Source organism: Paludisphaera borealis, assembly GCF_001956985.1.
Lineage (GTDB): Bacteria > Planctomycetota > Planctomycetia > Isosphaerales > Isosphaeraceae > Paludisphaera > Paludisphaera borealis.
This window is the reverse complement of record NZ_CP019082.1, coordinates 6,219,203-6,276,873: the sequence shown is the minus strand read 5'-3', so window position 1 is coordinate 6,276,873 and position 57,671 is coordinate 6,219,203. Positions and strand designations below refer to the sequence as shown.

General features: G+C 65.6%; 42 protein-coding genes (2 of these 42 running past the window's edge). 31 read left to right on the top strand and 11 right to left on the bottom strand.

Translation table 11 applies throughout. The annotated features are described in order from the left end of the window. Positions 1 to 1,455: the 5' portion of an RNA polymerase sigma factor gene (locus tag BSF38_RS24250; protein WP_076349665.1), read on the bottom strand. The gene continues 390 nt to the left of window position 1, outside the view; 1,455 of the gene's 1,845 nt are visible here — the first part of the coding sequence; its start codon is at positions 1,453 to 1,455; its stop codon lies beyond the left edge, outside the window. A 344-nt stretch (positions 1,456 to 1,799) separates the two neighbouring features. Then, positions 1,800 to 3,809 carry an RNA polymerase sigma factor gene (locus BSF38_RS32475; RefSeq protein ID WP_076349664.1) on the bottom strand — a complete coding sequence of 670 codons (2,010 nt, stop codon included), beginning with the start codon at positions 3,807 to 3,809 and terminating at the stop codon, positions 1,800 to 1,802. A gap of 377 nt (positions 3,810 to 4,186) precedes the next feature. Between BSF38_RS32475 and BSF38_RS24240 the strand changes: the two genes are divergently transcribed. The 4 genes from BSF38_RS24240 to BSF38_RS24225 all read left to right on the top strand — a co-directional run bounded on the left by BSF38_RS24240 (position 4,187) and on the right by BSF38_RS24225 (position 11,713). Continuing rightward, positions 4,187 to 5,824: a hypothetical protein gene (locus BSF38_RS24240; protein ID WP_237170592.1), complete on the top strand. Its 1,638-nt coding sequence runs from the start codon at positions 4,187 to 4,189 to the stop codon at positions 5,822 to 5,824. Between the two features lie 139 nt (positions 5,825 to 5,963). Further along, a complete protein-coding gene (locus BSF38_RS24235; protein ID WP_083713394.1) occupies positions 5,964 to 7,703 on the top strand; it encodes an amidohydrolase in 1,740 nt (579 codons plus the stop codon). Positions 7,704 to 8,273: 570 nt separating this feature from the next. Continuing rightward, a complete protein-coding gene (gene fdhF, locus BSF38_RS24230) occupies positions 8,274 to 11,231 on the top strand; it encodes a formate dehydrogenase subunit alpha (RefSeq protein WP_076349663.1) in 2,958 nt (985 codons plus the stop codon). 5 nt (positions 11,232 to 11,236) lie between these two features. Then, entirely contained in the window at positions 11,237 to 11,713 is a 477-nt protein-coding gene (locus BSF38_RS24225) for a helical membrane plugin domain-containing protein (protein WP_076349662.1), read from the top strand. 93 nt (positions 11,714 to 11,806) lie between these two features. Here the strand turns inward: BSF38_RS24225 and BSF38_RS24220 are convergent, their stop codons facing one another. Then, positions 11,807 to 12,706, bottom strand: coding sequence for a DNA integrity scanning protein DisA nucleotide-binding domain protein (locus BSF38_RS24220; RefSeq protein ID WP_076349661.1), 900 nt, complete (start codon positions 12,704 to 12,706; stop codon positions 11,807 to 11,809). A gap of 20 nt (positions 12,707 to 12,726) precedes the next feature. Then, positions 12,727 to 14,601, bottom strand: a complete 1,875-nt coding sequence (locus BSF38_RS24215) for a hypothetical protein (RefSeq protein ID WP_145952303.1) — start codon at positions 14,599 to 14,601, stop codon at positions 12,727 to 12,729. 161 nt (positions 14,602 to 14,762) lie between these two features. Here BSF38_RS24215 and BSF38_RS24210 point away from each other — a divergent pair, with 161 nt between their 5' ends. The 3 genes from BSF38_RS24210 (at position 14,763) to BSF38_RS24200 (ending at position 16,719) form a co-directional block, all read left to right on the top strand. After that, the gene (locus BSF38_RS24210) at positions 14,763 to 15,713 is read left to right on the top strand and encodes a PIG-L deacetylase family protein (protein WP_237170591.1); all 951 of its coding nucleotides are present in this window, start codon (positions 14,763 to 14,765) and stop codon (positions 15,711 to 15,713) included. Between the two features lie 135 nt (positions 15,714 to 15,848). Beyond that, the gene (locus BSF38_RS24205; RefSeq protein ID WP_076349659.1) at positions 15,849 to 16,070 is read left to right on the top strand and encodes a hypothetical protein; all 222 of its coding nucleotides are present in this window, start codon (positions 15,849 to 15,851) and stop codon (positions 16,068 to 16,070) included. A gap of 388 nt (positions 16,071 to 16,458) precedes the next feature. Continuing rightward, complete coding sequence (locus tag BSF38_RS24200; RefSeq protein ID WP_076349658.1) at positions 16,459 to 16,719, top strand: hypothetical protein; 261 nt, start codon at positions 16,459 to 16,461, stop codon at positions 16,717 to 16,719. A 289-nt stretch (positions 16,720 to 17,008) separates the two neighbouring features. On the opposite strand, the gene BSF38_RS24195 is transcribed toward BSF38_RS24200, so the two are convergent. After that, positions 17,009 to 17,662, bottom strand: a complete 654-nt coding sequence (locus tag BSF38_RS24195) for a hypothetical protein (RefSeq protein ID WP_237170590.1) — start codon at positions 17,660 to 17,662, stop codon at positions 17,009 to 17,011. 458 nt (positions 17,663 to 18,120) lie between these two features. Here BSF38_RS24195 and BSF38_RS24190 point away from each other — a divergent pair, with 458 nt between their 5' ends. Then, positions 18,121 to 18,987 (top strand): inositol oxygenase family protein, encoded by an 867-nt coding sequence (locus tag BSF38_RS24190; RefSeq protein ID WP_076349657.1) that lies wholly within the window; start codon positions 18,121 to 18,123, stop codon positions 18,985 to 18,987. Between the two features lie 107 nt (positions 18,988 to 19,094). Here the strand turns inward: BSF38_RS24190 and BSF38_RS24185 are convergent, their stop codons facing one another. Continuing rightward, positions 19,095 to 21,086, bottom strand: a complete 1,992-nt coding sequence (locus BSF38_RS24185) for a YjhG/YagF family D-xylonate dehydratase (protein WP_076349656.1) — start codon at positions 21,084 to 21,086, stop codon at positions 19,095 to 19,097. Between the two features lie 405 nt (positions 21,087 to 21,491). Here BSF38_RS24185 and BSF38_RS24180 point away from each other — a divergent pair, with 405 nt between their 5' ends. Beyond that, the gene (locus BSF38_RS24180) at positions 21,492 to 21,941 is read left to right on the top strand and encodes a four-helix bundle copper-binding protein (protein WP_076349655.1); all 450 of its coding nucleotides are present in this window, start codon (positions 21,492 to 21,494) and stop codon (positions 21,939 to 21,941) included. Positions 21,942 to 21,997: 56 nt separating this feature from the next. On the opposite strand, the gene BSF38_RS24175 is transcribed toward BSF38_RS24180, so the two are convergent. Together BSF38_RS24175 and BSF38_RS24170 are read right to left on the bottom strand one after the other, a co-directional pair. Beyond that, a complete protein-coding gene (locus BSF38_RS24175) occupies positions 21,998 to 23,326 on the bottom strand; it encodes a DUF1501 domain-containing protein (RefSeq protein WP_076349654.1) in 1,329 nt (442 codons plus the stop codon). Between the two features lie 37 nt (positions 23,327 to 23,363). Next, entirely contained in the window at positions 23,364 to 25,913 is a 2,550-nt protein-coding gene (locus BSF38_RS24170) for a DUF1549 and DUF1553 domain-containing protein (protein WP_083713385.1), read from the bottom strand. 172 nt (positions 25,914 to 26,085) lie between these two features. Here BSF38_RS24170 and BSF38_RS30950 point away from each other — a divergent pair, with 172 nt between their 5' ends. The 9 genes from BSF38_RS30950 (at position 26,086) to rpmF (ending at position 35,541) form a co-directional block, all read left to right on the top strand. Beyond that, complete coding sequence (locus BSF38_RS30950) at positions 26,086 to 26,226, top strand: 30S ribosomal protein THX (protein ID WP_076349652.1); 141 nt, start codon at positions 26,086 to 26,088, stop codon at positions 26,224 to 26,226. 232 nt (positions 26,227 to 26,458) lie between these two features. Further along, positions 26,459 to 26,686, top strand: a complete 228-nt coding sequence (locus BSF38_RS24160) for a hypothetical protein (RefSeq protein WP_076349651.1) — start codon at positions 26,459 to 26,461, stop codon at positions 26,684 to 26,686. A gap of 84 nt (positions 26,687 to 26,770) precedes the next feature. Beyond that, on the top strand, positions 26,771 to 27,631 hold the full coding sequence (locus BSF38_RS24155; RefSeq protein WP_076349650.1) for a hypothetical protein: 861 nt from the start codon (positions 26,771 to 26,773) through the stop codon (positions 27,629 to 27,631). A 166-nt stretch (positions 27,632 to 27,797) separates the two neighbouring features. Continuing rightward, positions 27,798 to 28,952: a baeRF3 domain-containing protein gene (locus BSF38_RS24150; RefSeq protein ID WP_076349649.1), complete on the top strand. Its 1,155-nt coding sequence runs from the start codon at positions 27,798 to 27,800 to the stop codon at positions 28,950 to 28,952. A 241-nt stretch (positions 28,953 to 29,193) separates the two neighbouring features. Beyond that, on the top strand, positions 29,194 to 30,363 hold the full coding sequence (locus tag BSF38_RS24145) for a 1-deoxy-D-xylulose-5-phosphate reductoisomerase (protein ID WP_076351400.1): 1,170 nt from the start codon (positions 29,194 to 29,196) through the stop codon (positions 30,361 to 30,363). Then, positions 30,351 to 32,381 carry a M50 family metallopeptidase gene (locus BSF38_RS24140; RefSeq protein ID WP_076349648.1) on the top strand — a complete coding sequence of 677 codons (2,031 nt, stop codon included), beginning with the start codon at positions 30,351 to 30,353 and terminating at the stop codon, positions 32,379 to 32,381. Before BSF38_RS24145 ends, BSF38_RS24140 begins: the two co-directional genes overlap by 13 nt. Positions 32,382 to 32,410: 29 nt before the next feature. After that, positions 32,411 to 33,112, top strand: a complete 702-nt coding sequence (locus BSF38_RS24135) for a hypothetical protein (protein WP_076349647.1) — start codon at positions 32,411 to 32,413, stop codon at positions 33,110 to 33,112. A 121-nt stretch (positions 33,113 to 33,233) separates the two neighbouring features. Continuing rightward, positions 33,234 to 35,219 carry an acetate--CoA ligase gene (gene acs / locus BSF38_RS24130; RefSeq protein WP_076351398.1) on the top strand — a complete coding sequence of 662 codons (1,986 nt, stop codon included), beginning with the start codon at positions 33,234 to 33,236 and terminating at the stop codon, positions 35,217 to 35,219. An 82-nt stretch (positions 35,220 to 35,301) separates the two neighbouring features. Continuing rightward, complete coding sequence (gene rpmF / locus BSF38_RS32735; protein ID WP_420819233.1) at positions 35,302 to 35,541, top strand: 50S ribosomal protein L32; 240 nt, start codon at positions 35,302 to 35,304, stop codon at positions 35,539 to 35,541. Positions 35,542 to 35,900: 359 nt separating this feature from the next. Here rpmF and rpmB read toward each other — a convergent pair whose 3' ends face one another. After that, positions 35,901 to 36,221, bottom strand: coding sequence for a 50S ribosomal protein L28 (gene rpmB / locus BSF38_RS24120; protein ID WP_076351394.1), 321 nt, complete (start codon positions 36,219 to 36,221; stop codon positions 35,901 to 35,903). A 430-nt stretch (positions 36,222 to 36,651) separates the two neighbouring features. Between rpmB and BSF38_RS24115 the strand changes: the two genes are divergently transcribed. Then, the gene (locus tag BSF38_RS24115; protein ID WP_076349646.1) at positions 36,652 to 39,024 is read left to right on the top strand and encodes a glycosyltransferase family protein; all 2,373 of its coding nucleotides are present in this window, start codon (positions 36,652 to 36,654) and stop codon (positions 39,022 to 39,024) included. Positions 39,025 to 39,076: 52 nt separating this feature from the next. Continuing rightward, the gene (locus tag BSF38_RS24110) at positions 39,077 to 39,385 is read left to right on the top strand and encodes a hypothetical protein (RefSeq protein ID WP_076349645.1); all 309 of its coding nucleotides are present in this window, start codon (positions 39,077 to 39,079) and stop codon (positions 39,383 to 39,385) included. A 99-nt stretch (positions 39,386 to 39,484) separates the two neighbouring features. Here the strand turns inward: BSF38_RS24110 and BSF38_RS24105 are convergent, their stop codons facing one another. Beyond that, positions 39,485 to 40,786, bottom strand: a complete 1,302-nt coding sequence (locus BSF38_RS24105) for a serine/threonine-protein kinase (protein ID WP_076349644.1) — start codon at positions 40,784 to 40,786, stop codon at positions 39,485 to 39,487. A 411-nt stretch (positions 40,787 to 41,197) separates the two neighbouring features. On the opposite strand from BSF38_RS24105, the gene BSF38_RS24100 reads away from it, so the two are divergent. From BSF38_RS24100 to BSF38_RS31510, 9 genes are all read left to right on the top strand, one after another. Beyond that, complete coding sequence (locus tag BSF38_RS24100) at positions 41,198 to 42,304, top strand: 3-isopropylmalate dehydrogenase (protein ID WP_076351392.1); 1,107 nt, start codon at positions 41,198 to 41,200, stop codon at positions 42,302 to 42,304. Positions 42,305 to 42,486: 182 nt separating this feature from the next. After that, on the top strand, positions 42,487 to 43,119 hold the full coding sequence (locus BSF38_RS24095) for an HNH endonuclease (RefSeq protein WP_076349643.1): 633 nt from the start codon (positions 42,487 to 42,489) through the stop codon (positions 43,117 to 43,119). Between the two features lie 168 nt (positions 43,120 to 43,287). After that, on the top strand, positions 43,288 to 44,241 hold the full coding sequence (locus BSF38_RS24090; protein WP_076349642.1) for a DUF1559 family PulG-like putative transporter: 954 nt from the start codon (positions 43,288 to 43,290) through the stop codon (positions 44,239 to 44,241). A 257-nt stretch (positions 44,242 to 44,498) separates the two neighbouring features. Further along, the gene (locus BSF38_RS24085; RefSeq protein WP_083713378.1) at positions 44,499 to 46,976 is read left to right on the top strand and encodes a DUF1549 domain-containing protein; all 2,478 of its coding nucleotides are present in this window, start codon (positions 44,499 to 44,501) and stop codon (positions 46,974 to 46,976) included. Between the two features lie 31 nt (positions 46,977 to 47,007). Beyond that, positions 47,008 to 48,393 (top strand): DUF1501 domain-containing protein, encoded by a 1,386-nt coding sequence (locus BSF38_RS24080; protein ID WP_076349641.1) that lies wholly within the window; start codon positions 47,008 to 47,010, stop codon positions 48,391 to 48,393. Positions 48,394 to 48,627: 234 nt separating this feature from the next. Next, on the top strand, positions 48,628 to 50,061 hold the full coding sequence (locus BSF38_RS24075) for a tetratricopeptide repeat protein (protein WP_076351388.1): 1,434 nt from the start codon (positions 48,628 to 48,630) through the stop codon (positions 50,059 to 50,061). Between the two features lie 978 nt (positions 50,062 to 51,039). Next, on the top strand, positions 51,040 to 51,690 hold the full coding sequence (locus BSF38_RS30945) for an RNA polymerase sigma factor (RefSeq protein ID WP_145952302.1): 651 nt from the start codon (positions 51,040 to 51,042) through the stop codon (positions 51,688 to 51,690). A 245-nt stretch (positions 51,691 to 51,935) separates the two neighbouring features. Beyond that, a complete protein-coding gene (locus BSF38_RS24065) occupies positions 51,936 to 54,359 on the top strand; it encodes a beta strand repeat-containing protein (protein WP_076349639.1) in 2,424 nt (807 codons plus the stop codon). Positions 54,360 to 55,136: 777 nt separating this feature from the next. Then, positions 55,137 to 56,039 carry a hypothetical protein gene (locus tag BSF38_RS31510; RefSeq protein WP_168189447.1) on the top strand — a complete coding sequence of 301 codons (903 nt, stop codon included), beginning with the start codon at positions 55,137 to 55,139 and terminating at the stop codon, positions 56,037 to 56,039. An 18-nt stretch (positions 56,040 to 56,057) separates the two neighbouring features. Here BSF38_RS31510 and BSF38_RS24055 read toward each other — a convergent pair whose 3' ends face one another. Beyond that, positions 56,058 to 57,035 carry a DUF72 domain-containing protein gene (locus BSF38_RS24055; RefSeq protein WP_076349637.1) on the bottom strand — a complete coding sequence of 326 codons (978 nt, stop codon included), beginning with the start codon at positions 57,033 to 57,035 and terminating at the stop codon, positions 56,058 to 56,060. Positions 57,036 to 57,235: 200 nt separating this feature from the next. Between BSF38_RS24055 and BSF38_RS24050 the strand changes: the two genes are divergently transcribed. After that, positions 57,236 to 57,634 carry a BlaI/MecI/CopY family transcriptional regulator gene (locus BSF38_RS24050; RefSeq protein ID WP_076349636.1) on the top strand — a complete coding sequence of 133 codons (399 nt, stop codon included), beginning with the start codon at positions 57,236 to 57,238 and terminating at the stop codon, positions 57,632 to 57,634. Next, positions 57,631 to 57,671: the beginning of a M56 family metallopeptidase gene (locus BSF38_RS24045; protein ID WP_076349635.1), read on the top strand. 3,322 nt of this gene lie beyond the right edge of the window; only the first 41 of its 3,363 coding nucleotides appear in the window; its start codon is at positions 57,631 to 57,633; its stop codon lies off the right edge, out of view. The genes BSF38_RS24050 and BSF38_RS24045 overlap by 4 nt, the downstream gene beginning before the upstream one ends.

Below are 57,671 nucleotides of genomic sequence, written 5' to 3'. Positions count from 1 at the left end.
TTGATCCTCTATTCCCTTGAGACGAGCGATCAGCACGCGGGATTCTTCCAGGGGGGCGAAATTCTCCAACTGAGAAAGCTGCCCCCTCTCAAAAAGCGCCTTCGTGAGAGTATGGCGATTGAGTGCGTTCATCAGGCGAGCCTCGATCTCTCGGAGTCCGCCGTCGGTTGGGTCCTTGAAAGTCGGTGACGGATTCCTTCTCTCATCGTCGGACCTGGGATTTAAAGGGAACGCCGGGGACGGCTCGGCTCCGCGAGCGCGGACGCGAGGCCTGGGCGAGGCGGGCGGCGGGGCCTCGGTGCCCGCCGGCTCGACCGGCGGCGCGGCCGCGGCCGGCGACTGAGGCGCGGCGGGAGTCATCATCCGCTCAAACCGCTCCATGAGCCGATCCATCTTGCGGTCCATCTCAGCGAGTCGCGCTTCCACGTCAACAACTTGGGGCCGCGTCTGCGGCTGAGCACCCGGTAACGTCTGTGCGGGCGCCGGTTTCGCCTCGGCCGGTTTCGATTCCTGGACGGGGTTGGGATCGCCTTCTAGTTTGGACGGCGGGGTCACCGCCCAGGCGCCCATGCCGGCCGTCGCGGCGAGGAGGCCGAGGGCGGTCGTCCCGAGTCCAATCCATTTCAACTGGGAGATCAGCATCGCAGTGAGAACTCCTTGAGCAAGGGCCGTCGCCGGCCATGTGGTGGAGATGGACGTGACCGAAGCCGCCCCGCCGGTGCCCCGCGCCGCGATGCCGACGAACCGGCCAGCGACCTCCGAGGTCGCTTGAACGAGTGAGGCAGGAACCGTGGTGGAGAGCGTTTCGACAAGGAGATCCGGCCGCGACAACGCGAGGCTCGCAGGTGCATCGAGTCCGAGTCGCGAGAGCCGGCGAGCGAGGATTGCGCGGGCTTTGGCCATGCGGCTGCGGACTGTGCCGACCGGCCAGCCCAGCTCGGCGGCGGCCTGCTCGTGCGTCCGACCTTCGAGATAACAGAGAATCATCGGAGCACGATACTTCTCCGGCAGCCGGCTCAGCTCGGCGTCGAGCGTCTCCACCGAGTCGTCGGGCGGATTCGTGGTCCGCGCGGGGGCCTGGAGAATCGCGTCGGTCTGGACTTCGCGCGCCCGACGCTTCAACAGGTTGGACCGGGACCGCACCGCGACGCGGTACGCCACGCCATACAGCCAGCTTGAAAGCGACGACTTGTCGCGCAGTCCGGGCCCTTTTCGGACGAGGATCAAGAACGTCGCCTGAAACGCGTCCTCGACGTCGCGCGGATCGCGGAGGTAGCGGCGGCAGAGCGACAACACCATCGGTCCGTGCCGCTCGACGAGCGTCTCGAAAGCCGCCTCGTCGCGCTCGCCGAGATAGCGGTCGAGCAAGTACGCATCGCCTCGCGCCGGCCTGACGCCGTCTCGCAGCAGGCGTTCCAGATCCCTTCCGATCGTCGTCTGTCGCGTCCGAATCATGTCTGGCGGCTCCTCGTGCTCGACCCCACTTCGAGGTTACTGCACCAAGGCGGCCGCCCAATCTGGATTTTGGAAAGATCTCGGCGAATCGTCATGCCCCAGCTTGGGGTTCCCGACCTCATGAGAATGGGAACTGGGTCGTGCCGCGAACGGCCTCTCAATACGAGCCCGAAGCGCAAGCGAGGGAGTGTTTTCAAGTCTCCGAGGCCATCCCCTCGCTGGCGCTTCGGGCTGCCATGAAAATAGCCTTGGGACGAACCAGTGCATGCCCTCGCGCGACTATTTTCATGGCAATCTATGAAGGTAACCCAGACGGGTTAGGCGAACTTGAGGTGCCTCAACGTTCAGATCTTAAGCTCCTTGAAATGCTCCTCGGCCCATTCGATCAGTCGGCGGACATTCTTTTGTCGAGACTTGTTCATCTCGAACTCGCGCGATCTCGTACGATGTTCGTTCTCCAGCCGATCCGTGGCTTGATTCAGTCGATGAATCTTTTCCTCGATTCTACCCTTTGATCTCGCGCCCTCGACCTCGTTCATACTCCTCAATAGTTTCTCGACCTCTAGCCTGCCTTCCGCGGTCGATTGTTCCAGATTCTTCATGTACTGCTCATCGAACTCGAACTCGTCCTCGAGCTCTCTGAGCTGCGCCACGAGGATTCGGGCGAGTTCGGTTGGAACGATGGAATCGGCCTCGGAAATGACGCGTTGCGCCCTCAGCTCGTCGTTGCGCTGCTGTCGCTTATGCAGGTTCTGAAGAAGCGCCTCGATTTCACGAACGCCGCCGCGCTCGCGTCTTGCAAGCACGAGATCGACCATCGTTCTCGACGTCCCGATCCCCCCGGTGTTCGTGTCGGCCAGAGCCATTGGCGAGAATGGTCGGACCTCGACGCTAGCAGGTAATGGGGCCGTCTCGGGGTACGGCGAGGGTTGAGCCGGCGATGGCGGCAGGACGGGCAGACTCGCGGTCGATGCGAGCGGGTCGACCGCGGCCGGGGGCGGAACGGTCCGGGGCGGCGACGCCACGGCGATCGGCGTTTCCGAGGTGGTGTTAAGAGGACTCGGGGCCGACTCGGCCGGCGGCTCGCCGGGGGGGAGTGGGGGCGAGGGAGGCTCCGGGACCTCGACCGGGGGAGCCTCGGCACGGGGCGGCGCGTCCGGGTGGGGCGCGTCCTCGGGAATGCCTGGCGGTGCATCAGGGCGTGAGGGAGCCTCGCCGGGAGGAGAAGCGGGTTCGGGGGGCGGCAGGGCCCGGGCCGGGGGATGTAATGCGCGGGGCGGCTCGGGGCTGTCCTGCTCAGCTTCGAACGGACCCGGGAGCCTGCCGGCGGTGGTCAAGGAACGCTCTTCCATGCGGTGAAGCAGCTCCATCAGCCGATCGATCTTCTGCTCCATCTCCGCGAGCCGGGCCTGCACGTCGTCGTTCGGTCTAGGCTGAGGCCGAGGAATCGGCCGGGGAGACGGCGTCGGTACCGGTGTCGGCTTCGCCGCCTGAGTGGGCCTGCTGGGAACGTCTTCGAGGCTGGCCGGCGTGTTGACCGCCAGGGCGCCCATGCCGACCGACGCGGCGAGGAGGCCGACGGCCGTCGTTCCGACTCCGATCCATTTCAATTGAGAGATCAGCATCGCAGCGAGAACTCCTTGAGCAAGGGCCGTCGCCGGCCACGTGGTGGAGATGGACGTCAGCGAGGGAAGGACCGTGGAGGTGAGGAAGAATTCCGGCCGCAAAACCGCCAGGCAGGCCGAGGCGTCCAGTCCGCGACGGGTCAATCGCGTCTCCAGAATCGAGCGGGCTTTGGCCATCCGGCTGCGGACCGTGCCGACCGGCCAGCCCAGCTCGGCGGCGGCCTGCTCGTGCGTCCGACCTTCGAGGTAACAGAGAATCAGCGGCGCGCGGTACTTCTCCGGAAGCCGGCTCAGCTCGGCGTCGAGGGTTTCGAGCGAGTCGTCGGGCGGCTGCGCGAGCGGTGCAAGGGCTTGCGGCAGGCCGTCCGGCTCGCCCTCGCGGGCACGTCGCTTCATCACGTCAGCCCGCGCCCGCGCCGCGACGCGATAAGCCACGCCGTACAGCCAGCTTGAAAGCGAAGCCGCGTCACGCAGGCTCGATCCCTTGCGGACGAGGATCAAGAACGTCGCCTGGAAGGCGTCCTCGACGTCGCGCGGATCGCGAAGGTAGCGGCGACAGAGCGACACGACCATGGGCCCGTGCCGCTCGACGAGGGTCTCGAAGGCCGACTCGTCGTGGTCGACGAGGTAGCGGTCGAGCAGCCGCGCATCGCTGAGCGCCGGCCGAATTCCGTCGCGGAGCAGACGCTCCAGCTCCCTGCCGACCGAGGTTTGTTGTGACCGAATCATGGCGGACTGCTCCCTGTTCTCGACCCCTTTCCAGAGATTACTGCACCAAGACCGCCTCCCAATCTGGATTTCTGGAAGTTCGAGCGTGAATTTCTATTGGACCATCGATTACAAACCATCATGACGCCGTGGCGCCCCCCGGCCTCATGCAAAATGGGGATCGCGCCCGCCGGGGGGCCTCCGAATACGAGCCCGAAGCGCCAGCGAGTGAATCTCCCGGACCTCGTCGCGCGCGGCGGCGGCCGTCATTTCAAAACAATTCACTCGCTTGCGCTTCGGGCTTGTATTTGAGGCTCGCGACGGCGTAGACTGATCGGTACTACGTTCGTCGGAGCTTGTCTTCGAGGTCTTTTTCTACAAGAGCGCCGGGGGATGACATGGTCACGTTGCGAGAGCTGGAAAAGCCCGTGGCTCGGGTTTTCAGGCGGTTGCGGTTCCAGCGGTTCGTGACCGCCGGGGTCTGGTCGTGGACCGGGGCGCTCCTGGTCGTGGCGGTCGTTCTCGGGGTGTTCAAGGTCCTCAACCGCCCTCTGCCCTGCGCGGAATGGGTTCCGTTCGCCGTGGCGGCCGGGGTGGGGTTCGTGATCGCGGCCCTCGTCGCGGTTTTCAGCGGTCCGAGCCGGCTCGACGCGGCGGTGGCCGTCGACCGGGCGTACAAGCTCAACGAGCGGATCAGCACGGCGTTGACCCTGCCGGACGACCTCCGCGAATCGCCCGTGGGCCGGGCGCTGATCGCCGACGCGATCCGCAAGCTGGAGCAGGTCGACGTGACCTCGGCGTTCGGGCCAAGGCTGCCGCGCCGTGCGTGGGTCATGGCGATCCCGGCCGCGCTCGCAGTGGCGATTCTATTCGTCCCCTCCTGGGTCACTTCGACGGTCCAGGCCCGGACGACGGCGAAGCTCGACCCCGCGGCGATCGCCAAGAAGTCCGAGGCGTTGACCAAGAAGATCGCCAGCCAGCGCGAGAAGATCGACAAGGAGAAGTTCCCCGAGGCCGAGAAGCTGCTGGCCCAGATCGAGAAAAAGTCGGAAGAGCTGGGCAAGGCCCCGCCGTCTCAGAAGGACAAGCTCCTGGTCGAGATGAACAAGCTCAGCGACGCCCTCAAGGATCGCCAGAAACAGCTCGGCAGTCCCGAGCAGGTGAGCAAGCAGCTTCAGCAGCTCAAGGAGATGGGCGAAAAAGGCCCCGCCGACCAGCTCGCCAAGGAACTCGCCCGGGGCGACTTCAAGAAGGCCGCCGAGCAGATCAAAGAGTTGCAGGAGAAGATGAAGTCCGACAAGCTGACGCCCAACGAGAAGAAAGCCCTCAAGGAACAGCTTGGCGAGATGGCCAAGAAGCTCAACGACCTGGCCAATATGGACCAGCGCAAGAAGCAACTCGACGAAGCCCTCAAGAACGGCGGCCTGAGCAAGGAGCAGCACGAGCGCGAGTTGGAGAAGCTCAAGCAGCAGGCCAAGAACCTCAAGCAGCTTGAGCAGCTCGCCGGCAAGCTCGGCGAGGCTCAGAAGGCCCTGGAGAAAGGCGACGCGAAGAAGGCCGCCGAGGCGCTCGGGATGTCCGAAAAGCAAGTCGCCGACATGGCCAAGCAGCTTGAGGAGATGGAAGCCCTCGACGGCGCGATGGCCGACGTCATGGACGCCAAGGATGGGATGAACATGGACGCCATGAACCAGCTCGGCGACAGCATGGGCGGCATGGGCCCCGGCAGCGACCGACGCGGCAACAGCAACAACGGCGGCAGTCGCGGCCGGGGCGCCGGCGATCGCGCCGAGGCGGCCGACAAGACCTCGCTCTACACCACCAAGGTCCAGCAGCAGATCCGCAAGGGGAAGGCGATCTTCCAGGGCTTCACGGACCCCAGCAAGACCGTCAAGGGCGAGAGCAAGATCGACATCCAGGGGGAACTCGAAGCCGCCACCGGCTCGGCCGCCGACGCGCTCTCGAACCAGCGCATCCCCAAGAGCGTCGAGAAGCACATCCGCTCGTACTACGATCAACTCAACAAGGGCAAATAGAGCGATTCGCCGTCGCGCGGTGCGGCCTTGTATCCCGGGCCGATCCCCTCGGTTATGCTCCGAGTCTGGACGATCTTGGGAACGCGGGCGGGCCGGTATCCGTCCGCGCCCGCCCAGCCCCTCCCGATGAGTCCCCGCCATGACGATGTCACGCGCCCTTTGGTGGATCGCCGGTTTGCTCTCGCTGTTCGGAGGCTGCCGCGACGCCGTGGGCGACGAGGTCGCCGACCTCATCCTCCACCATGGGAAGGTCGTCACCGTCGACCGCGATTTCTCGGTCCGACAGGCCCTGGCCGTCAAAGGGGGGCGGCTCCTGCGGGTCGGTGACGACGACGACGTCCTCAAGCTCCAGGGGCCCGGAACCGTTCTGGTCGACCTCGGGGGCCGGATGGTTCTTCCGGGGCTGATCGACTCGCACACGCACCCGACCGATGCGAGCATGACCGAGTTCGACCACCCGATCCCCGAAATGGAGACGATCGGAGACGTCCTGGACTACATTCGCGCGCGGGCCGTCGCACTGGGGCCCGACAAGTGGGTCGTCGTCCGCCAGGTGTTCATCACCCGGCTGAAAGAGCGGCGCTACCCGACGCGCGAGGAACTCGACCGGGTCGCGCCCGCGAACCCCGTGCTGTTCGCGACGGGCCCGGACGCCTCGCTCAATTCGGCGGCCCTGAAGCTCAGCGGGATCGATAAGGATTTCCGCCCGGAGGGCCCCGGAAAGGTCGAGATCGACCCCGCCACCGGCGCGCCGACGGGAATCCTCCGCAACCTCACCCGGTATGTGAAAGCGACTCCGTCGGAGCGCGCGCCCTCGGAATTGGACCGGGATAAACGCCTGGTCGAACTCTTCGCCGACTATAACTCGGTGGGCATCACCGCCGTGATCGATCGCGACGCCGACGCTCAGGCGGTCGAGCGCTATGGGCGACTGCACGAGGCCGGCGCGCTGTCGATCCGCATGGGCGTCTCGCACGGAGTGACCAATCTCGGCCCCATCGACGAGATCCTCGCGGAGATCCGCCGGGTGGCCGCTCATCCGCTCCGTCGGGGCGGGCCGATGCTCCGGATCGTCGGCGTCAAACTCTACCTCGACGGCGGCATGCTCACCGGCAGCGCCTTCATGCGCGAGCCGTGGGGAGTCAGCAAAATCTATTCGATCGACGACCCGACCTATAAGGGCGTGCTGTTCATCCCGCGCGAGCGACTTGTGCCGATGGTCCGCGCGGCCGTCGAGTCGGGCCTTCAGTTCACGGCCCACAGCGTCGGCGACGGCGCCGTGCACGCGCTGCTCGACGCTTATGAGGAGGTCGACAAGCAAACCCCCGTCGGGCCGACCAGACCCTGCATCACCCACTCGAATTTCATGAGTCGCGAGGCGATCGAGAAGGCCTCGCGCCTGGGCGTCGCGGTGGACGTCCAGCCGGCCTGGCTCTACCTCGACACGCCGACGCTGTCGGCCCATTTCGGTAATGACCGCCTGCGCTTTTTCCAGCCGCTGAGAAGCCTCTTCGCGGCGGGGGTCGTGGTCGGGGGCGGATCGGACCACATGCAGAAGATCGGCTCGCTGCGGTCGATCAACCCCTACAACCCGTTCCTGGGGATGTGGGTCGCCGTCTCGCGGCGGGCAAAAGGCTACGAGGGCCGGCTCCACCCCGAGGAGGCCCTGACCCGAGAGCAGGCGATCCGCCTCTACACCATCAACAACGCCAAGCTCCTCTTCCTGGAAGACAAGATCGGGTCGCTCGAAGCGGGCAAACGGGCGGACTTCACCGTCATCGACCGCGACCTGCTGGCCTGCCCCGAGGCCGAGATCCGCGCGACGCGCGTCTTGTCCACCTATCTCGACGGAAAGCGGATTTTCGACCGGAGCGAGTGACCCCCCTGGGGGGACGGGCGGCGTTTGGCTAAAGTATCCATGCCTGTCGACTGCCGCATGTCCGCTCGGGTCATCGAATCCTGGAGCGATTCCCCTACGAGTTGCGCACACCCGGCGCGGCCGGAAGACCGCATCCCTGTAGGGGCGTCCCTCGTGGGTGCCCGAATCGCGGTGGTCGCCGCAGTCGCCGACGCCGATCGGCGCCCACAAGGGACGCCCCTACGTGTGCAGCCCAAACGCAGACCACTTTAGGATCGCCGCCGCCGTATCCCTGTAGGGGCGTCCCTTGTGGGCGCCCGAATCGCGATGGTCGCCGCAGTCGCCGTCGCCGATCGGGCGCCCAGCCTGCAAGGGGCACCCCTACGGGTGCAGCCCAAACGCAAACCGCTTTAGATGATCGCCGCCGCCGCGTAGAATACAACAGATGATGCTGATGAGGCGGAGCCGGCGTAGCGCCTCCGTGGTCGCTCGATCCCATGGCCACTTGGAAATTCGGCCGCGGCCCCCGCTCGTCAAGTGAAGAATCCCTCGCGAAGCAGCGTGAACGCCCATTGCTATGAGAGGTCGACCATGAGCAAGATGACCCTCGACGGATCAGTCCGGAACGCCAACGTCGGCGACCGTCTGATCGACGTCATCCTCTCGGCCGGAATCCAGCTCCCCTCCGTCTGTTACCACCCCCAGCTTGGACCGATTCAGACGTGCGACACCTGCATGGTCCAGGTGGACGGAAAGCTGGTCAGGGCCTGCGCCGTCGAGGTCGGCGAGGGCATGGAAGTCGTAACCACTACACCCGCGGCGGCCGCTGCGCGGCGGGAGGCGTTCGACCGCATTCTCGGCAATCATCTGCTTTATTGCACCGTATGTGATAATAATAACGGCAATTGCACCGTCCACAACACGACGAAACTGCTGGCTGTCGAGCATCAGAAAATTCCTTTTAAGACGAAACCTTTTCAAGTCGACAACACGAATCCCTTTTATCGATACGATCCCGACCAGTGCATCCTTTGCGGGCGGTGCGTCGAGGCATGCCAGGATGTGCAAGTGAACGAAACGCTCTCGATCCGATGGGAAGACGCGCATCCCCGCGTTTTGTGGGACGGCGGCTCGATGATCGGCGAGTCGAGCTGCGTCTCTTGCGGCCACTGCGTCACGGTCTGCCCGTGCAACGCCCTGATGGAAAAGTCCATGCTCGGGCATGCCGGCTTTTTCACGGATCTGCCGAAATCGACGCTCGACGGCATGATCGAGATGGTGAAGGCCGTCGAACCCGAGGCGGGCTACGGCGCGATCCTCAAAGCGTCCGAGGCGGAGGCGGCGATGCGGGAGTCGCGCGTCCGCCGAACGAAAACCGTCTGCACGTATTGCGGAGTCGGTTGCAGCTTCGACGTCTGGACGAAAGATCGACATATCCTGAAAGTCGAGCCGGAACAGGGACCGACCAACGGAATCTCGACGTGCGTCAAAGGAAAATTCGCCTGGGACTTCGTCAACAGCCAGGATCGCCTGACCAAGCCGCTCATCCGCGAGGGCGACGCCTTCCGAGAGGCGAGTTGGGATGAGGCCCTGGGATTGGTCGCCCGCCGACTCTCGGAGATCAAGGCCCAGGACGGTCCCGACGCCCTGGCCTTCATCTCCTCGTCCAAGTGCACGAACGAGGAGAGCTATCTGATGCAGAAGCTGGCGCGCGCGGTCGTCGGCACGAACAACATCGACAACTGCTCGCGATACTGCCAGGCGCCCGCGACGGTGGGCTTGTTCCGGACCGTCGGCTACGGCGGCGACTCGGGTTCGATGACCGATATCGCCAAGGCCGACCTCGTCCTGATCGTCGGCAGCAACACGGCGGAGAGCCACCCCGTGCTCGCCACCCGAGTCAAGCGGGCCCACAAGCTTCACGGCCAGAAGCTCATCGTCGCGGACATCCGCGAGCATGAAATGGCGCGCCGGGCCGACGTCTTCCTCCGGCCCCGTCCCGGCACCGATCTCGTCTGGCTGTCCGCGATCAGCCGCTACCTCCTCGACCAGGGATTGGCGAAGACGGCGTTTCTCGACCGGTGGGTCAACGGGCTGGAGGCCTACCGCGCGAGCCTCGAACCCTTCACGCTCGAAGCCGCCGAACGGTATTGCGGACTGGCTGCGGAGACCTTGAAGAAGGTCGCTCACATGATCGCGGACGCGCCCGACGTCTGCATCCTCTGGGCGATGGGTGTGACGCAGCACTCGATGGGCTCCGATACGTCGACGGCGATCTCGAACCTGCTGCTCATCACCGGCAATTATATGCGGCCGGGAACAGGCGCTTATCCGTTGCGCGGACACAACAACGTGCAAGGGGCCAGCGACCACGGCGCCATGCCCAACAATCTTCCGGGCTATCAGCACGTCGACGACCCCGAAGTTCGGGCGCGGTTCGAGGCCGGATGGGGCGTCAAGCTGCCGACCACCAAGGGCCTCGACAACCATGAGATGGTTGACGCGATTCAAGACGGCAGGCTCAAGGCGCTCTACATTTTCGGCGAGGAAATGAGCCTGGTCGACGCCAACACCAACTACGTCCAGGACGCTTTCGCCAAGCTCGAATTCTTCGTCGTCCAGGACATCTTCTTCAGCGAGACGTGCCGCTTCGCCGACGTCGTGCTTCCCGCGGCTCCGAGTCTGGAGAAGGAGGGGACCTTCACCAGCACGGAGAGGCGGATTCAGCGGCTGTACCAGGTGTTCGACCCCCTCCCGGGGAGCCGGCCCGACTGGCGGATCATTCGCGACGTGGCGAACCACCTCGGTGCGAACTGGAGTTATGAACATCCTTCCGAGATCATGGACGAAGTCGCGTCGCTGACCCCGCTTTTCGCCGGCGTCTCCTATGGTCGACTCGAAGGCTACAATTCGCTGCAATGGCCCGTCGCCGCCGACGGCGGCGATCAACCGCTGCTCTACACCGAGAAGTTCGCCTTTCCCGACGGCAAGGCCAGGCTGTTTCCCCTGTCCTGGACCGAACCGGTCGATCAACCCGACGAGGAATACGACCTGCACCTGAACAACGGCCGCCTGCTCGAACACTTCCATGAGGGGAACCTGACGTACCGCGTCGAGGGAATCCGGCGGAACACCCCCGACGTGTTCGTCGAGGTCTCTCCCGAGCTGGCCCAGGAGCGAGGCGTTCAGAGCGGAACGCGCGTGGAATTGATCTCGCGCTACGGGCATGTGCGGCTGCGAGCCCTGGTGACGGATCGCGTCCACGGAAAGCAGCTTTATATGCCGATGAACTCGACGGAATCGCCCGTGAATCGGTTGATCGGGAGCCACACCGACGCCGTGACGAACACCCCCGCCTACAAGGAAGCCGCCGTGCGAATGCGGGTGCTGCCGGAGCTGGACGAGAGCCCGATGCCTCGGGGGAACTTTCGCTTCGGCAACCCGACGCCGCAGCAAGGCGTCGAGGTCGAACGGAAATGGAGTCGGCCGGACTATTCCATTCCCGGAATCCCCTTGGTTCAGATTCAACTCGGACCGAACAAGGAGTGAACGCGATGGCTCAACCGATTCTATTGAATTCGCCTCCTCGCGACCCTCGGGCCGAACTCCAGTCTCGACTCCAGAATGCTCCGGCGGAACACGCGGAGGCGTTGCTGTCCGCCTTGGAACTGCTGCAAGGTCTGCATGATCGCGGCGCCCTCGATCTGATGCGTGGCGCGGTGGGATCGAGAGACAAGGTCCTTGAGATCCTCGTGGAGGCCGCCAACTCTCCGGAATCGATCCGGGGCGTCCGCAGCCTGATCGTCATGATCAACATGTTGGGGGCGATCGAGCCCGAGGCGCTCGCAACCTGCACCCGGGCGGTCCCGACGGCCCTGAAGCTGATGACGCAACAACCCGAACGGCCGAGTCTCTGGAGATTGATCAGAGATTTCACCTGGGACAAAGACGTTCGACGCGGCCACTTCGCGCTGATTACCTTGCTGAGGTCCCTGGGCAAGAGCCTGGCCGCGGGCCAGGGGAAGGACTGAAGCAACCCTTGATACAAGCCCGAAGCGCCGGCGAGTGCATGGTACGGATGGCCGGCGGGGGATGCACTCGCTGGCGCTTCGGGCTTGTATTTCTCAGAGTCCGTCGGGGTTCCGGCCCCGGGGCTTCTGGATGTCGAGGATCAGCCGGCCTCGCTTGAAGATCGAGACGGTGCCGGTCGACTGCGAGACGCAGACGGCGATCGCCTCGGTGGTCACGGTAATCGTCGCGCCGGCCTCGTGCCGGGTGCCGAGGCCCTGGGAGAGCGGTTCTTCGAGCTTGCCGCGCGGCGCGAGATACCGCGCGGCGCAAAGAACGACGCCGTCGCCTCGGATCACGTACGCGCCGTCGATCGCCGAATACTCCTTGATCGTCTCTTCGAGCCGAGGGTCGAGGATGTTCCGCTGCTCTTCGGGGTAGCCGTGGAACGGGTTGAAGACGAGCTGATGGCTCTGAGCCAGCACCCGCTCGCAGTCTCCCACCACGAACAGCGCGCCGACGGGACGCCCTTCGCGGCCTTCCACGCCGAGTTCGCTGGCGACGTTCAGGACGCGCTCGAAGACCGGCGGGCTGACGTCCGGGGGCAACGGGTCGGCCGCGCCCGCCGAGAACATCTCGATCTCGGTCCCCATGTCGAGAACCATGATCGTGTCGAGCGAGCCCGACCGGTCGACGCCCGTGAGGCAGAGAATGCGGTCGCCGGCGTGGACGAGGCTCTCGGCGGCGGCGACCAGGGTGGCCACCTTCACCTGCCCCGCGCGGGTCATGGCGATGTCGGGAAGCTGGACGACGTGACAGGTGTCCTTGTAGTCGTCGGGAGGCCTGAACCCGCATCGCCGCGAGACCAGGATGATCCGGAAGTTGACGTCCTCGATCAGGGCGTTGAGGTCGGCGTCTTCCTCGACGACGTCGGCGTGAAGCAGGACCACGCGCGCGCCGACCTCGCGGGCGATCGCGTGGGCGTGTCGAACCAGACTACGGGTGAGCAGCTTCATAAGTATTCATCGTCGATTCGTCAGGGAGTCGGCGCGGCGACTGGTTCTTTGGGGAGTTCCTCGACGCCGGGGCGGCCGTTCGGGTCGGCGACCTCGACGGCGACGCCAAGGATTCCCAGGTCGTCGTACTCCGTCGGGAGTTTGGCAAGGCCCGTCTGCACGATCCGAAGCTGGTTCTTGCCCGGCTTGAGAAGGTCCGCGCGGATCGGGATTCGAATTCGCTCCGGCGTCTCGTTGGCCGTGTGGACGAAGCGGTTCAGATAATCGAAGCGGACGCCGTTGATCTCGACGAAGGTCTTCAACTCGCCGCGCCGGACGAAGTCCGAAAACGGCAGGCCCGGCGTTTCGCCCACGACCAGGATCACGTCGAGCGCCAGGAATTTCGGCCCGTCGAGCCCGTTCGGCAGCTCGAACGACCGCTCCAGTACGCTTCCCTCGGGGAGCGGAGGATCGAGCCGGGGTTCGATCTCGTTGCCCAGGTGATGGGAGGCGGGGTCGATCACAAGTCGCCAGCCGGGCTCCAGAACGCGGAGCCGAATCAGCCGATCGCGGGGAATCTGAAGCGTGCCGGCGAACGGCGTGGCCAGGGTCAGCGTCGAATCCGAAAGAGCCGACACCGCCCCCTCGGCGAAGTCGAAATCCCGCGTGGGGTCGCCGGCCGACACGCGCCACTCCACCCGGGCCAGCGCGCCTTGCACGGGCGCGCCCTCGGCGGGAGTGCGTCGCAGGAAGACGCCGGCCAGGTCGCTCCAATCGAGCACGACCGGGCGGTCGTCGACGGTCATCTCGACGCGGTCCGAATCGCCCTGGCGGATCGCGCCGAAAAGCTGGTCGCCGACGACCAGGCGGGCCTCGTCCTGCGTGGGGTCGATCTCCAGGCTCGACGGCGGCTGGGCGAACCGGGCCACCTGGATCTCGCCGATGATCCCCCCTGGCCCGGCGTTCTCGGACGGAGGGCCCGACGAGGCGATGCGGATCGATTCGAGCGGTCCCGGCGGCCCCTTGCCGTGCGCCAGCTCCTTGCCGTCGACCGCGATCTCGGTGCGGTCGGCGTCGAACCGGACGGCCAGCCGGCGCCAGCCCTCGGCCCGAGCCAGCCGCTGCACGGCGAGCGCCGGGCCCGCCGGCGACTCGACCGCCAGACTGTCTTCGGACCATCCCAGGACGATCCGGATGTTCGCCGGGCCGGTCGGCTCGCGGAGCGTCAGGACGAGCGTCCATTGCTGATCGGGATGAATCTTGCCGTCGTCGCGGAACGTCAGGTCGATCCGCCCGGCGCCCAGCGCCTCCTCGAATCGGCGCTCGATCGACGCCCCCCCCGGAGGCAACCGCAGCGCCCGGTCGGCCGGCGCGGGGCCCGCGTCGGCGACGATCTCGGGCGTGCCGCCGACCGCCCACGTCGCGCCGTCGAGTTTGTCGAACGAGTCGACGAGGACGCGGGCCTCGCCGATCCGCTGCACCAGCGATTGCACGCCGGGCCGCCGCAGTTCGATCGCCTGAGCCTGCCAGGGGACCGAAATCTGCAGCCCGTTCTCGGCCACCCGCCGCAGCATCCCCGAGATCCGCGCCGATTCACCGATCCGGGCCTGGAACAACGGCGGGATGGACGACGCCGAAGGCTCCCTGTCGGCGAAGTCGATCACCCGCCCGGCCTCAACGGGGCGGCTCGACGTCGCCGGCTCGCTTGAAGCCTGGAATCGAAATCCCGCGCGTGGGTCGAGCAGCAGGCGTCCCTCCAGCGGCGGACCGCCCTCCTGCTCCAGTCGCTCGACGCGTTTCGGCTCGTCGGCCGCGGCCCGCGAAGGGCCTTGCACGACGAGCCAGGCCGCGGCCAAGGCGACGGCGGCCGTTCCGATGGTCCCCAAACCAGTCTGTGCGGCGCGGTTGGCGTTCATGAGTGTGATTGTACGAGGTGGTTTTCGCGCGCGACAAGCTTTCGCCGCTACCCCCGTCGAGGCGTCGGCCGGGAATGGTACGCTGGGACGCTCGGCGGACGCCCGCAATGCGCGTCCGATCGTCGTTCGATTCCACCTGATCCGCGAAAGGAGCACCATCGATGAACCCCCTGCCCCGCCGTCGCTGGCTGTGCGTCGCGTCGGCCGTCCTCTCTTTCATTATGTACTCAGGAGCGGCCGGAACGTCGGCCCTTGGCGGAGAATTCGCAAACGCCGACGCCAAGACGTACCGCGTGATCGTCTTCGGCGCCCATCCGGACGACTGCGAGCTGGGCGCCGGCGGCACGGCGGCTCGCTGGGCGAAGGCCGGTTACGCGGTCAAGTTCGTCAGCTTGACCAACGGCGACATCGGCCATCACGAGATCGCCGGCGCCTTCCTGGCGCGTCGCCGGCTCGCCGAGGTCAAGAAGTCGGCCGCGATCCTGGGCGTCGAGACCCAGGTGCTCGACAACCACGACGGCGAGCTCATGCCCACCCTGGAGAATCGCCGCTCCGTCACCCGGTTGATCCGCGACTGGAAGGCCGACGTCGTGATCGCCCCGCGGCCGAACGACTACCACCCCGACCACCGCTACACGGGCGTTCTGGTCCAGGACGCCGCCTACATGGTGACCGTCCCCAGCTTCTGCCCCGACGTCCCCGCGCTCGCCGACAACCCGGTCTTCCTCTACGTCCACGACTCGTTCCAGAAGCCCAACCCGTTCACGCCCGACGTCGTGGTGCCGATCGATTCCGTCATGGACCAGAAATTCGCGGCGCTCGACGCGATCGAATCGCAGTTCTACGAATGGCTCCCCTGGATCGACCACTACCTGGATCAAGTCCCCAAGGACAAGGAAGCCCGCAAGGCCTGGTTCAGGAAGCACGTCGAGCAGCGGTACAGCGTCAGGAGCGATGCCTATCGGGCCAAACTCATCGAGTTCCTCGGTCCCGATCGGAGCAAAGCCGTCAAGCTCGTCGAAGCCTTCGAAATCTGCGAGTACGGCCGACGCCCCTCGAAAGGCGACCTGCTCCGCATCTTCCCGTTCTTTGGGGAGGCGGCGGCGGAGTGAAGCTTCAGCCGCCCTGCCCCGACATCGATAGACTCTCCACTCTGGCCGCCGGCCGACGACGCAAGGGCACGTCCCATCCTCGCGCGCCCACGTCGTCGGGGCCGCCTTTCATCACCGCCTCGGATCGAACGCGCCATGGCCGTTCTTGCGGTCGGGGCCAAGCGAGTCGATGAGGCACTGGCCGTCCCGATGTTCTATCCGAAAGGATTGGCCGGTGAACAGGTCGGCGGGTGGTTCCGCTTCGGCGGTAGATTTCATCCTGTCGGTCTAATCGCCACGACACGAAAAATCGGCCAGGCGGTGGCGTGGAGCTCGTGTTCGCCGTTGGCCGTCGTGATCCATACTTATGATGGATGATTGTGCCCGTCGGATCTTTGACATGTCGGCTGAAGGGAGATTGCCGAACCCTCATGGCGCTGCCGGGACACCCGGCCTCATGAAAATCAGGGAGCACGTTCGGCCGAGTCCGATTACGAGCCCGAGGCGCCAGCGAGTGAATCGACTGCTCTGAAAATTCCGGTCTGTGGTTTGCCGTAGGGGTGCCCCTTGTGGGGGCCCTATCGCCGAGCGTGAGCGGTCGACGTGAAACGAACCGGGCACCCACAAGGGGCGCCCCTACCGGACCTGGTCGCGACGCCAGGCGAAAAGCCCCCCATTTTTTGTGTCGCCACGGCGTCATGATGGTTCGTATCGGGGAATGCCGTCGCGGGGCATTTTCAGAGCAGCAGCCGGTCGGTGAACCGGAATGCGCGCGACGGTTGAGTTCCACCGATCCTCGGAACGCGCTGCGGCGAAGCATGTCTCGCAGACCGATTTCCGTGCGAGCGAAGCCAATTTCGCTCGGCGACGGCTTGGCTTCGACGGTCGAATTGGATCGCAAAAACGAGCGGACGAACCCAATCCGCCGCTCTTGGTTTCCGGTGTCGAACTGACCGAGGAGGTAACGCCGAGTGACGAGCGGGGGAATTTCGGCGCGAACGAACCCAAACGCCATCGAGTGGATTAAAGCCTTGCATCATCTAAGGATAAAGATCAAGGACGGCTTGCAACGCGGGCGCGAACGAACCCAAATTCGGGAGGTTCGGTGCACTGGGCCCCCGCGGGTCGTTGATTGTGGCGAGGGCGAGACACCGGCGCGAACGAACCCAAACGCGTCGGGCGGGCGAAGGCGAGGAGGCGAGGGAATTTCGGCGCGAACGAACCCAAACGCGGAGGGGACGGAAAAGCGAACCGGCGGCCCGAGCTTGCGCTGGGGTCGCCGGTTCGTGGGTTCGAGAGTCGAGGCTGGTTCGACGTCAGTGCGACATCGTGGCCCCGGTGGTCGGGTTGACCGGCAGCGGCGCCGGGGGAGCGTCGACGGCCGGCGGTCCGGCGCACCGGCGGAGGTGGTCCTTGTCGATATAGACGACCTCGACCTTGTGGTCGACGTGGTTGAACGGGATCGGGTAGTCGGCCCAGTACAGCTCGTCATAGTAAACGGTGCACTTGTAGTGGCAATGCACGAGCTGGCAAGGGCCGGCCAGCGGGTAGACCTTGCAGGGGTCGACCTTCTCGCCGATCTTCTCGATCAGGAACCGGACGTTGTTCCGCTGGGTTTCGTAGAAGACGGGGGAACCGTGCTTGAACTTGGGCACCTTGTTCCAGACTTCTTCCTCGCTCGGCGGATCGAGGCACGCCGCGGGGGCGAACTCGGTCGGGATCGGGTCGAGGATCGGGATTTTATCGCGTTCCTCTCGCTTGATGTCTTCTTCGAGCCGCTGCGATTGCGACGCGAAGATCGGCCAAGCGAACGACCAGCCGGTGGGGTGCAGCGGCGAGATATTGCGAAAGACGTAAGACAGCCCGCACCCGAAGTTCGTGGTGCAGAGTACCGTCAAGAAGGCACCGGTCATAAGGCCGCGAACCCAGCGCGGGGTTGTCGGGCTCAGGTGCCGCGCGGATCGGAACATGGTCTTATCCCCTCCTTGGGAACGTGCGCGAACACGCCGGGAGGCGCTCCTGCCTCACCGACTTACTGGCGCCGGGATCGCTTGGACTTGAGACGACCGATCGTTCCGGCGACTTATCACTATCATCGCGACCGGTCTATGTGGTCTAGTTATCGTTCGCGGGCGACTCGGGCTGTGAGGAATTTCCGGAATCCGTCACCGATTTGCCTTGACTCGACACGCCTTAGCCCCCGCTCGTACAACCGATCCGACACTCACTATCAGCATCATCGGCGCTCGGGGCCTCCAAACTTCGACCAGCGTCCGGATTTCAGGCGCTCGCAGGGGGGCGTCCGGCTCGATCCTTGATCCAGGCCCTGAACGCGTTCGCGGCTTCTCGGCCCGGTCCCGCGTCATTGGAATCGCCATAACTTCTTTGCTAAAAAGTCTTTCCTCAGTTACTTGGAGGGTATTGACCGATGTCGGGACAACCTCGGAAGCCGTCCGAGACCAACCCCCTGGCCGATCTGGACGAGTGGGAGGACTTCCTGCTCGAACGCTACCCCGAACCGGAGAAGGCCGACGCGTTCCGCGATTACGGCGACAACGTCCGGCCCGGCGTTCGGGAGTTCTACCGCCTCAACCACACGCACCAGACGTTCGAGTTCGTCCGAGCCAAGGAGGACGAGTTCCTCGGCAAGTCGCGGCGCAAGATGGGAATCTGGGAGGCGATGGAGTTCCTCAACACCCTGGTCGACGACAGCGACCCGGACACCGAGCTGACGCAGATCGAGCACCTGATGCAGACCGCCGAGGCTGTCCGGGCCGACGGTCATCCCCGATGGTTCATCCTGACCGGCCTGATCCACGACCTCGGCAAGATCCTCTGCCTCTGGGGAGAGCCCCAGTGGGCCGTCGTCGGCGACACCTTCCCCGTCGGCTGCCGCTACTCCGACAAGATCGTCTTCCACGACTACTTTGACGCCAATCCCGACTCGAAGAATCCTGAGTACCAGACCCCCACGGGCGTCTACGAACCCAACTGCGGGCTCGACAAGGTCCACATGTCGTGGGGCCACGACGAGTACCTCTACCACGTCGTGAAGGACTACCTCCCCGACGAAGCGCTCGCGATGATCCGCTACCACTCGTTCTACCCGGCCCACCGCGAGGGGGCCTACGCCGAGCTGATGAGCGAGGACGATCAGCGCAAACTGGCCTGGGTCCGCAAGTTCAACCCCTACGACCTCTACTCCAAGGGCGAGGCCCCCCCCGACGTCGCCAAGCTCAAGCCGTTCTACCAGGAGCTCATCGCCGAGTATTTCCCGGCCCAGATCGACTGGTAGGCCAGCTGGAGACGACTCGTGAAGGAAACACTTGGGGGAGAACGGTCCCTGTGGCGAAACTCGTTACGCCCCAAGTGTTTCCGTTTGACTCGATCGATCGAATGGCCTTAATTCGACCCGGTCCGAAGCGCCTCGATGATACCGTCCACGTCGTAGACGCAGCCGCCCCATGTGCCGCCGCCGACGGCCTGGAGGGCCGCCCAGAGGCGGGTGTCGTCGGGCAGGTCGGGGTCGGGCGAGAGCGTCGGGTGGGTGGCGCGGCCGTCGAGGATGCGCGAGCCTTCCGCCTCGCCCACATCGAGGCCGTCCGCTCCGACCAGGTCGATCGAGCCTTCGAGCTTCAGGCGGTCGACGACGATCCGGATCAGGTCGCCGTCGCGAAGCTTGCCGATCGGCCCGCCGGCCAGGGCTTCCGGGCTGATGTGGCCGACGCAGGCCCCGGTGGAAACCCCGGAGAACCGGGCGTCGGTCAACACGGCGACCTGCTTGCCGAACGAGAGGTGCCGCAAGGCCGCCGTGATCTGGTAGATCTCTTCCATTCCCGCGCCCATGGGCCCGCGTCCCATCAAGACCACGATGTCGCCGGGCTTGATCGGGTCGGGCCCCTGCCCCTTGATCGCCGCGATGGCGTCCAGCTCGCGGGTGAAGACCCGGGCCGGGCCGGTCTTGCGGTAGACGCCGTCGGGGTCGACCACCGACGGGTCGATGGCCGTGCTCTTGATGACCGACCCTTGCGGCGCGAGGTTGCCCCCCGGGAAGGTCACGGTGCTGGTGAGCCCCTTCTCGGCGGCCCGCTCGGGGCTCATGATCACGTCGTCGGGATCGACGCCGTCCTCCTGGAACAGCCGCTCGCGGGACCGCTTGCGGCGCTCGCTGGATTCCCACCAGTCGAGCATCCGGCCCAGCGACGCCCCCGTCGCGGTCGTCACGTTCTCGTCGAGCAGGTTCAGGCCGCGAAGGTGGAGCATGACCTCGGGAACGCCGCCCGCCAGGTAGGCCCGGACGGTCGGGTGGTAATGGGGGCCGTTGGGGAGGACGCTGACCAGCCGGGGGACCTTGACGTTGACCTCATGCCAGTCGTGGACGTCCGGCCGTCGCAGGCCGGCGGCGTGGGCGACGGCCGGGATGTGCAGCAACAGGTTCGTCGAGCCGCCGAACGCCGCGTGGACGATCATGGCGTTGCGGATGGCGGCGTCGGTGAGGATCGACTTGGTCGTTAGGCCGCTCTTCGCCAGGTTCACGAGCGCCCGGGCCGACCGCCGGGCCAGGTCGGTCCAGATCGCCTGCCCCGACGGGATGAGCGCGGCGTGGGGGAGGGTCATCCCGAGTGCCTCGGCGACCACCTGGGCCGTCGCGGCGGTCCCGAGGAACTGGCAGCCGCCGCCGGGGCTGGCGCAGGCGCGGCAGCCGAGCGATGCGGCCTCTTCGAGGCTCAGTTCGCCGTGCGCGTAGCGCGCGCCGATGGTCTGGATCTTGCCGGCGTCCTCGCCGTCGCGGGGGGGAAGGGTCACGCCGCCGGGGACCAGGACGGCCGGGAGTTGGGTCGCGCCGGCGAGCGCCATCATCATGGCCGGCAAGCCTTTATCGCAGGTGGCGACGCCCAGCACGCCCTTCCGGAGCGGCAGCGAGCGGATCAGGCGGCGGAAGACGATTGCGGCGTCGTTGCGGTACGGCAGGCTGTCCATCATGCCCGTCGTCCCCTGCGTCCGGCCGTCGCAAGGGTCGGAGACCATCCCAGCGAACGGGACCGCGTCGAGCCGTTTCAGCTCCTCGGCGGCCTCCTTGACCAGCAGCCCGATCTCCCAGTGCCCGGTGTGATACCCCAGGGCGATCGGCGACCCGTCGGGGGCTCGCAGCCCCCCCTGGGTGCTCAGGATCAAATACGGGTCGCGAGCCACATTGGCGGCCTCCCAGCCCATGCCGGCGTTCTGACTGAGGCCGAAGAGGTCCCCGGAAGGCCACTGCCGAAGCATCTCGTCCGTCAGCGGCAACGTCCCCTGCGGCCCCTCGGCGCAGGTCTTGACGTCGTTCCAGTCGATCTCGGCTGAATCGACAAGGCTTGTCCAGTTCCGTACTTGGGAAGATCCTTCAATCGGCATGACGGTGGCTCTCGAGGCGCGACGGGAGGGGGGTCGGAGAAGAACCGGGGGAGACGCCTGCGTCTCCTCGCACCATCATGACACCCCGCCGACGGGTGGAGCAACGACTTCCTTCAGCGACGGCCGCGAACCCGCCCGCCCCCGGGGCTGAAATCGCTTGGCCTTCCATTTGCCTTTCCACCGAGGCGGACGATCGCGTCCGCCGGTCGGGAAGTCGGGAAAGAACCCCGGCGCCTCGGTTTCGCCGCGGCGAGAGCCGCGCGACGTCGCGCCAGCCCAGGCAGTTCCTTGCATGCCGCTGGGTAGGAACCTTCCTAGACAGACCCAGACACCGGCCGCGCCGCGTGCGGCGCGTTGAGATCGTGCGGCCATCTGAGCTTCGACATCACATTGAGGAGAAGACTCATGGAACGTCGTGAACTTTTGGGCATGCTGGGCGTCGGGGCGGCGGGCCTCCTGATGAGCGGCTCGGCCAAGGGGGCGCCGGGGGACTCGGACGAGGAGAAGCAGGCCCGTCACGAGCACCTAGAGAAAATGGGCAAGTGCGCCCTCGTCTGCAACGCGACGGCCCACCACTGCCTTGAACAGCTCAAGAAGGAGGGCTCCGAGAATCGCGAGATGCACGCGAAAGCCCTCGAAATGACGAACGACTGCCAGTCGTTCTGCGTCCAGGCCGCGACCCTGATGGCGCGTCACAGTCCGCTGGCGATGTACGCGCACCAGGCCTGCGCCGACGCCTGCCGCGACTGCGCTGCGGCCTGCGAGAAAGGCCAGGACGAAGTCATGAAGAAATGCGCCGAGGCCTGCCGCGCGTGCGAGCAAGCCTGTCGCGCGTGTTGCGCCAAGGCCGCTTGACGCCTGGAGGTCGCCCCTCCCGTCTCGCCGAGAGAGAGGGGCGATCGTTCTCATTCTCAGAGGAGTTCCTTGGGGGGCTGGGCGCGGTCGACGAGGCGAAGCGGGCGGCCGTCGGGCGAGTCGTAGGTGTGCTCGGGGTTGATGCCGAGCTTCTGATAAAGGACCGAGGCCAGGTCCGCCGGGGTGATCGGCCGTTCGGCGGGGTTGTCGCCGCGCTCGTCGGTCTTCCCCAGGACGAGGCCGCCGGGGAGCCCCGCCCCGGCCAGGAGCACGCTGTTAGCGCGGCCGTGGTGGTCGCGGCCAGCGTTCGGGTTGATCTTGGGCGTCCGGCCGAACTCACCCATCATGACGACCAAGGTCTCGTCGAGCAGCCGGCGGTCGGCCAGGTCGGAGATGAGCGCGGAAAGCCCCAGATCGAGCGGCGGCGCGAGTGTGTTCTTGATCGTCGGAAAGTTCTGAGCATGAGTGTCCCAGCCCAGCGGCCCCGCGCCCCGGTCATTGACCGTGACGAACGAGACCCCGGCCTCGATCAGCCTCCGGGCGAGCAGGCACGATTGGCCGAACGGGTTGCGGCCGTACTTCTCGCGGACGGCCGGCGACTCGTCGGCGATCCGGAACGCGGCCTGCGCGGCGCTCGAAGTCATCAAGGAATACGCCTGGTCGGCGAACTGGTCGCGGCTGTTGGTCAACGGGGTCGGCGGAACGTCGCGGGCGAACTCGTCGAGGCTCTTGACCATCGCCCGCCGCCGCAGCAGCCGTTCGAGAGTCAAGCGGTCGGGGGGAGACAGGTTGCTGACCCGGAAACCCTCCTGGTTGGGATCGCCAGAGACCGCGAACGGGTCGTAGGCCGGCGTCAGGTAGCCGCTCGACGAGAAGGCCGGAGGATCGGGGATCGCCACGTACGGCGGGAGCATCCCACGATGGGCTTCACGCCATTTCGAGACCACGCTGCCGTAACTGGGGAACACCTGCGCGGGCATCGGCCGGTAGCCGGTGAGCAGGTGGTGCGAGGCCCGATCGTGGTCGGCCTCGGGCGAGGTCATGCTCCGGATCAGGGTCGCGCGGTCCATGATCTTCGCGAGATTCGGCAAGACCTCGCTGAGCTGGAGGCCGGGGACCGAGGTCGCGATCGGCTTGAATTCGCCGCGGACGTCGGCCGGAGCGTCCGGCTTGGGGTCGAACGTGTCGATGTGCGACGCGCCGCCGGCCAGCCAGATCAAGATGCAGTTCCTGGCCTTGGTCGGCGGCAGCGACGGCGACGCCCCCAGGCTGCGAAGCCGTAACAGGTCGTCCATTCCCAGGCCGAGGAAGCCGAGAACTCCGGCCCTCAGGATCGATCTCCGGGAGGGACCGGCGCAGACGATCGGAGGAGACGTGCGCGACATGGGAAAACCTCCCGGACGCATCAATGGGAATGGGGTGTCAGTGATTGAACGCGAACTCACGCGAGTTGAGCAACGCCCAGAACAGGTCTTCGGCCGCCTCCTGAAGCGACGTCGCCTGCTTCAGCTCGGCCGTCCATCGCGACGACTCTTCCGCCGTCGGCGGCCGACAGACGGTCCGGAAGTACAGGTTTTCGACCAGCTCCTCGGGCTCGAGTTCGAGCTTCAGGACGCTGGCGAGATAGCCGTTGAGGCTGGCCACCTTGCTCTCGACGACGTCGCCGCCGATCAGCAGGAGCGACTGCTTGAGGCTGAGCGGAGGTGTCTGGACCGAGGCGCAGGCGGACGTCCTCGGGCACCGGCCGAAGGTGTCGAGGATCATGCTTTGCACCGACGGATCGGCCACGCGGATCGCTCGGCGGAACGGGTCGGCCCCCGGAAAGCGGTTGGGCACGTCGGTCGCCTGGGCCAGCGCGTCGGCCATCTGGTGCGCGGTCAGCGGCCGGGGCGTCTGGTGCGAGAACAGCCGCGTGTCGCGCTCGTTGCCCGCGACGGTCGCCGACGACAGCCCGTAAGTTTGCGAGGTCGCGACCGTTCGGATCAGGTCGCGGAGGTCGAACTTCTTGGTCGCGAACCGCTTCGCCAGCGCGTCGAGTAGTTCGGGATGGACGGCCGGATTGGCGCGGCTCATGTCGTCGGCGGGATCAACCAGACCCTTGCCGAAAAACTGGGCCCAGACCCAGTTGACCGCCGCCTTCGCGAAATACGGGTTGTCGGCGGCCGTCATCCAGCGGGCGAGTTCGGCGCGAGGGTCGTCTTTCTCGGCGATCGTCACGAGTTTGCCATCGAGCAGCCGGGCCGTGGCGGGTTTCTGGGTGCGAAGGTGGACGACCTGGCCCTTGGGATTGATGACGATGGTCGGCTTGCCCATCATGGCGCCGGGCATGCCCATGCCGCCGCGCTGGACCTTGGCGAAGAAAGCCGCAAAGCCGAAATAGTCGTCCTGGGTCCAGACGTCGAACGGATGGTCGTGACACTGGGCGCATCGCATCCGGAGGCCGAGGAATCGCTGGGCCGACTGCTCGGCGGCGATGATCGGTTCGAGGGCGTCCATCGCGTAATTCACCGGGCCGCCGGTCCCGATCGCGGTGGGATCGCCGACGGCGGTGAGCATCGTCCGGACCATCTCGTCCCAGGGCGTGTTCTTCGCCAGGCACTCGTCGACCCATTCCTGATAGCGGTACGCGCCGTTGCCCTGCCGCGCCACACTGATCTGAAGCAGGTCGCCGAACTTGATCCGCCAGAACGCGATGAACTCGGGACGCGCCAGCAGCGAATCGACGAGCTTGACGCGCTTGTCCGGGTCTTTGTCGCCGATGTACCGGCGGACCTCCGCCGGCGAGGGCTGGGCGCCGGTCAGGTCGAGCGACGCGCGGCGGAGGAACGCGGCGTCGGTCGCCGGGGGGCTGGGGGGGACCTTCAGGCTCTCCAGCCGCTTGAAAAGCTCGTCGTCGATCAGGTTCGCCCGGGGCAGCGCCCGGAAATCGAAGACGAGCCCCGGGTTGACCGGAGTCGAAAGCCGGACGCTCGCGACCTGAGGGCCGTATCGAACCGTCACGTCGGCCTCGGTGCGTCGCAGAAGCTCGGTCTTGCCGCGCGGGTCCACGGTGACGCTCGATTCGTCGAGCGACTTGTAGACGGCCTGTCGGGTGACGTCGCGGCGGCGGCCGTCGGCGAACTCGGCGAGCACGCGAAGCTGTTGGACGCCCGGCCCCGCCAGCGTCGCGCCCGACGGCTCGATCGTGATCCGCGCCAGTCCCCCGCGCTCCTTGCCGGTCCGAGCCGGCGCGCCGGCCTTGATCCACTGGAAAAGGGTCTGGTAGTCGGGCGAATCCAGGGCGATCCGCGGACCTCCCGCGTGCGGCGTCCGGCCGGTGGATTTGGTCAGCAGCAGGCTTTCGCGGGGGTCAAACGGCGAGATCCGCCTCTGGCCGCCGTCGCGGGCCATGGCCGCGAGGTCGGCTTCGGTGTCATAGCCGAACAGCGATAGGTGGAAGCCGTTCTGGCCCTCCGCCTTGCCGTGGCACGCCCCGGTGTTGCACCCGTGCTTGGAGAGGAGCGGCGCGACGTCGGTCGCGAAATCCCACGAACGGCCGTCTCGAGGCGCGACGATGACATTGGCTCGAACCTCGCCGCCGCCGTCGGACGCGACGATCGCGGCCGCTCCGGCCGATAGTGGAAGCACATAACCTGACGAGTCGATCGTGGCGATTCCCGAGGGTTCGACCCGCCAGATCACCCGGGACGTGAGGTCGCGACCGGCCTCTCCCGCATCGGTTCCGATCGCCAGCAGTTGCACGCCAGGGTCGTCGGCCGCTATCGTAAAGGACGAGGGCTCGACTTTGAAGATGGGGCGGGCTTCAGTCTGGACGATCGGGGGGGGATGCGGCGTCGACGTCGGCCCGTCCGCTCGCGGTGGACTCGCGTCGCTCCTGGGCGGCGTAACCGCCGGCGGAGTGGCTCGGCCGCAACCGGCATGGGCGACCGTCAGACAAGCCGCTATCATCGGGCCGACCCAGCGACGGGGCATGGGATTTGTCTCCTTCCCGTCGAAAAATCGAAATCTGACGGTCTCACGACAAACGTCAGATGAAATTGTATCGCACTCGGTAGAGACAGCAAACACAAAAAACCAAAACGCTCGACCCGCCGATCCGAGGACGTTCCGGGGATACGACGGCGAGCCGCGAGGGATTCCGACGATGGGCAAAGGCGATAGGCGAAGCAAGCGCGGCAAGGTGTTCCGGGGCACGTTCGGCAAGAAGAGGCCCCGCCTCAAGTCCGGCTCGATGGTCAAGCCCGTGGTCGCCGCCGCCACCGCCGCCGCAACGACGCAGGGCTGACGCTTTCCCGTCCGCCGTTTGCGTACTACAATCAGACTGAACGGTGCTTCGGAAGCAGGGACGGCGCGTCGATCGGCGTTGAACCGTCCTCTTGCTTCCGAGACTTTTCCGGCCGATCTCTTACGCACTCGGGGCCGATGTCGGTTCGGGTTGCATCGGCGGTCGGAATTTGGTTCAGTCAGTTGGGGTTGGGACGGAGAAGGTCGAACGGGCCTGCGAGGGATACCAAGCCATGGCCAAATTACGCCTGCTGAAGACGGGTCACGGCGATCTGACGCTCGCCGAGTGGGACAAGCAACGGCCCGACACGGTGGAGACGGCCGCGGCCCTGTTCACCGAGCACGTCACGCCCGGTCGGCTGGCCTTCCGGCTCGACGGCCCGGGCCAGACGCGGGTGATCAAGGAATTTGACGCGGCGGCGCCGGAAATTCTCATCGTCCCCGCCGTTCAAGGGGGCTGAGGCACCCTCGGGTCCTCGGCCGGAGTCGTCGCGCCCGCCCGGGGATTGACTTGGAGCGGGCCGCACGATCGGGGACCGATCGCAATGATTCGCACCGGATATTTGCGCTGGGAGATCGAGGTCGAGGACGTCCGTTGCGCCGCCGACGCCCTGGCCCGCGAAGTCGTCTTTCTCGCCCGTCCCACCCACCGCGTCGTCCGCGTCCGGACGACCAACCACGCCGACGCCGCCGCGCAGTTCGTTCGCGGCGACGCCTCGTACGACAGCGTGCTCCGAACGATCGATGAGAAGCGCGGCGAGGTCGAGCTGACCATTCCCGACGTCGGCCCTCGCCTGTTCCGCTACTCCGAAGCCGACCGCGCCAAGATGCTCCGTTACTGGATGGACAAGCTCCAGCGCGAGGCGAGCGCCTTCGCCCACGAGGTCGTCCGCGTGGCGTCGTCGTTCACCCAGCTCGTCATCGCCAGCCAGGCGCTGCGGTCGGGGTACGCCAGGCTCGTCGAGAACGAGGTCTTCCGCGTCATCGAGGGCAAGAGCAAGCCGCAGCCGACGTCGAACGAACCGATCCGGATCGACGCCGCCGACTACCAGCAAGGGGTGCCCGAGCTGGTCGCCGCCGAGCTGATCCGCGACGTCGTCGAGCCCAAGGAATTCCACGAATTCTGCCAGTTCGACTGCGTGACCGTTCGCAACGGCGAGAATTACTACCGCATCCCGCGTCGGCCGCACGCGCTGATCGAGGTCTGGGAAGTCGCCACGAAGCGCCCCGTCTGCCGTCTTTGCGTGGTCTTCCAAGATCCCGGCATGCCGCCGTCCGACGAGGTAGTGATGAAATACCTCCTCGCCAAGCACCAGCCCGACCTGCTTTGGCAGACTGGCGTCCGCTTCTCGCCGCCTCGGGGGAAGTTCGAGGTCACTCCGTCGCGGCGCTGGACCGTCGATTGACCCCACGTCGATCGCGTCGCGACCGATTCTGGTTGGTAGATGCACCTCTCCGGCCGGCGATAGAGTAAGTGGTTCGGCGCGCGACGTGCTCGACGACATGAGAGGAATCCTTCCTCCGACGTCCCGGATCGTGCGTCGAAAAACGAACAGCCAAGGAGAATCGGCCATGAGAAGCATGTCCATTTATCGCTTGCGCGAACTGCTGGAACCGCTGGCTCCTCCCTGCCTTTCCCTCTACCAGCCGACGCATCGAACCTTCCCGGATCGGCATCAGGACCCCATTCGGTACCGCAACCAGGTGACCGAGCTGGAGGAGTCGCTGCGCCAGAAATATCCCAAGTGCGAGGCGCAGTCGCTCCTTGAGCCGTTCCGGGCCCTGACGGACGATCGCGACTTCTGGAGTTACACCCATGACGGGCTGGCGGTCTTCGGATCGACCGGGGCCTTCCAGGCCTTCCGACTTCAGCGGAGCGTGCCCGAACTGGCCGTCGTCGCCGACAGCCTGCACATCAAACCCCTCGTGCGATTCGTCCAGTCGGCGGACCGCTATCAGGTCCTTTGCCTGCGCCGTGACGATGTGAAGCTCTACGAGGGGAATCGCGACGCGCTCGACGCCGTCGACATGGCTGCCGAAATACCTCGGACGAACGCCGAGGCCCTGGGAGAAGGCGCGCCGAACAAGCCGGAGCGGTCGACCGACGTTTACGGCGGGTCGGCCAAGGGCGACGCGGTCGCGCGCAGTGGTCACGGCTCGGAAAAAGACGTCGCCGAGGGCAATGCCGAGCGATTCTTCAGGGCCGTCGATCGGGGAATCCTCGAGCACCACTCCCTGTCGGCCCCCCTGCCTCTCATCCTGGTGTCGGCGACCGAGAATCACGACATCTTTCGACGGGTCAGCCACAATCCATCGTTACTGGCTGAAGGCGTGAGGCTCGACCCCGCATCGCTCACGGCCGACCGCCTCCGCGAAGAGGTCTGGAAGGTGGTCCAGCCGTATTACCTCCAGCGGCTGGCCGATCTGGTGGAGAAGTTCCAGGCAGCTCGCTCCAAGCATCTTGGATCGGGCGATGTCGCCGACATCGCCCGTGCCGCGGTTGCGGGCCGGGTCGGCGCGCTCCTGGTGGACGGCGGCAAGCTGATCCCCGGCACGCTCGATCACGCCACGGGCGCCGTCACCTTCGACGACCCCTCGCACCCGACGGGCGACGACCTGCTCGACGACCTCGCGGAGCTTGTGCTGCGACAAGGGGGGGACGTGGTGGTGGTGCCGACCGACCGGATGCCGACCGACTCGGGTGCGGCGGCGACCTATCGGTTCTGATCGAAATTTCGCGTTGTAGCGACGACCATCCTCTACCCATCTCGATTGCACGGACGCGCCCCGAGGAGTCGATCCCGCGCCCTGCCCGCCTTGTCGCCGGGAGGAGGGTTTCCTATAGTGCTAGTGAACGTCGCGAGCAGGCCGCGAGGCTGCGCCGAACGACTCAATGCGGCACGACTTGGGGCGCGGGATCGGACTCCGGCGGGGACTTCGCCGGTCCTTCGGGAACATGGGAGCGGAGATGGAGCGAGGGGATTCCACCACGCGCGTCGTGGTTCTGGGCTCGACGGGGTCGATCGGGCTGAGCACGCTGAACGTGATCGAGTCCGACGGCTCGGGGCGGCTCCGCGCCCATGGCCTGAGCGCCCACTCGAACTGGCGGCGGCTGGCCGACCAGGCGCGCGCGATCTCACCCCGGTTCGTCACCGTCACGGACCATCAGCCGGCCGACGAGGTTCGCGCGGCTCTTCGCGGGACGGACGTCGAGGTGCTGACCGGCGTCGAGGGCGTCATCCGCATGGTGCAGGACCCGGCGACCGATCGCGTGCTCAACGCCATCGTCGGTGCCGCCGGTCTGAACGGCACCTGGGCGGCCCTCGAAGCCGGCAAGACCGTCGCCCTCGCGAACAAGGAAACGCTCGTCGTCGCCGGACCGCTGATCATGGACCTGGCCCGCCGCCGCAACGCGCGGCTGCTGCCGGTCGACAGCGAGCATTCGGCCATCTTCCAGGCGCTCCAGTCCGGGAACCGTCGCGAAGTCCGCCGCGTGATCCTGACCTCGTCGGGCGGCCCGTTCCGCGGCAAGACCCGGCGCGAGCTGTTGAAGGTCACGCCCGAAGAGGCTCTCAATCACCCGACCTGGCGGATGGGGCCGAAGATCACGATTGACTCGGCGACGCTCATGAACAAGGCGCTCGAGGTGATCGAGGCCCGCTGGCTGTTCGACCTGGAGCCCGACCAGATCGAGGTCGTGATCCATCCCGAGAGCATGATCCACTCGATGGTCGAGTTCGTGGACGGCAGCGTCATCGCCCAGCTTTCGCCCCCCGACATGCGGCTGCCGATCCAGTACGCGCTCACCTACCCCGACCGTTCCCCTTGCCCCGGGCCGCTGCTCGACCTGACCAAGCCGTCGGCCCTGCACTTCGAGCCCCCCGACCGCGAGACCTTCCCGGCGCTTGACCTGGCCTACGAGGTCATGAAGCGCGGGGGGACGGCGGGGGCCGCATTGAACGCCGCCAACGAGGTCGCCGTGGGGCGGTTCCTCGGCGGCGAGATCGGCTTTCTCGACATCCCCCGCGCCTGCCGGTCGGTTCTCGATCATCACGAATTCGATCCCCGGCCCACGCTCGATCAGTTGTGGAAAATTGACGCCTGGGCCCGCCTGGAGGTGCAACGTTGGATACCCTGAGTTCGATCTGGAACATCCTGAAGGTCGCGTTGGGGCTTGGTTTCGTGGTCTTCATCCACGAGCTGGGTCACTTTCTCTTGGCGAAATGGAACGGCGTCAAGGTTGAGAAGTTCTCCATCGGCTTCGGCAAGACGATCTTCGGGTTCCAACGCGGCGAGACCGAGTACGTCCTGGCCGCCATCCCGCTGGGCGGCTTCGTGAAGATGCTCGGCGAGGGGACCGAGGAGGAAGGGGGAGGCAAATCCACCGACCCGCGCTCGTTCTCGAACAAGTCGGTCGGCGCGCGGATGGCGATCATCTCGGCCGGCGTGATCATGAACCTGATCCTCGGCCTCGGCTGCTTCGCCTACGCCTTCGGTCAGGAGCGTGAGAAGCTGCTGGCGCGGGTCGGCGAGGTCATCGCCGGCTCTCCGGCTTACGAGGTGGGCCTGCGCCCGGGCGACAACATCGTCGGAATCGACGGCAGCAGCGCCGATATCGGATTTCAGGACCTCAATCGCGTCGTCAACCTCAGCTCGCAGGGGCAGGTGATCGTCTTTCACGTCCAGCGTCCGGAGGTGGAGAAAACCCTCGACTTCGCGATTCAGCCGAGGCGTGAGGGGGCCAGCGATCGGCCGATGATCGGCGTCATGCCGGGTCTGTCGCTGCATGTCGTCGGCTATCAGCCCCCCGCCGGAACGGTCGATCCGCCGACGTTTCCGTGGGCGGCCAAATCGGCCGATCCCATGCTGGAGACGATCGTCGCCGCCGGCCCGGTCGGCGAGCCCTCCGTCGCGTTGAGCGATTACGAGGCCTTCCGCATCCTTTCGGCCCGGAATCGCGAGAAGCCGATGGAGATCACGATCGAACATCAGCCGGCCAAGCCCAAGGAAGGGGCGTCGACCCCCGAACGAGTCAGCGTGGTCTTGCCTCCGAACCACATCGTCGATTTCGGCTTTCGACTGGGCGTCGAGCCGATTCGGTCGATCCAGAAGGACTCGCCCGCGCAGGCCGCCGGGTTCCGCGTCGGCGACCGGATCGTCAAGGTCGACGGCCGCGACGACTTCGACCCAATGAGGCTGGCGACCGAATGCTTCGACCACGCTGGTTCGCCGATGACGTTCGAGGTCCAGAGAACCGAGTCGGGCGAGGCGACCCCCAAAACGGTGACGCTCACGGTCACGCCCGCCGCCGCGCCGCCGACCTTTAACTACGGCGAGATCGTCCAGACCGAGGACTTCGAGGTTTCCAGCCTGGGACTTTGCTTTCCGATCCGGACCACGATCGAAGCGGTCCGTCCCGATTCTCCGGCCGCGAAGGCGGGCCTCAAGCCGGGCGACGTGATCAACGCCATCACCGTGCCCAAGACCAAGGGGCGGTCTCACGACCTGAAGTCTGGCGGGCAGGACGTGTGGCTTTCCTCGCGTGAGCAGACGTACCGGTTCGACGACAATACGGCCGCCTGGCCGTTCGCCTTCAGCCTCGTCCAATCGTTTCCGCTCCAGGACGTGGGGTTGACGATCAACAAGGCGGAAAAGCCTGTGTCGATCAAGCCCGAGATCGTGCCCGATTGGTTTGATTCGGATCGGGGGCTCGAACTCTGGCCGGCCACCCGCACGATGCCGCCGCTCGCCCCCCTGGCCGCGCTGAAAGAGGGGCTGAACGAGACGATCGACAACGTGTCGGCGATGTACGCGATGATCCGGAGCCTCTTTTCGGGTCGGGTGAGCCCCAAGAACCTCGGCGGCCCGATCCTGATCGCTCAGGTCGCGTATTCGGCGGCCGACAGCGGGCTGGGGGCGTTCCTCTCGTTCCTGGGCTTCATCAGCATCAACCTCGCCGTGCTCAACTTCCTGCCGATCCCCCCGCTCGACGGCGGCCAGATGGTCTTCCTGCTGGCCGAGAAGGTTCGCGGCCGCCCCCTGCCCGACTCGGCGCTGATCGCGGGGACGTACGTCGGCCTCTTGCTCGTCCTCTGCCTGATGGTGTTCGCAACCTACCAGGATGTGTTTCGACTCCTGACGAGATACTTCTTCTGAGCGTGGGTTGACGGCCCCGGAGGCGCGACATGAATCCGCTTCAAGACCGCATCGAGATCGTCGACGGCCGGCCGATCGTGAAAGCGACCGGCCAGTCGGTCGACGACGTCGTTCGCCGCCTGGAAGGGGGCGAGCCGACGGTGAAGGTCGCGGCCGGCCAGCCGCTCGACCTGATCGCCGCGTTGGCCTTCGCGGCCCTCGGCGACGACTCGTCCGAGGGCCCTTCGCTAGTGCAACAGCCCCCCGGCCGCCCGCGACTGGACGAGGCCTTGTCGGCGCCGGAGCTGGGTCGCCTGTTCCCCAACGCACCGCGGGTCGCGATCCTGGCGCTGTCGGCGGGCCTGTTGCAGATTCACGACTTCTGGGAGCCCAGCCACGAGGCGGCCCAGGAAGCCGACGACCTGGGCGAGCGCCGGTTCTCGGCCTACTGGCACGCCGTCGCGCATCGTCGCGAGCCCGATCCCGGCAACGCCTCGTACTGGTTCCGGCGCGTCGGCAAGCATCCGCTGTTTCCAGCCCTCGCCGAGGCCGCCGCGCCGTTGCTGCTCGAATACGGAGACGACCGCCTGACCGCCCGGCTGACGGGCACGGGCGCCTGGAACCCATCCGCGATGATCGACCTCTGCGCGACGGCGAAGACTGGGACCGCGCAGGCGGGGTTGGCCCGTCGACTCCAGAGGCTCGAACTCGGCCTCTTGCTCGCGGCGACCGCCGAGGCGGCGTCCGATTGACTCACCGTCTGAAGAGACTTAAGATCCGATCACCCCAGGCCCGAATTCCTTCTACTGCTTGCGGCTGCGCTGCCGTGTGAGCATGTCGGACCTCTTTTTCGCGATCGTGGAGCGTGCGAGCATGGCCTCTGAGAATCCCTCGGCCCACAGCGGCGGGTCGATCACCAGCGTCCTTCAAGAAACCCGCGTCTTTCCGCCCCCCGCCGCGTTCGCCGAGGCCGCCGGGATCAAGAGCCTCGACGAGTATCAGAAGCTCTGGAACTGGGCCAACGACGACAACGAAGGATTCTGGGCCGAGCAGTCGAAGTCGCTCGACTGGTTCAAGCCCTGGGATCAGGTCCTCGACTGGCAGCCGCCGTTCGCCAAGTGGTTCGTCGGCGGCCAGCTCAACGCCTCGTACAACTGCGTCGACCGCCACTGCAACGGCCCCGACAAGAACAAGGCCGCGCTGATCTGGGAAGGCGAGCCGGGCGAGCGCCGGGTGCTTCGCTACCAGGATCTCCAGCGCGAGGTCGGCAAGTTCGCCAACGTGCTCAAGGGACTGGGCGTCAAGAAGGGGGACGTCGTCGCGCTGTACATGCCGATGATCCCCGAACTGGTCATTGCGGCGCTGGCTTGCGCCCGGATCGGCGCCCCACACACGGTGGTTTTCGGCGGCTTCAGCGCCGAGTCGCTCGCCGGCCGGATTCAGGACTGCAAGGCGAAGGTTCTGGTGACCGCCGACGGCGGCTACCGTCGCGGCAAGATCGTCCCGCTCAAGGTCCACGCCGACGGCGCGGCCGACGAGTGCCCGACGCTCACCACCGTGGTCGTCTACAAGCGGACCGGGCACGACATCGAATGGAACGAGGGCCGCGACCGCTGGTGGCACGAGCTGGAGGCGGAAGTCTCCGCCGACTGCCCCCCCGAGCCGGTCGACAGCGAACACCCGCTGTTCATCCTCTACACCTCGGGCTCGACCGGCAAACCCAAGGGCATTCTCCACACCACGGCCGGGTATCTGCTTCAGACCAGCCTCAGCTCGAAATGGGTGTTCGACCTCAAGCCGGACGACACCTACTGGTGCACGGCCGACGTCGGTTGGGTCACCGGCCACTCGTATCTGGTCTACGGCCCGCTCGCGCAGGGCGCGACCTGCGTGATGTTCGAAGGGGCCCCCAACTGGCCCGATGAGGCCCGGTTCTGGAAGATCATCGAAGACTATCGCGTCACGATCCTCTACACCGCCCCCACGGCCATCCGGACCTTCATGAAGTGGGGCGACCAGCACCCGCGCAAGCACGACCTCTCCAGCCTCCGCTTGCTGGGAACCGTCGGCGAGCCGATCAATCCCGAAGCCTGGATGTGGTATCACTCGGTCATCGGCGGCGGCCGCTGCCCGATCGTCGACACCTGGTGGCAGACCGAGACCGGGGCGATCATGATCGCCCCGATCCCGGGGGCGACGCCGACGATCCCCGGCTCGGCGACCCGCCCCCTGCCGGGCATCGTCCCGGAGATCGTCACCAAGGACGGTAAGCCCGTCGGCGACAACAAGGGGGGCTTCCTGGTGATCAAGAAGCCCTGGCCGGCGATGCTCCGGACGATCTACGGCGACGACGACCGCTACAAGGCCCAGTACTGGAGCGACATCCCGGGCTGCTATTTCACCGGCGACGGCGCCCGTCGCGACGAGCACGGCAACTACTGGATTATGGGCCGCGTCGACGACGTGCTCAACGTCGCCGGCCACCGGCTCTCGACGATGGAGATCGAAAGCGCCCTGGTGAGCCACCCGGTCGTCGCCGAGGCCGCCGTGGTCGGCAAGCCTGACGAGGTCAAGGGCCAGGGGATCGCCGCCTTCGTGACCCTCGAAACCGGCCAGGCCCCCAGCGAGAAGCTACGGCAAGAGCTGCGCGCCCATGTGACCAAGGAAATCGGAGCCCTCGCCCGCCCCGACGAGATCCACTTCACCGACTCGCTGCCCAAGACGCGCAGCGGCAAGATTATGCGGCGACTGCTCCGCGACATCGCCGCCGGCGTCGAGAGCACCGGCGACACCTCGACGCTCGAAGACCTCGGCGTCCTCGCCAACCTCCGTCGCAGCGAGCAAGGCGAGGACGAATAAGCCCCGACGGTTGCAACTCGATCGTCGCCTTGCAGTTACTTGCGGCTACGATCGAGTTGCAATTTGTCGGAAACTACGGATAATGGTCCTTTCGTCAGTGACAGCGTATTCCGCATTGATGCCGGGAGATGTAGACGTGGCCGTACCGAAGAGACGTAAATCCGTGTCCGCCAAGGGGAAGCGCCGAAGTCACGACGCCCTGACCCCGATCAACCTGACCATTTGCCCGATGTGCAAGCAGTCGGTTCCCACGCACCGCGTACACGCGGAGTGCCTCGCCGAGCACATGAAAAGCGGCGCGCCCGGCCGCATGCCCTTCTGATCGACTCGCGGATTCCTTTCCGCCCGGCTCCCGCCTCGGGACCGCCGCGACGTCTCGAAACCGCCCCTTCATCACGACAGGGGCCAGGTTCGACGTCGACTGCCCTTCAGTCAATTCGACCGCGATCGTGAGGAACCCCAGGGCGACCACCCTGGGGTGAATCCGACGCTGCGCGGTCCGATTCAGGACGGCCCGATTGCGGTCGAACGTTGAGCCGCGACGACCCTACGGCATTGCCGAGATATGCATTACGATATCGATTGACGACCAGCGCGCAAAGAAACGGAGCCGGTGCATCGCTGTTGCACGGCTCCGTTCGGTGGTCGGTTTCGGTCGAGTCGACTCGTTGGGTCGGTCGATCAGATAGGGTAGAGGTGCTTGAGGGTCTTGCGAGCCTCGGCGCTCCCCTTGGAGGCCTTGATCAGGGGGAAGGTCTGGATCTTGCCGTCGACCTCAAGCGTCAACTGGCCGCTGCGGATGACCGAGGTCGCCACGCGGACGTAGCGGGTCGTGCCGTTGGGCATCCAGACGTGAATCCACTGCAAGTTCGGCTTGAACATGCGGCGGCTGATGCCGGTCGTCTTCTTGCCGACGCCGCCGAGGTATTTCGCCTTGCCGCGTTCGGTCTTGCGATTGCCGAACGTGGTCTTCTTTCCACTGACTTCACACTGGCGGCCCATCGTAACCTTCTCCTGCCGATCCGGCGATCCGGTTCTCCCCGTTCGAGAACCCGTCGTCTTCGCCGTCTCGTTCTTGGTCGCGTGATTCTTCGGCTTTCCCTCGGCGAACCGGCAGTTGCGGTTCCGCTTGCGGCACAACGTTTTGCGGCTCGGGATCTGGCAGCGCCCCCGGCGGGCCGGTGTGGCTGAGTTCCCTCAGGACGGAATTCGGGGGCCCCAGAAAACGGAATGCCGCAAATCACTCGCGGGGAAAATCTGATTATCCCTGTTTCGCGGCGAGTTTCAAGGTCGACCTGCCCCATTCCACCCCGAAAGCCCGCGCGCCGGGGTGGAAACGCTTCGGGTTGCCCAATACGCCGGGGTGGCCGTATGCTGCCACCTCGATGAACCGGGACGCAAGACGCACCTAGGGACAGGGAGCGAGCCAACCATGCAGCGACGCACGGAGATGATCGGCTTCGGCGTCGTTCTGGCCGTCTGCGTGACGATTTTCTTCCACGACGCGCTCCTGACGGTTCGCGTACTGAGCCCGGCGGACGTCCTGCTGGTCGAGGCGAGCTTCCGAGAGCCGGGCGACGACGACTACCAGCCGTTCAACCGCCTGCTGATGGACCCCGTCCTTCAGTTTCAGCCCTGGCTCGCGTTCAACCGGGCCGAGATCCGCCAGGGCCGGTTACCGCTCTGGAACCCCTACGCCGGCTGCGGGACCCCGCACCTGGCCAACGGCCAGAGCGCGGTGTTCGACCCGTTCCAGCTCCTGATCTACCTCGGCCCCTGGCCCGACGCTCTTGCCTGGGTCGCGGCCGCCCGGCTCTGGTTCGCGGGCCTCGGAGCGTTCCTCCTGGCCCGATCCTGGGGAATCGCGGCGGCAGGGCGATGGTTCGCCGGCCTGATCTATCCGTTCTGCGGGTTCCTGGTCGTCTGGCTGCTCTACCCGGTCACCCCGGCCGCCATCTGGCTCCCCTGGATCTTGCTGGCGACGGACCGGGCGATCCAGCGGCCGAGCGTGCGGTCGTCCGCTCTGCTCGCCCTGTGCGTCGGCTCCGTCGTGGCGGCCGGCCATATCCAGACCAGCGCCCATGTGTTGCTGGCGGCCGGAGGACTGGCCGCCTGGCGGCTGGTCGAGCTTCCGCGGCCGGCTGTCGGCCGATGGCGATTCGGGCTCGCCTGGTCGTTCGGGATCGTGCTCGGGCTGGGGATCGCCGCCGTCCAGATCGTGCCGCTGGGCGTTTACCTCTCGAAGAGTCCGGTCTGGAGCGAACGCCGGCGCGAGCATCCGCCGTGGTGGGTCTTGTCGAAGCCGAGACTCCTCGAATCGGCCTGCACGGGACTCCCCTACCTTTACGGCAGTCAACGGCGCGGGCATCCGAATCTCGCGCGCGGGCTCGGGCTCAACAACCTCAACGAGTCGGCCGGCGGTTACGCGGGCCTCGCGACCCTGGTCTGGCTCGTGCCGCTGGGTCTCCGCGCTCGGCGCAGTTCGAGGGAGGCGACGTTCCTCGCGGCGATGCTCGCGGTAGGCACGATGGGGGCGTTTCGACTTCCACCCGTCGACAACATCCTCCGCGCGTTGCCGGTGTTGAACGTCACCGACAACCGCCGGCTGACGCTCTGGGTCGCGTTCGCCCTGACGATGCTGGGAGGCTTCGGGATTGATCGCCTGGCCCGGGGCGACTTCCTGCCCCGGGGCTGGCTCTGGGCGTGGCTGGCGGCGGCAGGCGTGCTCGGAGTCGGCGCTGTCCTGGCGCCGATGGCCGAGCCGATGCTCCGCGCTCGGGCGGAGCGGCATTACCAGAACGCTCCAGGAGCGGCGCTCGACTCTATGAAGGCCGCGAGTCGGGCCGAACGGCAGGTCCGCGCGGCCCTCGATTTCGTGCCTCGGCGGTTGGGCCTCGCGGCCGTCGAGTTCCTGGCCTTCGCCGGCCTGGCCGTGGGGGCCCGTCGCTCCGCTCGGCTCGGGCGCGCGCTTCCGGTGAGCCTGATCGTGCTGACCGTCGTCGAACTGTTCGATTTTGGGATCGGCTTGAACCCGACCGTCGACCGCGCGACGCAGGACCGAATCCCGCCGGTGATCGCGCGGCTCCGCGAGCGGATGCGCCCCGGCGACCGCGCGCTGGGAGTCGAGGAGGAACTGCCGCCCAACGTCCTGATGCGGTACGGGCTCGCCGACCCGAGGAATTACGACTCGGTCGAGTTGACGCGCAGCCTCGACTGGCTCGACGCGCTCTACGAGCCGACCGACGAGGCGCGGAGCAGCCGGCGCACGGTGAGCTGGAGGACCGTCGAGCAAGCCCTGCCCCGGCTCAAGGAGAGCGCCGTGGTCGCCGTGGTCGCGGCCTCGCCGCCTCCGAATCCCGGCCTATTTGAACGCGTTGAGCGGGTCGGCGACGCCTGGATCGGCTGGCTCGACGCCCGCGATTGGGCCGACGCAAGCCCCGACGGGCCGCCGCTTTCGTCGATTCGCCCCGGTGCGGGAACGATCCGCATCGAGGTTCCGGCCGGCGCCGTCGGCCCCCTCGTCGCGCGCGAAGCCTGGGACCCCGGATGGACGGCGAAAGTCGACGGCTCGCCCGTGAAGGTCGAACGATATCGCGATGCGTTCATGCAAATTCCGCTGCAGTCGAAATCGCACATCATCGAGCTTACGTATGATCCCATGGAGGTGCGTTGGGGGCTCGCCGCGTCGTCGTCGGCCCTGGTCGTGACGATACTCGGCTTGACAGGATCGGCCTGGTCGCGGATTTGTGGAATAGCCAGGAGAGGGCTTGGACGGACCCGAGCCCGCCGGTTAGAATCCAGCTAAGTGGTTCTGGCCGGAACGGTGACCGGCACGTCATTTTGAGGATGAAACGCTGATGGTCCACTTCACGTGCGATCTCTGCGGCAAGGACATGACCACGTCCGGGGATGGTCGATACGTGGTCAAGATGGAAGCCTACCCGGGTTTCGATCCCAACGAGATCAAGGAAGACGACCTCGACGACGATCCGATGGAAGCCGTCTCCCAGCTCCTTCAGCGCGACGAGAGCCTGTCGTCGGAGGACGTCGCCAAGACCCAGACCAAAGGCTTCCGGTTCGATCTCTGCTCGACCTGCCACCACAAGTTCGTGCGCGACCCGCTCGGCAAGGAAACGCTTCACCAGTTCGACTTCAGCAAGAACTGAGCTGGGACCGCAATCGCGACGGCCGCCGTCGAACGCCGGGCTTCCGCTCGGCGTCGTGGCCGCTCCGCTCGCTTCGCATGGCTCGGTGGTTCGTTCGGCCTATCGGACGACGAGCATGATGACGTTCGTGACGATCGACAGGGCCAGGATCACGGCCATGGCGGCGATAATCTGATTGCGGCTGTTGACGTAGCCGGCGACCTCGACCATCTGGTCCTCGCTGACCGCGGTGGGTCCGAACTCGTCGACGTCGCCCTGGGCGAGCGCTTCGAGGCTGTCGGGGTTCTGGCCGGCGATCATCGGGCTGTCCCCCTGAAGCAGGCACTTGAAGTCGAGAATCAGGTCGTCGGGGTTCGAGTAGCGGTTCTCCCGGTTCTTGGCGAGCATGGTTTCGATCACCATGCCCATGCCGCTGGAGATCCGGGTGTTGACGTGGTCGGGGGGGACCAGCTCGACGCGCGGGTCGACGTGCTTGCGCATCACTTCCGACGGCGTGTCGCCGCCGTAGGGGACCTGGCCGGTCATCATGTGATAAAGCGTCGCGCCGAGGCTGTAGATGTCGGCCCGGATGTCGATGTCGGTCTGGCCGCGGACCTGCTCGGGGCTGATGTAGTAGGGGGTGCCGATGGCCATGCCGGCCTCGGCGAGCCCCCACTTCTCGTCGCCCGTGAGCCGGGCTAGGCCGAGGTCGGCGAGCTTGACGCCGCCGTCCTTGGTCAGGATCACGTTCTCGGGCTTGATGTCACGGTGGATGAGGCCGCGCTGGTTGGCGTGCTTGAGAGCCTCGGCGACGGCCATGGCGATCCGGACGGCCTCTTTTTCCTCGAAGATCTTGTTCTTGTCGATGTAGTCCTTGATCGTCGGCCCCTCGACGTACTCCATGACGAAGAAGAACCGCCCGCCGGCCTCGCCCGCGTCGATCGCGTTGACGATGTTGTTGTGCGACAGCTTGGCCGCGATCTGCGCCTCGCGCTCGAACCGGCGGATGAACTCCTTGTTCTGCGCCAGCGAGTCGAGCAAGACCTTGATCGCGACGATCCGGTTGACGCTGATCTGCTTGGCCTTGAAGACGACCCCCATCGACCCCTTGCCCAGCTTGTCGATGATCGTGTAGCCGGGGATCTCCAGCTTGCGGGCACCCTCGCCGCGCTCCTGGAGCAACCGCATGACCTGGCTGCGGGTCAACACCTTGGCGTTGACCATGATCTCAAGCAGGTTCTGGCTCCGCGCGCTGTCTTTGTCCTGGGTCGCGAGCTTGGCCCGATGCGCCTTGCACGCCTCGACCTCGCCTGGCGTCGCCAGGCCGCGGCGGACGATCGATTTTTCGAGGTTCGTCTCGTCGAGCGCCGAGAGTCCTCGGGCGTCTTTCGGCGTCTCGCCGGTGTCAGCCGGGGTGGCCATGCAGCCGTCTCCGTGCCCTCCACCAACCCCTCAAACAGGGTCGACGGAAGCCCTATTCAAATACCTGCGGACTGTAAATCGTATCGGTTTAGCGCGGCGGCGGAGATGAAGGAAGCCCGCGGCGAACCTCGACTGTCTGTAACTTGATCGCGCGAACCGCCTTTGTCAATCAATTACCCGGCTCGCGGCGGTTTGTGTCGCGCTCGACTCGACGTTCGGGAGTTTCGCATCCGGCGGGGCCGGCGGCGAAGCTTGTGGGACTCCTGAACGTCCGCTATGATTCTAGTGTCTCTTCTTGAGACATGCGATTCAAGGCGCCCGCGGCTGATGCGACCGACCAACGGGTCGGAAACGCAGGGATCGCGGTCGTCGAACATCCTGAGGTATTCCGAATCAGAGGCGGAGGGGTCGTTGTTGAAAATCGGCGTCATACCCGGCGACGGCGTCGGGCCGGAAGTGATTGAGGCGAGCCTGGCGATCCTGGAGAAGGTGGCTCGTCAGGACGGGATCGAATACACGCTTGAGCATTTCAACCTCGGCGGCGAACGCTACCTGGCGACCGGCGACGTGCTGCCGCAGGACGACCTGGACCGGCTCCGTCGCTGCGACGTGATCCTGCTGGGCGCCGTCGGCCACCCAGGCGTCGCCCCGGGGGTGCTCGAGAAGGGGATTTTGCTCAAGCTGCGGTTCGACTTCCACCAGTACGTCAATCTCCGCCCGATCCGCCTGTATCCCGGCGCGCCGACTCCGATCCGCGGCAAGGGGCCCGACGACATCGACATGGTCGTGGTCCGCGAAAACAACGAAGACCTCTACGTCGGCGCGGGGGGCTTCACCTACAAGGGGACGCCCGAGGAGGTCGCGATCCAGACCTCGATCAACACCCGGGCGGGAGTCGAACGCTGCATCCGGTACGCGTTCGAGGCGGCGCGGGCGCGGGCCTCGCGCGGGCCGTTCCACGGCCTTTCCGACGACGACAAGCGCAAGGGATTCGTCCGCCAGCTCACCCTCGTGGCCAAGACGAACGTGCTGACGTTCGCCCACGACCTCTGGATGCGCGCGTTCACCGAAACTTCGCGTGACTACCCGGACGTCAAGTGCGACTATCAGCACGTCGATGCCTGTTGCATGCGGATGGTCACGAATCCGGAACGGTTCGACGTGATCGTCACCACCAACATGTTCGGCGACATCATCACCGACCTGGGCGCGGTGCTTCAGGGAGGCATGGGCCTGGCCTCGTCCGGCAATCTCAACCCCGACAAGACCGCGCCCAGCATGTTCGAACCGGTCCACGGCTCGGCGCCCGACATCGCCGGCCAGGGGATCGCGAACCCGCTGGCCGCCATCCTTTCAACCGCCATGATGCTTGACCACGTAGGCGCGGGGAAGTCGGCCGAGCGGATTCGCCGCGCGGTCGCCTCGGTTCTCGCGCGGCCAACTCCGAAAACCCCCGACCTGGGAGGCAAGAACACGACCGCCGAGGTGGGAAACGCGGTCCGGGACGCGCTCGACTGACGACCAGACGAGCGCCGCGCCCGGGTTGAAAAGCCCGGGCGATCTCTCCCGCGGCCGGCGATCCGACCGACCAGACTCGACTCGACCGCCGCATTTCGAAGCGGCCAGGGTTCGACGGCCTTGTTTGAATACAAGGCACGCTGCGTCTCGTCCGCCACCGTCAAACAGGGAGAGTTTCGCCTATGAGCCTCGGCGCCGGTCACGCCCTTGATGGAAGCGTTCTCGTCCTCAACAAGTTCTTCATGGCAGTGCACGTGATCTCGGCCCGCCGAGCGTTCTGCCTGCTGTTCAAAGATCTGGCCGAGGTCGTCACGATCGACGACGGCCAGTACTCGTCGTTCGATTTCGCCTCGTGGCGCGAGGTGTCCGAAGCCCGGTTGCGGTTCAAAGAGCCGGACGACGAATTCGTCCGCACCGTGCATTTCGAGATCCAGGTCCCCCGGATCATCCGGCTCATGACCTATGACCGCCTCCCGCGCCAGAGGGTCAAGTTCAACCGTCGCAACATCTTCGCCCGCGACGGCAACCGTTGCCAATACTGCGGCCGGCGGTTCACCACCAGCGAGCTGAGCCTCGACCACGTCGTCCCGCGGATTCAAGGGGGGCGGGCCACGTGGGAGAACATCGTCTGCGCCTGCCTCCGGTGCAACGTCCGCAAGGGGGGGCGAACCCCGGTCCAGGCCGGAATTCGCCTGATCCGCGAGCCCGTGGAACCCAAGACCAGCCCAGCGCTTCGGCTCAAACTGTCGCACCGGAAATACCGAAGCTGGAAGGCGTTTCTCGACGCCGCCTACTGGTCGGTCGAGCTGGAATGATCCCGCGCGCCAGGGCCGTCGCACGTCGCCATGAATGCTTCGGAGCAATTTCGCGGACTTTGGTGGCGTGGCGGTCCAGGATTGTGTAGGTTAAAGCTATAGGACTCTTGTCAGGCTGCACAGCTCTCCGGAAACGGATCGACCCCCCCTCTCGCCGAGGTAATCGCGATGCGCCGCACTCGCCTGGATCGACCTTGCAAATCGGGCTTCACGCTGATCGAGCTGCTCGTCGTGATCGCCATCATTGGCGTTTTGGTCGCGTTGCTGCTTCCCGCGGTGCAGTCGGCGCGTGAGGCGGGCAACCGTGCGCAGTGCCAGAACAACCTCAAGCAATTGGGCCTGGCGGCGCAAGAGTATCACGACTCGTTCAACGCCTTCCCCGCGGGCTGGTACTGCGTGGTTCCGGTCTACGACGCCAACAACACGCTCGTCTCCGGCGACGTCACGGGCTGCGCGACGGTCGGCACGCCGTACCAGCCTTACCAGTGGGCCGGCATCGTCGGCCTGTTCACCAAGATCGAGCAGGGCAACCTGTACAATGAGATCAACTTTTCGTTCGCCCCCAACACGCCGATCAACACGACGGCCGTGCGGCGAACGATGACGGGGTTCGTCTGTCCCTCGAACCGTCGTCCCGAAGCGACCACGCAGACCGGCTCGATCCAGAAGCTCGGGCCGTCGGATTATCGCGGCAACATGGCGGCCGGGATGATCCTGCCCGATTCCTCGGGCAACTGCCCGACTCAAGACCCCACGAATCCGTTCTGCCTCAACTTCGACAACGGGTTGACCTATCAGAACTCGTCGGTCGGGATGGCCGACATCACCGACGGGACGACCAACACCTGCCTCTTCGGCGAGACCATCGCCCCCTCCGGCGTCTGGTCCCAGGCGACGAGCTGCTGCGTTCGCACGAACATCGACCGGACCATCAACAAGCCGATCGTTTCGGGCGGGGTCAACTATTACACCTACTGGTCGAGCAAGCATCCCGGCCTGGTCAACTTCGTCAACTGCGACGGCAGCATCCGTACCGTCAACAGCAACATCAACAAGCTCGTACTCAACAAGTTGATGACCCGGAACGGCGGCGAGACCATCTCGGCCGACGAGACGAAGTAAGCGCCCACGCATCCCTCTCTCTCTTCGAGACGATTCGTCCGTCGGGCCGATCAACGAGGTCCGACGGACGTCCCGCCCCCCTGCTCGCACCTCGCACGATCCGTCGACCCAACAGCCGCCCTCGGGACCACTCCCTTGACGACGGACTGCATTTACCACTATGTTTGATATCGTTTCAACATTCGACGAAGCCCACCGAGAAGCTTAGCCCACCGGTCGTCTCACGGCCGTGCGGCGAGTCACCATGGGGGTGCGGCGTGACGATCACCGATCACCGGGTCTTGCGCTGGCTTGCTTCGGTTTTGTTCGCGGTCTTGGCGGTTGCGTCGCTCGCGGAAGCGGGCCATGCATCCGAAGGGATTGAGGCCGAGCCGCGCCGCTTGGAGCTGATCGGGGCATACGCGCGGCAGCAGACCGCCGTCACCTTGCGCCAGGCAGACGGCACGATCGCGGACGTCACCGACCGATGCGACTATCGCGTTGAGCCCCCTGGCGTGGCTGAAGTCTCGCGCACGGGCGTGGTGAGGCCGAGGACCGACGGCCGAGCGACGCTTCACATCCGGCACGGCTCGCATGAGACGGCCGTCGAGCTTCAGGTCGATCGAGCGTCCTGGCGTCGCGTCGCGAGCTATCGCACCGACGTCGCGCCGGTGCTCTCGAAAGCGGGCTGCAACATGGGCGCCTGCCACGGCAACCTGAGCGGCAAGGGAGGGTTCCGCCTCAGCCTGCGTGGGGACGACCCGGCTTTCGACTGGCTGATGCTGACCCATGACGCCCTCGGCCGTCGGATCAACCGGAGCGCGCCCGATCAGAGCCTGATGGTGCTCAAGCCGACGGGTCGCGTCGCTCATGAGGGGGGTGTTCGATTCGGGGCCGATTCGCCGGAGTCGCGGGCCATTCGCGAATGGATCGCCTCGGGCGCGAGCGACGACGTCGCGACCGCGCCTCGGCTGAAATCGGTCCGCGTCTTTCCGACCGAGCGAATCGCCGCGCCGGGCGGTCGGAATCAGCAGCTCGTCGTGACCGCCGTCTTCGCGGACGGAACCGAGCGCGACGTGACTCGCCAGGCCGCGTACGACCCGAGCAACCCGATGATCGCCGAGGTCTCCGCCGACGGCATGGTCCGCGTCGACAGGACCTGCGAGATCGCGGTGGCCGTCCGCTACATGGACGGCCGGGCCGTCAGCCGGCTTGCGTTCATTCCGGAAGGGCCGGTCGTCGCGTGGAACGGCCCGGCCGAGCGAAACCTCATCGACAAGCTCGTTTTCGCCCGGCTCAAGGCGTTGCGGATTCAGCCTTCCACCCTGTCGACCGACTCGGTCTTCCTGCGCCGCGCCTATCTGGACGCCATCGGTCGGCTGCCGACCCCCGCCGAGACCCGCGCGTTCCTGGCCGATCGCGCCCCCGCGAACCGCGAACGGATGATCGACGCCCTGCTCGAACGACCGGAGTTCGCCGATTTCTGGGCGCTCAAGTGGGCCGACCTGCTTCGCAACGAAGAGAAAGCGATGGGTCAGAAGGGGGTCTGGGTCTTCCAGCGCTGGCTGCGCGACGAAATCGCCGCCGACGTCCCGCTCGACGAGATGACGAGGCGGATCGTCGCCGGTCGCGGCTCGAACTGGTCGAATCCGCCGTCGAGCTTCTATCGGACCAACCGCGACCCCACCGCGGCGGCCGAAACGGTGGCCCAGGTTTTCCTCGGTCTTCGTCTCCAGTGCGCCAAGTGCCACAACCATCCGTTCGACGAATGGAAGCAAGACGACTACTACGGCCTCGCCGCCTACTTCGGCAACATCGCCCGCAAGCAGCCGATCACGGTCCGCAAGGACATGCTCGACAAGCACGAGATCAACGGCGACGAATACATCTACGTCTCCGGCCCATCTGGGATGATCGACCCACGGACGCGGGCCCGGCTCGAACCGAAGCCGTTGCACGGCGACTCGCCCCGGGCGAAGCAGACCGATCCGCTCGACCACCTGGCGTCGTGGCTGACCGTCGGCAACCGTCAGTTCACCCGCAACATGGCCAACCGCGTCTGGTACAACCTGATGGGGAGAGGGATCGTCGATCCGGTCGACGACTTCCGCGATTCCAATCCTCCGTCCAACCCCGAGCTGCTCGACGCGTTGAGCGACCAGCTCGAAGCGGGAGGGATGCGGCTCAGGCCGCTGGCGGGCCTGATCATGAAGTCGAGCGTCTACCAGCTCGGCGCGACGCCCAACTCTTCGAACGCCGACGACGCGGCGAACTTCTCGAAAACCGTCGTCCGGCTCTTGCCCGCCGAGGTGCTGATCGACGCGATCTCCCAGGCGCTCGACGTTCCCGGCGATTATCGAGGCGGTCCCCCGGGCCTGCGCGCCGTGCAGTTGCCGGGCGTCGCCCGCGACGTCGCGTTCTTGGAGACGTTCGGCAAGCCCGAGCGGCTACTGACCTGCGAGTGCGAACGCTCCGAGGCGACCACGCTGGCCCAGGCGTTCCAGATGATCAACGGCGAATCCGTGCGCCGTCAGCTCGAAGACCGCGACAACCGGATCGGCAAGCTGACCGCTCGCAAGGCCGCCGACGATCAGATCCTCGACGAGCTGTATCTCGCCGCGCTCTGCCGCGAGCCGTCGGCCGCCGAACGATCGCGGGCGATCGAGCATCTGCACCGCTCCGGCGATCGTCGGGCCGCGTGGGAAGACCTGGCCTGGGCATTGCTGAACAGCAAGGAATTCCTGCTCCGACATTGACCCGGCCGGCGGACGTGGAAGGAAAGACCTCATGACCATCGCGTGCGGCGATTTTCGGGCGACCTCGCGGATGTCGCGTCGGTGTCTGCTGCGAGCCGGGACGGCGGGCCTCGCGGGGCTGGCACTGCCGAGCTTGCTGCGGGCGGCGGCCAACCCGGGCGCCCGGGCCCCGGCCAAGCACATTCTCTTCCTCCATCAGTTCGGCGGGCCGTCGCATCTTGATACGTTTGATATGAAGCCCGACGCCCCCGACGGCATCCGCGGCGAGTTCTCGCCGATCGCGACCAACCAACCCGACCTCCGCGTCTCGGAGCACCTGCCCCGGTTCGCGACGGTCGTCGACCGCTTCGCCCAGATCCGGTCGGTCCATCACAAGATGCGGAACCACAACTCAGCGACCTATTACAGCCTGACCGGCCACGCGCCTCTGCTCGACGACATTCGCCTCCGCGACACCCAGGAACTTTACCCCGCGTACGGCAGCACCGTGGCGCGGCTGGCGCCCTCGGACGATCCGGCGATCCCTTCGTTCATGGCGTTCCCGCATGTGATGCGCGACGGCAGCGTCACGCCGGGCCAGCACGCCAGCTTCCTCGGCAAAGCGTACGACCCGTTCTTCATCGGTCAGGACCCGAACCGCAAGAACTTTCGACTCCCCGAGCTGACGCTGCCCGACAAGCTCTCGCTCGATCGGCTCGACGACCGCCGCGGTCTCCAGCGGCTGATCGACTCGCAGACCGACCTGATGTCGTGGTCCGAGACCGCCCAGGGGATCGACGCTTTCTACGATCGCGCCCTGACGATGCTGGCCTCGCCGCGCGTCAAGCGGGCGTTCGACCTGTCGGAAGAGCCGGACCGGCTCCGCGATGAATACGGCCGGACGACCTACGGTCAGAGCTGCCTGCTGGCTCGTCGACTGCTCGAAGCCGGCGTCCGGTTCGTCTCGGTCTACTTCTCGCCCACGATCGGCGGACCGAAGGGGGGCTGGGACACTCACGGCGACAACTTCAACCAGCTCAAGAACAAGCTTCTGCCGATGACCGATCAGACCGTGCCGACCCTGATCCGCGACATGGCGGCCCGGGGGCTGCTGGACGAGACGCTGATCGTCTGGATGGGCGAGTTCGGCCGCACGCCTCGCGTCACCAACACCAAGCAGTTCGGCCCAAACGGCCGCGACCACTGGCCGAACTGCTACACGGTCTTGATGGCCGGCGGCGGGATTACCCCGGGGGCGATCCACGGCGCGAGCGACCGCATCGGCGCGTACCCGGCCATCGACGCCGTCACCCCCGACGACGTCGCCGCCACGATGTTCTGGGCGCTCGGGATCGACCCCGCCACCGAGGTCCGCGACACTCTTGGCCGCCCCTTGCCGATCGCCGCGGGCCAGCCGATCACCAGTATCTTCTCCTAGAAGACGAACGGCCGCCGCCGCATTCAACGCCTCCATCTTCTGGAGTTCGTCTTGGGTTTAGACCCCGTTGGAGCGTCAGTCGGAACGCGCGCCTTTGGGATGTCGACGTTCGGCAACAGCGATTCGCGGGTGCCCGGATTTTTTAATCAAGCATGTCGGCGTGAATCGCTCCCAGGTAGAATTCACTCAAGATCGAGTGAAGACCAGGCTCTGCGGTTGATGAGCGAGGTTGCCATGCGGAACGTCGATTGGAATAGTCTGGCTTTCAATGACGGCGTGCTCGCCGAACCCGTGCGGGGAGATGGGCGAGTCGTTCTCTGGTTGTCCGGCTCAAGCGACGGCGAGTTCCAGTACTGGGAACGGATCGCCATGACGGCCCGCGCCGAGGCGACCAGCGAGCACGGCATCGACGCGACGCCCGCCGTGGCGATCCGCGCCCGGAGGCGATTGTCCAACGGCCTCTTCAGCAAGCTCGCCAGGAAGCTGAGCAAGCGCGACCCGGAGACGACCTGGACCTTGCCCGACGGGAAAGAGGTCGAGCGCTGCGGCGAGCGAAGAACCGACGTGGCGCTTGCCTGGCCGGACGAGAAAACCGGTACGCTCGACGAACAGAGTCTGCGGAGACGATGGCCCGAATTCCGCCGGTTCCAATCGCTCGCCTCCGACCTGTTCCTGGTCGAAGGCGAGGGCGTGGGCGAGCGGTCGCGATCGGAGATGGAGAGCCCCGCGAGCCCTGAGAGTCTCATCAAGCCGGCCGCGCCGGTCGACCTGGCCACGGCGGCGGCGCAGGTCGTGGAATCGGCTCGCCAGCGCGGGGACGCCGGATCGGAGGTTCAGGCGCTAACCGACCTGGCCCTGGTCGTCCTGATCGGAGGGAACGCCGGCGACGCCGTGACGCATCTGCAAAAGGCGCTGGGCTTGTGCCGCGAGTTGGGTGACCGCGAGCGCGAGACCGACGTCCTGTGCAACCTGGGGTTCGCCCTGCTCGGCGTCGGCCAGGCCCAGTCCTCCCGTGAGACCCTGGAATCCGCCCTCGTCCTGGCGCGCGAGTCGCGGGACGTCTACGCCGAAAAGCTCGTGCTCGAGCGCCTGGGCATGGCGCACTCCAACCTCCAGGACCCGGCTGGCGCGCTGTGGCACTTGAACCGGGCGTTGGAGATGGCCCGCGCGGCCGGCGACCGCCAGCAGGAGCCACGCCTCCTCTGGAGGCAGGCGATCGCCCTGGCCGAGATGAATCGACCCGACCAGGCGATCGCCAAGGGGAAGGCCTCCGTGGCCTTCCTCCGCGCCGATGGAAAGCCCGAAGCGTCGTGGTACGAGGCTCAGATTCAGAAGTATCAATTGGATGCGTCGGTTCTGGCCGCGCCGACGCCGGACTTCATGGGAGGGCCGATCTACGCCGGCGCCGTCACAACGGCCCAGACCGCGCCCGATCCGAAGGCCGGCCCCGGGCTCCTCCGGATGGCCTTGTCGGCCACCAAGGCGATGGCGACGTTCCTCGGTTCGGGCATGAAGACCGCGCCGGCCGACGTCCAGCAAACGCGGCTCGCGACCTGCCGGACCTGCGAGCATCACACGGGCCTCCGCTGCCGGATCTGCGGCTGCTTCACGGATGTGAAGAGCCGGATGGCCCATGAACAGTGCCCGATCAGCAAGTGGCCCGCATGACGCCGCTTATCGTCGGTCCCCTCCCGGCGTCGCAAGCCAAGCTCGGCTTCGAGAACGTTCACTCGAAGTCGGCGACGCCGGCGTGATCTCGGATCGCGCGCCGGAAGATTCTCCCACCTCACATGGCTCGGTTCCAAACCGGACAGCCCCCCCGTCGCCCCGTGACGATCGAGTGCCGACGCCCTAGCTTCCTCCATCCTACGAGAGAGGGCGCGTCGTGAACGGTGAAGGTCGAACTCCGGCTCGCGTCAGCCCGAGTCGGCGGCCCTTGCGCGGCCCCACAAATCTCACGTCCACATCCCTGGGTTTCTGAACGTTTCGTGGTGCTGTTCGCTCGCCGCCCCTGAGCATCGCACACGCCGAACGGCGAACGACGCATTGAATGGCACGACTTGATTTCGTCGAGGATGATTCGAAACTTTTTTTTCTGATATTGCAAAACCGGACTTTGAATCGGCGACGCCGGCTCTCGGAAGGCCGTCGCGCGTCCTCGGCCGCCGCGCGATCATTTCAGTTATCTTAAGACGGACTATGCATGCCGAAGCCGACTCTTATTTAGGTGTTCATGTCGGATCATAACGCCTGGTATCAAACACGTCCGATTTCGCCCGCGCTCGCGATTGCGACCAGCTCTTAAAAGCATGGGATTACTGACCTTACAGAACGGCATGGTCGCATGAATAAGCCGATTTAAGCCTATATAGAGTTTTCAAGTTGCGAATTCCCCCCGGAATGCGTCTTTAATCTGAACACGTTGGTATTTTCCCGTAGAGGGTGCTAGACACGGAGACTGGCCACTGATAAATCGATTCAAACACCATCCACATCAATCAGCACGGTGTCGGAGCGACAAACAACAAGCAGCAGACTGCACGCAATCATTCATGGACGACTCGACAACCTTCGTCTGGGAAACATACGTGAGCGATTCAAAAGGCGCTGCTCGGCGCAGGTCAACACTCGGAGAAAGGCTGCCACATGAAAGCGATGGTTTGCGAAGGGGAATTCCGCACCCCAGGAGCCGCTGATCCGTCGAGGTCTCCCTCGAGAACCCGAGAGGACCGTACGAGAGAGGCAAGCGTGGGACCGGTCAGTGATTCACGTGCTGAAGAGGCGCGTCTGCTTGAGGGGTGCCTGCGAGGTGAGAACGACGCCTGGAAGGCGGTGTTCAAGAACTATCATCCTAAGTTGGTTGCTTATATAGCGGTTATGTCGCAAGGTGGGAGCGGGGAGCAAGCCGAGGAGGTGGCCGCCGCGGTCTGGTGCGCCCTCTGGTGCGGGGCTTCCACGCACTTCGGCCGATACGATCCGCGGGCCGGCGGATTGCTGAAGTATTTCAAATCCTTGGCCCGCGGGGAGATATGGCGGCGAAGACGATCCGAGCGGAGTCGCCGCTTTCGCGAGTGCAAGGCCGCCCGCAGCGAATCGACGCGGGACGAAGTCGGGCGGGGCCTCGTGCTTCAGGAATTCCTGGCCACATTGACCCCTCGCGAACGCGAATTCTGCATGTCGATCCTGATGAGCGTGTCGGAATTCGGCGGTCGGGCGGAGGTTTCCACCTGCAATGAGTGGAAACTTCGCAGCCGCGTCATGAAAAAATTTCGGACGTACATGCTCCAGAATAATTGAGTTCCTATTTCGTCAGGAATTGGCGATTTGCGGAGCATTACCTTGTGTCTGGTGCGATGCGACGATGATGCGAACAATCCTGACGACGAGCCGCCTCCGGGTGGATTGGGATCCATCGCTTCGGACCACCGCGCCAGACGAGTGAGCATCTCATTCCCGTGACCTTCGGCCGAGGCCCTTTCCCTGGAGGGTCCTCCTCGACGCATGGTCACAAAAGTAGGCACCTGGATTCAGGAGTTCCGACCATGACTTGGCTTTCCCGCCTGCTCCCCGCGACCCCCAGTCTTCACCGACACGCCGCCACCCTCAACCGCACGACCAAGCAACGTCGCCGTGTGATGACGCTGGAGAACCTTGAGCAGCGTCTCGTTCTCAGTAACGTGTCGGCCAGCTTCTCGGCCGGAATCCTGACTATCAACGCCGACCAGTTCAATAACTCGTTCAAGATCACGGAAACCACCGCCGCCGCCGGCGGAAAGGTGACCGTCTCCTCGCTGACGCCCGCGACCACGATCAACTCGACCGCCGCGGCTTACCAGACGCCTTCCGCGGTCACGGCGATCAAGGTCAACCTCGTCGGCACCACCGACTCCGACGTCATCCAGTTGGTGGGCGCCGGCAAGACCACGGCGACGACGGTCAAGACCGTCGACTTCACCGTGGACAAGACCTACCTCAACCTCAGCGTGAACAACGTCGACAACACCGGCGCGTTCACGCTCACCACCAAGGGCAAGCTCACGGCCACCGTCCTCAACAGCACGTTCACCGCGCTGTCAATCGATCAGAGCCAGGGCTGCTGCTTGGCCACCGTCGAGCTGGGCAACGACGCCATCGCCGGCTCGGTCAGCGTGAAGGAAGGCAGCGCCGACAAGGACGTCATCAACGTCCACGACAGCAAGCTCGGATCGACCTACCTCGCCCAGGGCAACGGCAACGGCGACACCATCACCGTCACGAACAACACCGTCAAGGATCTGACCGTCTGCCAGGGCAACGGCAACGGCGACTCGATCTCCGTCGACGGCCTCAAGATCGCCTCGACCAGCTTCGGCGTGATCACCACCCAGGGCAACGGCAACAACGACACGACGACGATCAACAACGTGACCGTCACCGGCCTCGTGCCCAACAATCCGCAGATCATCCCCAGCATCTACGTCACCCAGGGCAACGGCAACGGCGACACCGCTTCGGTCACCAACTCCATCGTTCCGGGCAATATCTCGATCTGCCAGGGCGACGGCAACAACGACTCGGCCTCGATCACCGATAGCAGCGCCGGGTTCGTGATCAAGGGCTACCTGTACTTCGGCAACGTGTCGATCAAGCAGGGCAACGGCGCCCAAGACCAGGCCGTGGTCAGCGGCGTCAACGCCAACAACGTTTACGTTTGCCAGGGCAACGGCAACGAAGACTTCGCTTCGGTCACCAGCTCCAAGGTCAATGGCTGCGTCCTGGTCACCCAGGGCAACGGCGGCCCGATCAATAACGATCTGTTCGGCGACATCGCCATCGTCGACGGCGTCACCGGCCTCGCGGGCACCATCAAGGTCAGCCAGGGCGACGGCAACTACGACCAGGCCTCGGTGACCAACTCCGACGCTCAGTGGGGCATCTTCATCTGCCAGGGCAACGGCAATGGCGACTGGGCCATGATCGACACCGTCAGCACCCTCTACGGCGCCATCGCGATCACCCAGGGCAACGGCGGCGGCGACTACGCCTCCATCTCCAACGCCCTCGCCGCGTGCGACATCTCGATCTGCCAGGGCAACGGCGGCAGCGACGCCGCCTTGATCAACACCGTCACCAGCTCGAACGGCAGCGTCTGGATCACCCAGGGCAACGGCGGCGGCGACTACGCCTCGATTAGCAACGCCGATGCGTATTGCAACATCTCGATCTGCCAGGGCAACGGCGACGGCGACCAAGCCTTCGTGAGCTCCTCCACCGCCGGCGGCAACATCAGCATCACCCAGGGCAACGGCAACGGCGACACGGCCGTGGTCGACAGCAGCACCGCCGGGTGGAACATCACGATCTGCCAGGGCGACGGCAATCTTGACACGGCGTCGGTCACCAACTCCACCGCCGTCGGGTATCTGGAGCCCGTCTACGACAACGCCGGCAACCTGCTTTACTTCATCGATTGCGACGGCAACATCAGCATCACCCAGGGCAACGGCTATGGTGACACGGCCAACGTCGACGGCGACAGCGCCAACAACGTCTACGTCTGCCAGGGCGACAACATCTTCACGCCCGATTGCGACGGCTACCCGGGCGACACCGTCAACATCAACGACTCGATCATCACCAGCGACATCGTGATCCACCAGGGCAGCAGTGACGCCGTCGGTGGTTACCTTGTCAACATTGGCGACCAGAGCCCGGTCACCGCGGGCGGGTACACGCTGATCTGCCAGAACGGCGCCGGCAACACCGTCATCCTCGGCTCTGACAGTTCCTCGTTCGAGACCGCCTACCTCGACGTGAACACCGGAGCGGGCGGCGGCGGATTCGTCATGGCCACGAACACCACCGTCGACTGGGGCTCGTACTTCGGCTTCGACTTCACGATCGACGGCGGCGGGGACGGCAACACGTTCTTCGACGCCGGCGGCAACGACGGGGTCACCGCCTCTGCCAACTACAACGTCGTCTGACGTCAACTACGACTCGACACAGGCTCCCCCGCCGCTGGCGGGGGGCCGACGTGCTGCGAAACAGGCCGGGGCCCCCCCGGCCTGTTTCGCATTCCACGACCCACCACCGCCCCCTTCGCCACGCCTTGACTCATCTCGCGCCGCACGAAGATCGCGCCCAGACGCGCACCTCCTAATTATTCCCACATGAACCGCATCGCGCTCGACGTCGCGGGAGTCGTTCAGCTTAAAACAGAGCAGCCACGCTCGGGAAACAGGGCGTGCCGATCATCTCTCCTCGCATCCTGAGGGTATCGCGTTCGCGCCCGTCTCGAAGGCGAAAAGGGCGACGTCGCGGCCTATCTCCCTTCCGGCTCCGTCCGCCGCTCATCGCGTCGCGACGTCCGGAAAATCCAAGCGGCCCTTCCGTTTACGATCGGCGTCGCGATTCCGCCACGCCGGGACCGTCCCGTCCTTGGGCTTCAAGCGTCCGCCCCTTACCGGCCCGCCCCACGGCGTCAAGGCCCTGGTTCGCCGCATGGCTACCGGTTTGCGCAGGGGAAAACCCCGCAATCTACCATGTCTTTCCACCTTCCACGGCACCGAAGTTGTTAATTTTCATTAAATCAGAGAGTTGGTGAGTCTGAAGCACACCATGTGATTAAATAAAGCGACACAGGCGGCTTTCTCGGTGCACGCATGACTTCGTTCTCTTATGATCGTCCCGGCGACTATTTGAATCTCGTAAGACCTGGCCTTCCCAGATCCTCCAGGCGCGAACATGGAACAGATGTTCGCATGCGCGTTGTTCGCGTGGGAATGGCCATCGCCCGGCGGGCCAAGATCATGAAACGAAGCAAGTTGAACCGTCCCTCGGGGCTCGTGGTCGTGCCCCGGGTCCTGGCATTGAGCTGCGGGGTCTTCGGCGTCGGCCTTTCCGCCCAGGCCGACACGATCCTTCTTCCCGCGGATCTCAAGCCGGGACAGACGTTCCAGGTGGCGTTCGTCACCAATGGCACATTGACCGCGGAATCCAGCGATATCGCCGTTTACAACAACTTCGTCACGCTCGCGGCCGCGGCGGCCGGACTCGATGTCATCAATGGTCAGCCGGTGACATGGACCGCGATCATCTCGACCGCGACAGTCAACGCTCGCGACAACGCGCCGCAAATCGCGCCGGTCTATGACGTCGACTCGCTCCTCATCACAGCGGTCCCGGGGGGCCTCTGGAACACCACGTCGAAGTTTTTGAACAACCCGATCAACACAACGGAATCCGGGAATCAGCTCCTCTGGGGATATGTCGGCACTGGGTCCAACGCCAGCGGCGTGAGTTCTCCGGGGCCGACGTTCGGTAGCGCCGCGCCACTCATGGCCCAGGGTGACCTTACATCCATCTTCCCGTCTTGGCTCGCGAATGCGTACCTGTTCCCGGGTACCACATACCACCTTTACGCCCTCTCAAGCCCGATCACGATCCGGGAACCCAACCAGAACCCCGGCGGAGAACCTGGCGGGAATCCCGGCGGGAACCCTGGCGGAGACCTCGGTGGAGACCCCGGCGGGAACGACCCGGGCGGTCCTCGCACAGTGCCGGAGGCGTCGTCGCTGCGACTCGGAATGCTTGGTTTTCTATCGCTTCTGGCGCGGTGGGCGGGGGGGCGTTGGAAGCCGCTGGGCGGCGAACGAAGGCCGTGACGGCGAGGTCGTCGCCTCTCAGACCGCCAGGTCGTCGACGACTGCCTCGATCGTCCCCGGCGCGTAGCCTTCGATCCGGTTGTTCACGAACAGAAAAGCCGGCTGCGAGGCTCGCCACGACCGTTCGGCGATGATCCGCAGCGCCTTACGCACCGCCGGGTTCGGTTCCTGAACGGATTGATAGGGGCTGAACCTCTCGACTGCCTGCGCGTACGGCCGGCCGTGCTTGAGCAAGGCGCGGGCGACGCTGAAATCGGCCGTGAACGCGCCTGGCATGTCGATCTGTTCGAGCGGCTCGGGCATCCGCGTCCAGGCGTTGAACAGATGGGCCGTGTTGTGGGCGCGGAGGAGCGAGAAATAATCCGCGCCCAGGTATTCCGGGTTGCGAACCTCGACGGAGTACCGAAAGCCGGGCGGAAGCTCGTCGAGGAACGGGCCGAGCCGCTCGTAAAAATCCTCGGGCCTGGCGAACGTCGATCGAGCGATCGTGCCGAACTCGAACATCAACACGGCGACCCGATCGCGATGCCGCCAGAGCGGCCGGGCGAACAGCTCCTTGAACAGCTTCGCGTCGAGGAAGCCCTCGTTGACCTTCCCCGCCCGGCTGCCGTAACGCGCGTGTTGCGGCCAGCGCGGGACGGTCACCTCCTCGGGGACCTTGAGCCCGAACCGCAGCGGCTCGGGCGCGTCGTCGAACAGCGTCTTCCAGTACGCCGCCGACGGAAACTGGTAGAAGCTGAAGTCCCCGCCGACGACCGGGAAAACCCTGCCGTACTCGCGCAGGCACTCGCTCTCGAACTTCTTCTGCGAGAACTTCCCGCGCGTCTCGTAGCGGTCGCTTCGATAGATCGATCCCAGCCACCCCTCGTACTTCCACGACGAAGTTCCGAAAAACAAGTTCTTCTCCGCCAAGGCGCGGAGCTTCGGCGCCAGCGATGCCGCCCGGGCTGGCTGATCGTCGTCGGGTTCGGAGTCGAACAGCGAAAGTTGGGCCATGATCACCTGTCGATCGGACGAAGCGCATTTCCACGTATCGCGACGTCCCCATTCTAGTTCTCCGGGTGCCCGATGACGACGCCCCTTCGAACAGAGTTCGAATCCCTCATACGAATCGCGACGTCCCCGCTTGAAGATACTATGTTTCCAGTATATACTGCGAACATAGTAACCAAGAACGAGGCGGAGGCGGATTCCTCATGGGACAGGCGCGACCGTCGGAGTTGGAGCTGCAAGTCTTGGGTGTCTTGTGGGATCGGGGGCCGTCGCCGGTCCGCGAGATCCTCGAAGCGATGCCCGACGGGAAGGATCGCGCATACACGACGATCCTCTCGGTCTTGCAGGTTTTGGAGAAGAAGGGGCTGGTCCGGCACACGCGGCTGGGGCAGGCCAACGTGTATCACCCCAAGCACAAGCGCGGGCAGGTTCTCGGCCCGATGATGAAGGACCTGCTGCGCAACGCGTTCGGCGGCAGCCCGGCGCGGGCGCTTCAGTCGCTGCTCGACGGCGCGGACGTCAGGCCGGGCGACCTCGAAGAGATCCGCAAGGTCATCGCTCAAGCCGAGAGCGATCTCAAGCCCGAGGAGGGTGCGGTATGATCGGATTGAGCCTCTTCGACGAACCGTTGTGGCGCTT

Excerpts from the sequence above, each read along its gene's own strand:
- BSF38_RS32475 (WP_076349664.1), bottom strand. The coding sequence starts at position 3,809 with ATGATTCGGTCACAACAAACCTCGGTCGGCAGGGAGCTGGAGCGTCTG.
- BSF38_RS24240 (WP_237170592.1), top strand. The coding sequence starts at position 4,187 with ATGGTCACGTTGCGAGAGCTGGAAAAGCCCGTGGCTCGGGTTTTCAGG.
- BSF38_RS24235 (WP_083713394.1), top strand. The coding sequence starts at position 5,964 with ATGACGATGTCACGCGCCCTTTGGTGGATCGCCGGTTTGCTCTCGCTG.
- fdhF (WP_076349663.1), top strand. The coding sequence starts at position 8,274 with ATGAGCAAGATGACCCTCGACGGATCAGTCCGGAACGCCAACGTCGGC.
- BSF38_RS24225 (WP_076349662.1), top strand. The coding sequence starts at position 11,237 with ATGGCTCAACCGATTCTATTGAATTCGCCTCCTCGCGACCCTCGGGCC.
- BSF38_RS24220 (WP_076349661.1), bottom strand. The coding sequence starts at position 12,706 with ATGAAGCTGCTCACCCGTAGTCTGGTTCGACACGCCCACGCGATCGCC.
- BSF38_RS24215 (WP_145952303.1), bottom strand. The coding sequence starts at position 14,601 with ATGAACGCCAACCGCGCCGCACAGACTGGTTTGGGGACCATCGGAACG.
- BSF38_RS24210 (WP_237170591.1), top strand. The coding sequence starts at position 14,763 with ATGAACCCCCTGCCCCGCCGTCGCTGGCTGTGCGTCGCGTCGGCCGTC.
- BSF38_RS24205 (WP_076349659.1), top strand. The coding sequence starts at position 15,849 with ATGGCCGTTCTTGCGGTCGGGGCCAAGCGAGTCGATGAGGCACTGGCC.
- BSF38_RS24200 (WP_076349658.1), top strand. The coding sequence starts at position 16,459 with ATGCGCGCGACGGTTGAGTTCCACCGATCCTCGGAACGCGCTGCGGCG.
- BSF38_RS24195 (WP_237170590.1), bottom strand. The coding sequence starts at position 17,662 with ATGTTCCGATCCGCGCGGCACCTGAGCCCGACAACCCCGCGCTGGGTT.
- BSF38_RS24190 (WP_076349657.1), top strand. The coding sequence starts at position 18,121 with ATGTCGGGACAACCTCGGAAGCCGTCCGAGACCAACCCCCTGGCCGAT.
- BSF38_RS24185 (WP_076349656.1), bottom strand. The coding sequence starts at position 21,086 with ATGCCGATTGAAGGATCTTCCCAAGTACGGAACTGGACAAGCCTTGTC.
- BSF38_RS24180 (WP_076349655.1), top strand. The coding sequence starts at position 21,492 with ATGGAACGTCGTGAACTTTTGGGCATGCTGGGCGTCGGGGCGGCGGGC.
- BSF38_RS24175 (WP_076349654.1), bottom strand. The coding sequence starts at position 23,326 with ATGTCGCGCACGTCTCCTCCGATCGTCTGCGCCGGTCCCTCCCGGAGA.
- BSF38_RS24170 (WP_083713385.1), bottom strand. The coding sequence starts at position 25,913 with ATGCCCCGTCGCTGGGTCGGCCCGATGATAGCGGCTTGTCTGACGGTC.
- BSF38_RS30950 (WP_076349652.1), top strand. The coding sequence starts at position 26,086 with ATGGGCAAAGGCGATAGGCGAAGCAAGCGCGGCAAGGTGTTCCGGGGC.
- BSF38_RS24160 (WP_076349651.1), top strand. The coding sequence starts at position 26,459 with ATGGCCAAATTACGCCTGCTGAAGACGGGTCACGGCGATCTGACGCTC.
- BSF38_RS24155 (WP_076349650.1), top strand. The coding sequence starts at position 26,771 with ATGATTCGCACCGGATATTTGCGCTGGGAGATCGAGGTCGAGGACGTC.
- BSF38_RS24150 (WP_076349649.1), top strand. The coding sequence starts at position 27,798 with ATGAGAAGCATGTCCATTTATCGCTTGCGCGAACTGCTGGAACCGCTG.
- BSF38_RS24145 (WP_076351400.1), top strand. The coding sequence starts at position 29,194 with ATGGAGCGAGGGGATTCCACCACGCGCGTCGTGGTTCTGGGCTCGACG.
- BSF38_RS24135 (WP_076349647.1), top strand. The coding sequence starts at position 32,411 with ATGAATCCGCTTCAAGACCGCATCGAGATCGTCGACGGCCGGCCGATC.
- acs (WP_076351398.1), top strand. The coding sequence starts at position 33,234 with ATGGCCTCTGAGAATCCCTCGGCCCACAGCGGCGGGTCGATCACCAGC.
- rpmF (WP_420819233.1), top strand. The coding sequence starts at position 35,302 with ATGGTCCTTTCGTCAGTGACAGCGTATTCCGCATTGATGCCGGGAGAT.
- rpmB (WP_076351394.1), bottom strand. The coding sequence starts at position 36,221 with ATGGGCCGCCAGTGTGAAGTCAGTGGAAAGAAGACCACGTTCGGCAAT.
- BSF38_RS24115 (WP_076349646.1), top strand. The coding sequence starts at position 36,652 with ATGCAGCGACGCACGGAGATGATCGGCTTCGGCGTCGTTCTGGCCGTC.
- BSF38_RS24110 (WP_076349645.1), top strand. The coding sequence starts at position 39,077 with ATGGTCCACTTCACGTGCGATCTCTGCGGCAAGGACATGACCACGTCC.
- BSF38_RS24105 (WP_076349644.1), bottom strand. The coding sequence starts at position 40,786 with ATGGCCACCCCGGCTGACACCGGCGAGACGCCGAAAGACGCCCGAGGA.
- BSF38_RS24095 (WP_076349643.1), top strand. The coding sequence starts at position 42,487 with ATGAGCCTCGGCGCCGGTCACGCCCTTGATGGAAGCGTTCTCGTCCTC.
- BSF38_RS24090 (WP_076349642.1), top strand. The coding sequence starts at position 43,288 with ATGCGCCGCACTCGCCTGGATCGACCTTGCAAATCGGGCTTCACGCTG.
- BSF38_RS24080 (WP_076349641.1), top strand. The coding sequence starts at position 47,008 with ATGACCATCGCGTGCGGCGATTTTCGGGCGACCTCGCGGATGTCGCGT.
- BSF38_RS24075 (WP_076351388.1), top strand. The coding sequence starts at position 48,628 with ATGCGGAACGTCGATTGGAATAGTCTGGCTTTCAATGACGGCGTGCTC.
- BSF38_RS30945 (WP_145952302.1), top strand. The coding sequence starts at position 51,040 with ATGAAAGCGATGGTTTGCGAAGGGGAATTCCGCACCCCAGGAGCCGCT.
- BSF38_RS24065 (WP_076349639.1), top strand. The coding sequence starts at position 51,936 with ATGACTTGGCTTTCCCGCCTGCTCCCCGCGACCCCCAGTCTTCACCGA.
- BSF38_RS31510 (WP_168189447.1), top strand. The coding sequence starts at position 55,137 with ATGCGCGTTGTTCGCGTGGGAATGGCCATCGCCCGGCGGGCCAAGATC.
- BSF38_RS24055 (WP_076349637.1), bottom strand. The coding sequence starts at position 57,035 with ATGGCCCAACTTTCGCTGTTCGACTCCGAACCCGACGACGATCAGCCA.
- BSF38_RS24050 (WP_076349636.1), top strand. The coding sequence starts at position 57,236 with ATGGGACAGGCGCGACCGTCGGAGTTGGAGCTGCAAGTCTTGGGTGTC.